Here is a 50,781-nt window from a genome sequence, read left to right on the forward strand (position 1 = left end):
ATAGCCGTTTACTGTAGTATGATGCGGATGAAGTTTTCCATTGGCATCCCAATTTCATAATGTCTGGGCGGATACGCCTATAATTTTTGAAAATTCATGTATAGAATAATATTTACTCAAAGCATCAGCTCCTTTCCATAATATTCCACTCTAATATCTTATAAAACTCAACATGTACTTATATGATTTTATAATTTATATTTAACTGTTAATAACCTCTCACCAATACCAGGAAACGTCATCACCGCATTAAACAAAAAATCATCCAGAAGATTCATATCCTCAAGCCGCTTCCTCTGCATAAGACTCCTCCTTTCACTATGATGGCAAAAGAAAAAGCCTCACACAACCAACCGGCTCCTCCCCGCCATATTTATACAACCAACCATATGGGGATCAGATAGCCGAACGGCCCAGAATGTTCCCAGATATGTACCTTCAGTATAACCATCCCACCAGCAAAAGTCAACAAAAACCCTTCGACAAAAACCGCCATCCCCACACCACCAATACCACATCCCACAGCATCCACCACAGCGCCGATGTCAACTCACCCCACAACGCATCCAGCGCAGCGCCGATGCCACACCACCTCCCGGCAAACCACAAGGAAACTCAGCCTTTGCAGCCATCCAGCGCAGCGCTGATGGCTCATCCCCTTCCGGCAAACCACCACCCCTCACACCCCCAAAAAAACAGAACGGACAGACTGCCAGCGGGACGGCTGCATGGTCGGGACCCGGTGCGTCGGAGTAAGCCGCTGGTCATACTTGGCGCCTGGGGCTTCTGACGGGAAGGTACTCTGCGGCCACAAGCCGCAGAGTAAGCCCCATCTGTCTGAGCCAGGTACGCATCAGCGTACATGGCGAGTTATGGGGCGCCCTGCACGGCAGAAGACTCAGACGCTTAGTATGACCCGGCGAAACGACCGCACCAGGCACGACCATGCAGCCGCCCCGCTGGCAGTCTGTCCGTTCGTCCCTCCTTTCGTCCCTCCCTCCCCCACACAAAAAAAGAGCCCCCAGGCCCAAACACCCAGGAACTCTCCCAAAACTCAAATATCCAATTATCATCAATCGTTATCAGTCATTACCAGTTGTCACCAACCATCACCCCACGCGCAGCCGAAACTTCTGAATCTCCTTCTCACTGGAAACCCTCTCAATCTCAGCCCCAAGACTCCTGAGCTTCTCCTCAAAATTCTCATACCCACGCTGGATATAAACAATATCATCAACAACCGTAACACCCTCAGCAGCCAGCCCCGCAATAACAAGCGCAGCACCCGCACGAAGATCCGGCGCACTCACACGCGCCCCTGTAAGCTTCCTCACACCATCAATAATAGCAGAGTTCCCCTCCACCTTAATATTGGCACCCATCCGGGAAAGCTCATCCGCATACTTAAACCGGTTCTCAAAAATACTCTCAGTAACAATACTCGTCCCCTCAGCCAAAGCCAAAGTAACCGCGATCTGCGGCTGCATATCCGTAGGATAACCAGGATAAGGCAACGTCTTCACATGCGTACGATGAAGCACATGCGGCGCACGAACACGAACCGCATCATCAAACTCCTCAACCTCACACCCGATCTCCTCAAGCTTAGCCGTAGTAGCCTCAAGATGCTTAGGAATAACATTACGAACAGTAACATCACCACGAGTAGCCGCAGCAGCAAACATAAACGTACCAGCCTCGATCTGGTCCGGAATGATCGAATACTCCGTACGATGAAGCGTCTCAACACCACGGATACGGATCACATCCGTACCAGCACCCTTGATATTCGCCCCCATACTGTTCAGGAAATTCGCCACATCAACAACATGCGGCTCCCTCGCAGCATTCTCAATGATCGTACGGCCAGTCGCCATAGAAGCAGCCATCATAATATTAATAGTAGCACCAACAGAAACCACATCCAGGAAAATATGGCTGCCATGCAGATTCTCCGCCTTGGCAACAATAGCACCATGACAGATATCAACATCCGCACCAAGAGCACGGAAACCCTTCAGATGCTGGTCGATCGGCCTGCTGCCGATATTACATCCACCCGGAAGCGGAACCTCCGCATGCTTATACTTACCAAGCAAAGCACCCAGAAGATAATAAGAAGCACGGATCTTCTTGATAAACTCATAATCCACGCTGAGATTGCCGATAGTAGAACCGTTGATCTTTACAGTAGACTTATCAATACGCTCAACCTGAGCCCCGATCTCGGAGATCGCCTCAAGCAGAACATTGATGTCCCTAACATCTGGCAGATTCTCGATCAATATAGTTTCATCAGTCATAATGGCTGCTGACAATATCGCAAGCGCCGCATTCTTCGCACCCGCAATATCCACTTCTCCAACCAGAGGATTGCCGCCTTTAATCACATACTGTTCCATAACACACCTCTATTATTTACTCCTCTATGAGCAGAAACTTTCTCTGAATTTACTGCAGGAACAAACGTTCCGCAATACCGTTTTTTAGGTCAGTTGTATATTATAACACATATTTCAGATTTGTAAACAATTTATGACGAAAACCTGTCACAACCCATGACCCGAAACACTCCAGCAAACCGTTTCCACAAGCCAACAGTTACGCCTTATCTCCCCTGTTCTTCAGTGCCTCAAGCACAACCTGGAGACTCCCCTCCAGATCCTTATCCTCTTCATCCACCACAATATCCGCATATTTCTCATACAAAGGAACACGCTCATCATAAAGACTCGCCAGCGTCTGCCCCTCCTTGAGCACAACACCACGCCCCTTAAGATTACCAAGACGCCTGGAAAGAAGCTCCAGCGAGATCTTAAGATACACCACAACACCCTCAGACTTCAGATGCTGCATAGCCTCATCGCAGTAAACCACACTTCCACCGGTAGCGATCACCGTATTCTCCACCTGGATCGAAGCATTCACACGATTCTCGATCGCCTTGAAGCCCTCCGTACCCTCATCTGCAATAATCTTACTCAAAGTCCTCTTCTCCGCCTTCTGGATCAGAAGATCTGAGTCAATAAACTGGTAACCAAGTACCTTCGCAAGTACGACACCGATGCTGCTCTTCCCCGCACCAGGCATTCCTATCAGTGTAATATTATTCATACTGTATCCTTTCATTTTAGCATAACAGCTGCCAAATCTCAACAAACGTTACGGCTCCGCAGAACCTACCGTTTCTCTCTCCCTGCCTTTCCCGACGTCTTTAATTTCCCTGACATCCCTGGCTTTCCTGACACCTTCAACTTCCCTGACATCCCTGGCTTTCCTGACGTTTTCAACTTCCCTGACATCCCTGGCTTTCCTGACGTCTTCAACTTCCCCGCCATCCCTGGCTTCCCCGACGTCTTCAACTTCTCTGCCATCCCTGCCATCTCTGATTCCCTGTCTGATTTCTTATCCAACTTCTTCTGCATCTGCTTCTTCTTTACGCTGTAGCCGAAGGTTCCCACCTTCCGGCCACCCGCCAGATACTCCCCATGGGAATAAACCAGAAGACCCGCATCATTAAGACAAAACCTGTTGTTTTTATCCATATAAGCTTCATCCGCATGGACCGCAAGCACATCCGCAAGAAACATGTCATGAGACCCCAGCTCCTTCACCTCACGCACCCTGCACTCGATTGAAACCGGAGCCTCCCCGATCATCGGTGCAGAAACAAACTGCGCTTTCTCTTTCGTAAGGTTCAGCTTCCGGAACTTGTCCACATCACGTCCCGAACGAACCCCGCAGAAATCCGTTGCATACGCCAGCTTCTCCGTTGTCAGATTGATCACAAATTCACCCGTTTTCCGGATCATATCATAGGAATAACGGGAAGGTCGGACAGAAATATAAGCCATCGCCGGATTGGTACACACCGTACCCGTCCACGCAACCGTTATGATATTATCATGCCCCTCACCATCGGTAACACTCACCATTACAGCCGGCAGCGGATAGATCATGTTCCCCGGCTTCCATAACTGTTTCGCCATTTTCCGTCACCTCTTATGCATAATCGCTGTTCATCAGCTGAGCAGCCTCCATCATAGCCGGGATCAGCTGCTTCTTTCTGGAAACCACACCCGGCAGACTGAAGGTATCTCCATCCGGTTTCCGCTCAAAAGCGATCTCCGCCATCTGCTGGCTGCCCTCCCCGTAAAACAGAAGCTCTGTAGACTCCTCCAGGATATTCGTCAGCATAAAATAAACTCTCGTGATATCATGACGGCCACACTCACTCACCATAAACGGCATCAGCTTCTCCTTGATCTCCTTAAGCTCCTCGCTGTCCATGGAACTGATCTGACCCACACCAAAGGAAACATTACCCTCACCGATAAACTTCTTGTAATCCTGATAAAAAATCTCCTCCGGAGACTTATCCTTCAGATTACTTCCCGCAGAAAACATCTCTCGGGCAAACTCCTCGATCTTGATCCCCGCGATCAGCGCAAGAGCACTGGCAGCGATCTTATCCGTCTGCGTACAGGTCGGTGAACGGAACATCAATGTATCCGAAATAATAGCCGCACAGAGAAGCCCCGCGATCTTTTCCGGGATCTCCAGTCTCTGCTCTCCGTAGATCTCATAAAGGATCGTGCCCGTACATCCCACCGGCTCATTACGAAAAGCAACCGGCGTCATAGTCTGCAAGGTACCCAGCTTATGATGATCGATGATCTCAAGGATCTCCGCCTTCTCGATATTATCAACAGCCTGATCCACCTCATTATGATCCACAAGAACCACTTTCTTTTTATGCATATCCAGAAAATTACGTCTGGAGATCGTACCGATACACTTACCATGAGGATTGATCACCGGAAACGCCCTGTGACGGTTTTTGATCATAACATCCTGGATATCATCCGTAAAATCCTCGGTATTAAACGTAACCATGTTATCCCGCTTCATAACAAAGCTGACCGGAATACTCTGGTTGATCAGACGCGCAATATTAAACGTATCATACGGAGACCGGATGATCACGATATTCTTCTCATGAGCAAGCTTCACAACCTTCTCGGAAACCACGATATTCAGCCCCACGATGATACAGCTTACATTCTGGCTGATCGCCTGAAGATGATCCTCCTCACGGTCACCCATGATGATCATATCATTCTCCTCAACGTAGCCCTCCAGCATCTTCGGGTTGGCAGTACCGACAAGCACACGCCCCTTCACAAAATATCCGTGCCCGTTACCTTCCACCACTTCACCGCCAACGGTCTCGGCAATTCTCCGATACTGCGTCCTCGCGTTGGAAAGAAGATAACTATCTGTAGTATCCATATAGGTCTTTGCGATATCACCAATAGTCACAAGCCCCTCCAGACACCCATCCTTATCCCGGATTGGAAGAGAAACGATCCCATTCTCCTGCATCAGATCCCAGGTATTCTTCAGCGACATACTCTTATCCGCCTGCGGACTGGTCCGAATATCCATATCCTTGACCTGAGTACCGATATTTCCCAGATAAGCCGGCGGCTGTACGCCAAAACGGTTCAGCACATACCTGGTCTCCTCATTGATCTGCCCCGCTCTCTTCGGGATATATTTTTTATTCTGCGTAGTTCTGTTTTTAATATCCGCATAAGCAATAGCCGAACAGATGGAATCCGTATCCGGATTCTTATGTCCGATTACAAATATTCTCTCCGGTTTTTTCATACACATCCATCCTTTTTCATCCAAAATAATTATAATTTAATATTTGCAAACAAAGCACCCAGGGAAGTAGTAGCCTCTTCCCCCGACTCCGGAAGCTCAAAAGACTCCTCCTCAACCTCCTTAGCCATCAGATCCGATGCCTCTTTAATACTCAGGCTCAACTTACCATCCTTGATCGCGATAACCTTCACCTTAACCTTATCCCCAACATTCAAAACCTCAGAAGGCTTCCGGATCCTCTTCTCACAGATCTGAGAAATATGCACCAGCCCGGAAACCCCGTTCCCAAGATCCACAAAAGCACCATACGGCTGCAAACTCTCAACCGTACCCTCAGTCACAAAACCAACCTGGATATTGGAAATCTTATTCCGTCTCTCCACCTCAGCCCTCTCACGAAGAATCTCCCTGGCCGAAAGCACCAGCCTCTTCTTCGCCTTATCAGCCTCGATAACCCGCACCTGGATCGGCTTATTCAGAAACACCTCAGTATCCTCAACAAACTCCAGATCAAGCCTGGATGCAGGAATAAACCCACGGACACCCTCAACATAAGCAATGGCACCCCCGTTAACGATCCCCTTCACAACAACATCCAGCACCTCACCCGAATCCTGAAGCTCCTTCAGCCTGTCCCAGGCAAGCACATCCGCAGCATCCGCTCTGGAAAGAAGAATATTCCCCTGACCATCATCCCTGCGAAGAACCATCGCCTGAACCTCATCCCCCGGCTGAACAGCCTCTTTAATATTAAACCCCGGCACCCGGGAAAACTCCTCCACCGGAATAAAACCCTCAGCATAAAACTTAAGGTCAAGAACAACCCCCGACTCATCCACACTCACAACAGTCCCTGAGATAATATCACCCTCATCGATCCTCTTAAAAGAAGCCTCCAGCTCCCTCTCAAAATCCTTCATAGACTCCGCCATATCCAGACCTCCCATTCAAACAAAAAACAAACCACCGCCGCCCCCAAAACAGCCGACAGCACTATAATCCTAATCATTATAGCATGCACACCCCACCCGCGCTATATTTTTTTCCACAAGCCCCAGACCTCACAGGCATCCAGCACGCGCCGATGCCACACATACATCACTCACCTCCAGCACACCTCACAGGCATCCAGCGCAGCGCCGATGCCACACATCCCCCCGTCAGACCACAAGGAAACTCAGCCCTTGCAGCCATCCAGCGCAGCGCTGATGGCCCACCACCTCCCGTCAGACCACTCAATCCCCACACATCCAAAAAAATCCCTCACTCAAAACACCCCCTCAGCAGAAAATACTCCCCTCAATACTACAAATATCCCTAACAAAGGATACAGTTTATACATCCAACATAAATTACCCACCCAATCACCACACAAACTTATCACTCCCACAACCAACGCACAGGACGGACTGCCGGAGGGACGGCTGCATGGTCGGGACCCGGTGCGTCGGAGTAAGCCGCTGGTCATACTTAGCGCCTGAGGCTTCTGACGGGAAGGTACTCTGCGGCCACAAGCCGCAGAGTAAGCCCCATCTGTCTGAGCCAGGTACGCATCAGCGTACATGGCGAGTTATGGGGCGCCCTGCACGGCAGAATACTCAGACGCTTAGTATGACCCGGCGAAACGACCGCACCAGGCACGACCATGCAGCCGCCCCTCCGGCAGTCCGTCCGTCCCTCCCCACCCATAAAAAAAAGAGCCCCAAAAAGGCCCAAAAACGAGGAGTGCCCCGGTAGTGGCTTACCGGGGCGATTATTATGAAAAAAATTGTATGTGTAATGATACAGATACACACCATTACAGCGTCTTTCGTAACGTTCTTTCGAACTATCCCTATACTACCAGACAAATATGAACAAACAATGAACATCCCGTAAACAATTAGCGCATTTGCACAATTTTTTTCAAAACACCCTCCCCCAATTTATAAAAACACCACATTCACAAACAAAACCAAAACCCTAAACATTGTACATATTGTACATCTCAGCCAAACAAACCAACAACAACCCCAACAAAAGAGCCACAACCCTCACCCTCTAACTCAAACTCCATCTAAAACATCATCAAAAACACCAGCCATCACAAACCATCACCGCCGTGAAAGCATCCCCTTAATAAACTCAACCGCCTTCTCAAAAATATTCTTCACATCAGACTTCGTAACACCCATATCCTTCAAAGTACTATAAGCATCACTCACATACCCCTTGATCTGATCATCACTCATCTCGATTCCACGGAACTTACTGATAATATTAACCAGCGAACTCTTATCATCCTCATTAAGACTCACCCCAAAATGATCCGCAGCCTCATCGATCCCCTGAGAAATCTCATCATCCGTGATCTGGTTAGAATCAAAAAGCCCCTTCACATAAACAATGATATCCCCAACCTTATCCGGATCAGAAGCAAGAGACCCAACCTCATTATCCTTCAGGATCTCCTCCGCCTGACTCATAACAGAACCGGAATCAGACGCCATAACCATCATCGGAGATGTACATGAAATAACACCCGCAATAACCAAAGCTGTAACCTTGTTCAATCTTCTCATAATATTCAACCTCCATACGGGCACCAGCCCTTATTAAAAATTGCCTTTTACTATTTTTAACTATCTTTTACTGCCTTTTTATTACCTCATCATTACCTTTTCGACGCCCCTCAGTATACCACACACCCCCACCCCTCTGTAAACCTCAATTTTCCCCATTCCCACCCACACCATTCAGACTTTATGTATATCGCCAAAAATATATTCACAATATTTTCATATTTTAAACAAACTTTCCTAACATCTCATCAGTAAAATAAAAAATGTAAATTTTTCATTACTTACTTATGTCTGACACCTCAGACATAACCTCCTTTCTATAACAAATATATAGGTCCGGACAGGAAACCTCTCCAACATTCCCGTCCGGAAACGCAAAAAGAACCCGGAACAGCTGCCCGGGCTCTTTTTGCGTTTATCATATATTAATTTTTCTCATCATAAATACAGTTGGCAAGCATCGCAAACTGCTCCAGTGTCAGCGCCTCACCCCTGATATTCAGCGGAAGATCACACCTGTTGAACACATCCTCAATCTCCTCCTTACTCAGGGAAAAATCTCCGGAATTTCTGATTCCGTTCACAAGTGTCTTTCTCCTCTGGTTAAAAGATGCACGGATCAGACGGAACATAAGCCCCTCATCCTTCACATCCACCGGCGGCTTCTCATAACGCGTCAGCTTGATCACCGCACTTCCAACCTTCGGCCGCGGCATAAAACAGTTCGGCGGTACATTCGCAACGATCTCCGGCTTCGCATAATACTGCACAGCCAGGGAAAGCGCACCGTAATCCTTGGTACCGGGACCAACCTGCATACGGTCTGCAACCTCCTTCTGCACCATGACAGTGATCGAATCCACAGGAACATTCTTCTCAAAAAGCCCCATGATGATCGGAGTCGTAATGTAATACGGCAGATTCGCAACCACCTTCACAGGCTTGCCGCCGTTTTTCTCATCTGCGATCCTTTTGATATCCGTTTTCAGGATATCGTTATTGATCACAGAAACATTATCCCAGTCCTTCAACGTATCCTTAAGGATCGGGATCAGCGAACTGTCGATCTCCACAGCAGCCACCTCTCTGGCAGCCTCCGCAAGATACTGGGTCATAGTTCCGATACCCGGACCGATCTCCAGTACAAAATCATCCTTCGTGATACCCGAAGACTCAATGATCTTTTCCAGAACATGCTCGTCGATCAGAAAATTCTGACCAAACCTTTTCTGGAAAACAAAATGATACTTTTGAAGGACTTCAATGGTATATTTCGGGTTACCAAGATAAGGTCTGGCCATATTTTTTACCTCTGCTTTTTCTTATTTTCAGCTGAAATCCTTTTCAAAAAGTACCGTGTAGCCATCACGGTCCACACGCTTCTTGGAACGCTTGAACAATCCGCTCTGAGCTCTCTCCATAGCCTTATCCAGCATGGTCTTCACAGTACCGATGCACATCGGCTGATCCTCCTTCTGGTTGATCCCAATCAGATTATACAGAGCAAGCATGCCCATCTGGTCGATACGGAATCCATTCTCCATGGTATAGACCTTAGCGAAATTAACAAGTTCATCGTTTGTAAATACAGGAATGTTGATCATGGATGTAAACTTCTTCGCAAGCTTCGGATATCTTGCGATCAGCTTACGCATACCGATCTTTTCATCCTCCAGGATCACGATCATTCCCTTTGTGTTTCCGGTCATAGCTTCCTCAAGCTCATCTGCTGTTTCCTGGGAAAGCTGGTTTGCATCCTCGATAACAAGGAAACCGCCGGCAAGCTTGGATACGATCTCCGGAATATCCTTTCCGTTAAGATCATCCGCAAATATATAGGCAACCTTGGAAGCCTCGATATTCAGCTCTTTACAGATTGCCGGGATCAGACTTGAGATCAGTCTCGTCTTACCTGTTTCTCTGCCGCCCATAACGATCACATTTCCGGTCTGGGAGGTCTTGTCTGCTGCGCCCATCTGCACATCGCAGAGTACATCAAGCAGCTGTTCCTTCATTCCGGGAACTGTAATAAAATAGGTGAAAAGCTGCTTCTCTTCATCTGTGAGCTCTTTCTTTCTGGAAACGATCTTTGTAGGATCCTTTTCCGGATGGACCGTAGCGATAAATTTCTCAAGCTGCTCTTCCTCACTGAGCTCCTCTTCCTCATCGTCCTCTTCCATGGCTTCATCAGAATCATCACCGATGAGACTGCTGATAAAGTCATCCTCATCCTGGAAGTCAAAGGCGTCATCACTGTATTCTTCTTCCTCATCAAGAAGATTTTCCTCTTCCGCTGAAGCCACCGGTTCCTCATGATGAAGCTTCGCTGAAGGCTCTGCTGCAGCCTTCTGCACCTGCTCCTCAGATTCCAGTGAAGGAATCTCCGGAAGCACATCATCTTCTTCCACCGGCTTCTGTACTCCTGACGGACCATTCAGAAACTCTGCTTCTGCAGCCTGAAGATCCTCCTCAGTAACCGGCTCCTCATCTTCATCAAATACGATATCCGGAAGTCTGGTATCGGAAGTCTCCGTTACCTCTTCCTCCTGCTGAGCGGAGATCTGCGCCATGATATCCTCGATATCTGCCGCATCCGGCTCCTCCGGAACAAATTCATCAGCCGCAATATCCAGATCCTCAATACCTGCCGGCTCTTCCGTTACGTCGGACTGCTGGACATCCGGAGATTTCTCTTCCTCCGGGATATCGATTCCCTGCTGTGTAGCTGCTGCCAGAATAGTATCCTCCAGGTTGAAGTCCTTATCTTTATCCTTCCCGGACCTGTCACCTACAGATGCCGCAATATCCTCGATACTTCCGAAAATTCCGGACGCGTCCGGGATCTCTGCGGAACTGCTTGCATTCTCCGGGTCCACATTGATCATGGACTTCGGGATCTTCAGCTCCGGCATACGGATCGTTGCGGAAAAATCAGGCTTGCCTTCCTCATTGAGCGGAACCCCTGCAGGCTTCTCCTCACTTTCCTCATTTCCGGCAGACTTCTCCTTCATGATCTCTGCAACACTCTGGGACAAAGACATCTCTGTAGCTTTCTCAGCCTCAGCTTCTTCCGCTTCCTGATAAGTCTCTTCTTCCTCTTTATCCTGCTGTTCCTGAGCCTGCAGCTTCATACTTCCAGATGACAGGTTCTCAACACCGGATGCCAGCGGGATCTCATCCGCTTCCTGTCCGGAAAACTCTTCCTGCTCTTCAGAAGGCTCATCCGAAGCTTCCTCACTTCCTTCTGCTGCTTCGATCTCCTCAGAATCTGTAAACTCCTCTGACGGTTCTGCTGCCGCAGCAGTCTCAGCCTCCGGCGCTTCCGCCTGTTCCGTCACATCCTCAGAGCCTGTGGAAACCTCATCCGGCTCTTCATCCTGCGCAGCTTCTTTTTCCTCCATATCCTCTTCCGCAGATTTCTTATGTCCGCCAAAGATATCACGGAATCCCTTGGAAAGCTTCTCCTGGAATGTCTCCGCACTGTTCAGATCCCGCTCATCATCTACCTGGATGGTATCTGTGACCGGTTTTGCCTCCTCATACTCGCCGGATGCTTCCTTGCTCTCCCTGATCTCCTGCGCCTTTTCCGGCGGGATCAGCTTCGGGATAAAACGCTGTTCATATTTCTCTTTCTCTTCGCCAGTGAGAACACCCATCCGCTGTTTCAGGTCAAGGGCCTTCATCACATAAGTTCCGTCATTGAACCAAAGGATCATCTCATTGCAGAGATCCAGGCACTTCTGCTTGTCTCCTGCCTTGTAATAGAGCTTGGCCAGCTCATAGGACCAGCGCTCCGTAAATTCCTTCTCCTTATATTCCTCAAGAATACGGATCTGTTCATTCAGAGATGCATTCTTCGCTCTGGCGATCTTATATTTCAGTATATACTGGCTGTTATCATTACCTGCCACTTCTCTGTATTCATCAAAGAATTCTGTGGCTTCACTGATCTGTCCCATTTTCAGGGAAACCTCGATCAGACGGTAAAGTATGTTCTTGCCGATCGGCGCTCTGTGGTAGGCAAGAAGAAAAATTTCCTTGCTCTCTTCATAGCGCTTGTTGGCCGCGTAGATCTCGCCCACTACACAAAGGGTACGGACGTTTTTCACACGACGCCAGTCAATGCTGTCCACAATCTGCATGGCGCCTTTGTAATCCTGGGTCTCGACCAGCTTATTGATCTGTCCCAGCTTAACGCGAAACTCCTCTTTATCCAAAATATTCACCAACTTTCCATAATCAGAATCAGTTTACCATATGCATACGGGCTTGTCAAAACCCTTTAGGCATATAAACATGCCCCTTTACCACCTGAAAAACCCTGTTGATCTTGAACTGATGGCTGACAAAATCATCCAGTCCTGTACAGGTGATCAGAGTCTGTATATCGTGGATGCTTTCCAGCAGATATGTCTGCCTGCTGCTATCCAGCTCCGAAAGAACATCATCCAGCAGAAGAACCGGTGTATCCCGGATTTTTTTCTTCACCAGATAGATCTCCGAAAGCTTCAGGGAAAGGGCCGCAGTCCTCTGCTGCCCCTGGGAACCATACCTCCGGATGTCGATCCCGTTGACCTTTACGCAGAAATCATCTCTGTGCGGTCCCACGGAGGTCAGCTTCATCCGAAGATCCCGCTCCCGGTTCCTGGAAAGCTTATCCTCAAACTCGGCCGCCGTCACACTTGGCTCGTACAGGATCTCCAGCTCCTCGATCCCGCCGGTAAGGCCTTTATGAAGCCCCCTTGCGATCTCGTTAAGCTCCTCCACAAAGGCTTCCCGCTTCCCGATGATCTTCTTTCCGTAATCGACCATCTGCATATCCCAGACATCCAGGGTACTTTTCAGCCCGGGGTTCATATAACAGTCTTTGAGAAGACGGTTTCTCTGGTTCACGATGTGATTGTAGCCGGCCAGCTCCGTGATATAAACACCATCCAGCTGACAAAGCTCCGAATCCAGAAAACGTCTTCTCTCTCCAGGTCCATTCTTGATAATATTAAGATCCTCCGGAGAAAAAAACACCAGATTCACCACCCCCAGCAGCTCCCTTGCCTTGCGGATCGGCAGCCCGTTGATGGCAACTCCCTTTGCTTTGTTTTTCCGGAGGTGCATGTCTATTTTGTATGAAAGATCGCCCTTCTTCACCATCATTCGGATATGGGATTCCTCATTCTCAAAGCGGATCATCTCCCGGTCCTTGCTTCCCTTGTGGGATTTGCTGGTACCTGCCAGATAAACTGCCTCCAGGATATTGGTCTTTCCCTGGGCATTGTCACCGTAGAGAATATTGGTGCCCTGATCAAAATTCATCTCCAGCGACTCATAATTCCTGAAATTATTCAGTCTGATGGATTCAATGTACATTCCTTCACCCGATCACATAAATATCTTTTCCATCGTAGGAAATGGTATCTCCAGGATGGATCTTGCGGCCACGGCGGTTCTCCACCTCGCCGTTCACCAGTACCAGACCATCATTGATGGCATATTTCGCCTCAACGCCGTCCTCCACAACACCGGCCAGCTTCAGCGCCTGACCAAGCTTGATAAATTCGTCTTTAATTCTGATCTCCAATTTTTTCTCCTCTTATCTCCGGGGTATTTTCTCCGTCAGATCGATCTTTTCTGATCTTCTGGCGGTATTTAAAATCCCCCAAAATACAAATTTCACCGGAAGGCGGTAATTTAAATACCCCCTTCCAGCAGTTTACGCATAAAACAATTTTCAGAACACGATCGCATTCCCATGCACAATCGATCAAAAACGTTCACATTACCCCAGGTCTTATCTGGCCTGATTCTGGTTGATGTTTACAGGAAGGATCAGGTAAGTATAGTTCTCCTCATCGTCACGGATAAAGCACGGGGCCTTCGGATTTACAAGATAGATCGTCACGGTTTCATCATCAATAACACGAAGCGCATCGATCAGGAATTTCGGGTTGAAGCCGATCATGATATCCTTACCCTCTTTTTCAATATCGATCTCTTCATTCATGGAACCCATTGCAGAATCAATGCGCAGCTCCATATCATCGTCTGTGATGTTGATGATGATCGGTTTTTTATCAACCTCACGTACCAGAAGTGTGGCACGGTCGATACAATCCAGGAACTCTTTTTTGTTGATCTTCAGTTTTGTCTCATAATCACTGGAAAGCATCTGGTCAATTCTGAAATATTCTCCCTCGATCAGTCTGGAAACTACCATAGTCTGATCAAATTCAAATAAAATATGGTTTTTTGTAAAGTAAATGCTGACCTGATCATCCACTTCTCCGGAAAGAATCTTGCTGACCTCGCTTAAAGTTTTGCCCGGAACTACCACCTTACGGTCAGAATAATCTTTCTTAAGGGACATTTTGCGGATAGAGATACGATGTCCGTCCAGAGAAACTACCTTCAGACAGTTATTTTTGATCTCAAAAAGTTCACCGGTCATAAGCTTATTGTTCTCATTTACAGCAATCGAAAAAATAGTCTGGCGGATCATTTCTTTCAGTGTGTACTGAGAGATCGTCAGCGGTTCATCCTTCTCGATCATAGGTAAATAAGCAAAATCTTCTCCTGATTTTCCAGGGATATTGAATTTTGCTTTTTCACAGGTAATGGTTGCTGCATATTTATCATCGGTCTTAATGGTAACATCATTATCCGGAAGTCGCCTGATGATTTCATAGAAGATTTTTGCATCAAGAGCAACTTTACCTTTTTCTTCAATAGTACCTTCAACTATCGTTTCAATTCCCAGTTCCATATCGTTGGTGGTAAATTTGATCTGGTTTGTGGTTGCATCCATGAGAATACATTCCAGGATTGGCATTGTGGTTTTTGATGGAACTGCTTTGAGTGCGATACTTACACTTTTTAACAGACTTGATTTGGAGCAGATGATTTTCATAGTGTGTATAACTCCCTTTCTGAACAATTTGTGGTTTTTATAAATATATTTATAGAAAAAATCCGCAGTAACCGCCGTAGGGGGCCAGATTTTGTGAAAAACTCCCGCAGGCCTGATGTTTTCAGGGGTTTTCCGTTGGGATAACTTTGTGTAAAAGTGGTATTTTCGCATGTGAATAACCCGGGGATAAAATTACCGCCGCGTTTTGGCAAAAAAGTTGTACACATCTCTCCACATACAATCAACACGTTATACACCAGTAATGTGGAAAACTTCCCTAACCTTGTGGATTAATCTTCTTTTTCAATATATCAATGGTATTTTTTAAGTTATCGTCGTTCTGCAATTCGTTTTCGATCTTTTCGATACCGTGCATAACGGTGGTATGGTCACGGTTTCCGAGCGCTTTTCCGATATTTTTCAAAGGTGTGGATATGATCTCACGGCAGAGATACATGGAAACCTGGCGGGGCATGACGATCTTGGAGTTTCGTTTATTTCCGCTTAAGTCCGCAGGTGTGACTCCGTAATGCTCTGCAACAACGGAGATGATGTATTCCGGTGTGATCACTTTTTTCTCATCCGGAGAAATAATATCCTTCAGTGCCTGCTCTGCCAGCTCCAGAGTTACTTCCTTTTTTTCAAGCTTGGCTCCGGCCATGACCTTGTTGAAGGCACCTTCCAGCTCACGGATATTGGATTTGATATTGGTAGCGATATATTTGATAACATCTTCACTGATGTTGTAGCCGTTCATTTCTTCATTTTTATGAAGGATCGCCATTCGGGTTTCGTAATCAGGCAGCGTGATATCTGCGATCAGACCCCACTCGAACCGGGAACGGAAGCGCTCTTCCAGGATCTCCATATCCTTCGGTGGTTTATCAGAGGATATGATGATCTGCTTTTTGGCACTGTGAAGACTGTTAAATGTATGGAAAAATTCCTCCTGTGTGGATTCTTTTCCTATAATAAACTGAATATCATCGACAAGAAGAACGTCGATATTTCTGTATTTTTCACGGAATTTGCTCATTGCCGTGTTATTTCCGTTTCGGATGGTTTCGATCAGCTCGTTGGTAAATTCCTCACTGGTTACATACAAAACACGGCTGTTTTCGTCGTGTTCCAGAATGAAATGAGCGATGGAATGCATAAGATGCGTCTTACCAAGACCGGCTCCGCCATAGATAAACAGTGGATTGTAGGTATCTCCCGGTGATTCGGCAACTGCAAGAGCTGCGGCCTGGGCGAATTTGTTATTACTTCCTACAACGAAGGTGTCGAAGGTGTATTTTGGATTTAAATGCGCCTCTTCGTAACGTGTATCCTGAACCTGTTTATCATAAGAAGTGTTTTTTTCTGTTTTTTTGGGGAGATCTTTTTCCAGAACGAAGCGAACCTCGCATTCTTCCATGCCTGTCAGTACACAGATAGTAACCTGGAGGGGTATTTTGTAGCGTTTACTGATGTAATTGACTCCGATCGCTGCCTGCTCAGAGGGAACAACCACTGTTATCAGCTTTCCGTCAACCTCATAAACTTTCAGCGGCTTGAGCCAGGTATTAAAAGGGACATCAGTCACCTCATATTCAGATTTGACAGTTTGCAGGATCTCCTCCCATTTTTCAATAACAGCGTCCATTTTTTCCTCCCATGAGTATTATAATAACCCCAGTCTGCGACTGGAGATAGATATCCTTTTATATATTACAATGAAAATGGGGTTTTCGCAATGGAAAATCCTTGAGATTTTGGGGAAAAGAATGTGGATAATGTGGGGAAATTACTGTGGATTAGGGTGGATTATTGTGGATAAGAGTCCTGGAGGTTTCCATAAGTCGAGAATTGGTGGAAAATGTGGAAGAATTATGTGTATAAAAAAATCCACCTTAAAAATACCGCAAATAAAGGGTTTTTTTGAAAACGATGTGAACAAACCCTCCGAAAAAGTGGATAGATTTCCGGTCAATCCACAAGTTATCCACAAGTTATCCACAAAATGTGGATAATGTTACGTAAACCATAAGCGCTTTCCACATAAGAGAAAAAAATAAATACCGTAAGGTGGGGGTATTTTATAGAACCCTTGATTTTATCGGGTTTTTTGCAATTTTTACTTGACGAAAAGGAGGTTTATTTATATAATTGAAACGATGTTCTGAATGATAAGTTATTTCATAACAATTAAAAATAGATAAAGGAGGTGCTTTACCTATGAAGATGACATTTCAGCCAAAAAAGAGATCCAGAGCTAAAGTTCACGGCTTCAGAGCTCGCATGAGCACAAAGGGCGGACGTAAAGTATTAGCTGCAAGAAGATTAAAAGGAAGAAAACAGTTATCAGCATAAGCTGCAAGACCGCATTTATGTGGTCTTTTCTTCTATCCGGAGAAATATCCGCGCAGGCGGAATCTAATTAAGGAGGATTCGTTTGATCAGATCAGAGTCCTTAAAGAAAAATCAAGATTTTAAAGTTGTATATCAGAACGGAACATCGTACGCAAATCGGCTTCTGGTGATGTACGTGCTGAAGAATCAGCACATGAAGAATCGTCTGGGAATATCAGTAAGCAAAAAAGTAGGGAACAGTGTGGTTCGCCACAGACTCACCAGATTGATCAGAGAAAGCTATCGTCTCAACGAAACAGATTTTGACAGTAACCTTGATATTGTAGTAGTAGCGAGAGCCGCAGCCAAGGGCAAGAGCTTTCACGAGATCGAGAGTGCTTTTCTGCATCTTGCAAGAAAGCATCATATAACAGGGAATGAACATGATAAAGAAATTTCTGATTAAGATGATAAGGCTCTATCAAAAATATATATCGCCGATGAAGAGAACGAAATGTCCTTATATTCCCACATGTTCTCAATATGGTTTGGAAGCAATCGAAAAATATGGCGCATTTAAGGGCAGTCTTCTTGCGGCATGGAGGATATTGCGATGCAATCCTTTTTCCCACGGAGGCTATGACCCTGTGCCATGAATTATTTTGTGACTGTTCAGCCTTTTCCCGGGCAGAGCAGTTATCGGAATTTGTAACTGTTCAGTATCTCCGCAGTTAGTGGACGAATGAATAGTTACCGGACTTTTACAATTGAATAAGAAGTCTAGGAGGAAATGAATTTGGAACTATTTTTAGCAACAAAAACCGGAACTCCTATTATCGGACAGATCGCGTCTGTGATGGGATGGATCATGGATGGCATATATAAGATGCTTGACGGCCTGTTCGGAATCCAGAACATTGGTCTTTGTATCATTATCTTCAGTATTCTTATCTTTGCCTTTATGACACCGCTGCAGATCAAGCAGCAGAAATTCTCCAAGTTAAGCGCGATCATGCAGCCTGAGATCCAGAAGATCCAGAAGAAATATCAGGGTAAAAAGGATCAGGCTTCCATGATGAAAATGAACGAAGAAACCCAGGCTGTTTATCAGAAATATGGTGTTTCTCCAACCGGTAGCTGTGTACAGTTAGCCATTCAGATGCCTATTCTGTTTGCTCTGTATCAGGTTATCTACCGGATTCCTGCTTACGTTGGAAGTGTAAAGAACATTTTTACTGGTGTAGTTGACAACCTGCTAGCTGTAAACGGATACACAGATATCCTGCAGCAGTTTATCACAGACCATTCCATGACACGAGTGCGTCTCGTTATGGACAGTGCCGGAAATGCTACAAGTAACTCTATTGTTGATTTTCTGTATGCACTTTCTCCTTCCCAGTGGAAAGAGCTGGCACAGATGAATCAGTTTTCAGGATTTTCTGATGCGATCACAAAATCATCCGGCAATATTTCCAAGATGCAGGGCTTCTGTGGACTGAATATCGCAGACCAGCCGCTGTACTATATCATGGAATTCTTCAAAAATCATGGTTCTCTGTTACTTGCGATCGTAGCACTTCTGATCCCGGTTCTTGCATGGGCAACTCAGATGCTGAACCTGAAGCTTATGCCACAGGCTGCAACACAGCCGGCAGACGGAAATGATCAGGCCAGTGCAATGGCCAACTCCATGAAAACCATGAACATGGTCATGCCTCTGATGTCTGCATTCTTCTGTTTCACATTCCCGGTTGGTCTTGGTATCTACTGGATCGCCAGTGCTGTCGTTCGAAGTGCCCAGCAGTTTGCGATCAATCGTCATCTTGATAAGATGAACATTGATGATCTGGTTAATGAGAATATGAAGAAGATCGAAGCGAAGCGTGCGAAGGAAGGACTTCCGCCGCAGAAGATCACCAATCAGGCTCATCAGTCCGCCAAGAATATCAATAAACCTGTGATCAATAAGGGCAACAGCGGAAACAATGGTGCTTCAGACAGAGCACAGAAGGTTGATACTGCTTATGAGAAGGCAAGAAGTGCAAAACCGGGCAGCATCACAGCCAAAGCAAATCTCGTAAGAGACTTTGATGAGAGAAATAAGAAGAAATAATCAGGAACGGAGGGGTTCGTAATGGAGGATTACATTCAGTTTTCAGCAAAAACAAAGAATGAAGCTATCACAAAAGCGTGTCTTGAGCTTGGAACTTCCAGTGACCAGCTTGATATTCAGGTTATCAGTGAAGGCAGCTCCGGATTCTTCGGAATCGGCAGCAAACCTGCCGTGATCAAAGTTCGCAGAATCGAGCCAGTTTCTGATATGCAGGAAATCGATGAACTGGTAGAGTCCGTGAAACTGGACGCTATCAAAGAAGAGAAGAAATTAGAAAAGCCTTTTACTCCGGATGTAAAGAAAGAATCTGCACCGAAAGCAGCTCCTGCAGAGGAGAAGAAGCCGGTGAAGAAAGAAGCTGTACAGGTGGAGAAGGCATCCGAAGAAGCACCTGCAAAGGCAGTAGCACCAAAGGAAAGACCTGCAAGGGATTTCCAGGGCAAAGCAAAGCCTGCACGTGAGAAACAGCCAAGAGCTCCAAAGGAGCGTCAGCCGAAGGAAACACGTGAGAGAGCACCGAAGCAGGGCAGACCGATAGAGATCCTCAGCGATCCGGAGAAGATCAGAGAGGTTGAGGAGAGAGCAGTCGTATTTCTTCGTGATGTATTCGGCTCCATGGATCTTGGAGAAGTGGAGATCACATCGAAATACAACACTGCAGACGGTTCTCTGGATGTGGATTTTGAAGGTGAGGATATGGGTATCCTCATCGGAAAAAGAGGCCAGACACTGGATTCTCTTCAGTATCTGACAAGCCTTGTGGTAAACAAAGGCGAGTCTACCTACATTCGTGTAAAACTCGATACCGAGGACTACAGACGCCGTCGTAAGGAAACTCTGGAGAACCTTGCAAGAGGAATCGCCTTCAAGGTAAAGAAAACCAGAAAACCGGTAGTTCTGGAACCGATGAATCCGTACGAAAGAAGGATCATCCATGCATCTCTGCAGGGCAACCGCTATGTAGAGACAGTCAGTGAGGGAGAAGAACCTTACAGACATGTAGTAGTAAAACTGAAACGTAATAATTGATGATCCACCGGTAAAGCTATAAGCCGTATCCCGGAGCGTAAGCTCCGTGGGTACGGCTTTTTGTATGGAACTGAAAATTAAAAATTATCATTGCAATCTCCGCAACAATTCTTTATAATCATTGAAGAGCAAATAACAAAAGATATTTCTGCAGCGGACATCCGGAATGCAGAGATTAGAGCGTATTTGAAAAATCATTCCCGCAATCTGCACGCCCCACTTTGCGGTATATTTTGCCCGAATTCAGTTGCCGTAGCCTGCTACGGCGCCTTCATCCGGACAAAATCTCCCACAAATTGTGACGCACATCTTGCAGAAAGCCTTTTTCAAACACGCTCTAGCATTATAAATATGGAAACTGACAGAAGATGTTATTCTAGGTGAAAGCGTGAATAACACGTGTTTTTGCGTGTAAAAAGCTTTTCCGGAGTAACATTTTTGCGTTTAACCGGATGCTTTTATCCGAATGCTTTTATCCGTTTGACAAAGGAGAGTGAAAAATGGAAGAGACAACGATTGCTGCGATTTCCACAGCCATGAGCGCATCGGGAATCGGGATCGTCAGGATCAGTGGCCCGGAGGCTTTTGAGATCGCATCCGGAGTATACCGTTCCAAGGGTGGAAAAAAATCTCTGAAAAACGTCCCAAGCCACACCATCCATTATGGATATATTTATGATAACGAAGAAATGGTAGACGAAGTGCTGGTCATGGCCATGCGCGGACCACGGACATACACAGGAGAAGATACCATAGAAATCGACTGCCACGGCGGCGTTTTAGCCATGAAAAAGGTACTGGAAACTGTGTTGAAAAACGGAGCCATTATTGCCGAGCCGGGAGAATTTACCAAGCGTGCATTCCTCAATGGAAGGATCGATCTTTCACAGGCGGAGGCCGTTATGGACGTGATACAGTCCAAAAATGAGTACTCATTAAAGAATTCTGTAGGACAATTAAAAGGTTCAGTCCGAAAAACTGTACAGCAGATCAGGGAAAAACTACTGTACCATATAGCGTACATTGAATCGGCATTAGACGACCCAGAGCACTATGATCTGACAGGATATTCGGAAGAATTAGAACAGATCGTAGCAGAAGAAAAAGAAAAGATACAGAACCTGTTAAAAACAGCCGGAGACGGAAAGATCATACAGGAAGGTATCCGGACCGTGATCCTGGGTAAGCCGAACGCAGGGAAATCTTCTCTGCTGAACCTGCTTCTGGGAGAGGACAGAGCCATCGTGACCGATATCGCAGGAACCACCAGAGACGTACTGGAAGAGTATATCAACCTGCATGGAATCACATTAAAGATCGCTGACACAGCCGGAATCCGCCAGACAGAAGACATCGTAGAGAAAATCGGCGTATCCAAAGCCAAAGAAATGGCAGCAGACGCAGACCTGATCCTCTATGTCGTAGATTCCTCCGTACCGTTAGATGAAAACGACGAAGAAATCATAAAAATTTTGCAAGAGAAAAAGACAATTGTCCTCTACAGCAAGACAGATCTTGAATCTGCTATAGATATAGAGGATTTAAAGAGCAGAATAAACCAGCCGGTGATCCCAATCTCCGCAAAAGAAGAAACCGGGATCACAGACCTGGAAGAAAAAATCCGGGAAATGTTCTTCAGTGGGGAGATTGACTTCAATGATGAAGTCTACATCACCAATGAACGCCACAGGCAGGAGCTTTTAAAAGCACAGGAAAGTCTTTCTCTGGTAGAAAATAGCATAGAAAGCGGAATGCCGGAGGATTTTTATTCCATAGACCTGACAGATGCATACGAAAGTCTGGGACGGATTCTGGGAGAATCACTTGGGGAAGACCTTGTTAATGAGATATTTTCTAAATTTTGTATGGGGAAATAATAACCGCATGGGCTGCGGAGGCCCCGGCCGAATGGCCGCATGGATTGCGGAACCTTGGCCGTATATGCCGCATAGGCTGCGGAACTCCGGTCGTATAACCGCATAGATTGCGGCTCCCTGCTGTATGGCACATAGGCTGCGGCCCACGCAGAGGGTAGATCACATTGGAATGTAAGAAAACCGCAAAGGGGCACAAGGCCGCGCCCCTCTGCACACCCCTGGGCCTTTTTTATATAGTGCAGCGATTGTGGAAAGCTGAAAGAAACTAACTTGTGTCTGTATGCTTCTGTATCGGCAATTCGACACTAAGCCGAAATATATCAAACGGAACTTTGTATATTTCTGTAGGATATATTGTTGCATAATATAGATTGCGGAGACCCCGCCGTATATACCGCATAGATTGAGGAACTCCGGCTGTATATGCCGCATGGATTGCGGAACATCGGCCGTATATGCCGCATAGGCTGCGGCCTCCGGCTGTATGGCACATAGGCTGCGGCCCCGCAGAGGGTAGATCACATTGGAATGTGAGAAAACCGCAAAGGGGCACAAGGCCGCGCCCCTCTGCACACCCCTGGGCCTTTTTTATATAGTGCGGCGATTGTGGAATGCTGAAAGATGCTAACTTGTACCTGTATGCTTCTGTACTGGCAATTCAACACTGAGCCGAAATATGGCAGACGGAAGCAGGAATAACCCCGCAGACGTGCATCGCACGTCGAGAACCTCATTACAGTTCCACTGCAACCCCCTCGGCACAACGTTCCGCATCCAATACCGAAGCATACAGACAAAAGTCAACACCGTACCCCACACCACAACCCAAGAACTCCTAAAAAAAAGCCCGAGGGGTGTGCAGAGGGGCCGTGGCTTTACGGCCCCTTTGCGGTTTTCCACAGCTTCCCAAAGCAAAAAAACCAGGCCTTCTGCCAAGCAAGAAAGTAAAAATAAAACCAAAAACCAACCACACAATAAACAAAGAAAAAGAAAATCACAAAGAAAAATAAAGAAAAAGAATAAGAGAAAAAATAAAGGAGAAAAAGCATGAAAAATCTGGAACAGTTTTTCGACATCATAGTAGTAGGCGCCGGCCACGCAGGCTGCGAAGCATCACTGGCATGCGCCCGCTTAGGGCTCAACACAGTCATGTTCACAGTCAGCGTAGACAGCATCGCCCTTATGCCCTGCAACCCCAATGTAGGCGGCAGCTCCAAAGGCCATCTCGTCCGTGAGCTGGATGCTCTTGGTGGGGAAATGGGTAAAAACATAGACAAAACCTTCATCCAGTCCAAAATGCTCAACCAGTCCAAAGGCCCTGCAGTCCATTCCCTTCGTGCACAGGCCGATAAACAGGCCTACAGCACAGAAATGAGAAAGACACTGGAAAATACAGAGAACTTAACTATCCGCCAGGGTGAAGTGACCGAGCTTCTGGTAGAAGACGGGCACATCACCGGTGTAAAAACCTTCTCAGGAGCCACCTACCACGCAAAAGCTGTAGTCCTCTGTACAGGAACCTACCTCAAGGCCCGCTGCATTTACGGCGACGTCAGCAACTATACAGGACCGAACGGCCTTCAGGCAGCCAATTACCTTACGGATTCCCTGAAAAAGCTGGGGATCGAAATGTTCCGCTTCAAAACAGGAACTCCGGCCAGAATCGCCGGAAACACCATTGATTATTCTAAGATGGAAGAGCAGTTCGGAGATGAAAGAGTCGTACCGTTCTCTTTTTCCACAGACCCGGAATCTGTACAGATCGAGCAGAAATCCTGCTGGCTGACCTATACAAACGAAAAAACACACGAGATCATCCGTGCAAATCTGGACAGATCCCCCCTTTATTCCGGAATGATCGAAGGAACCGGACCACGTTACTGTCCGTCCATTGAGGATAAAGTAGTCCGTTTTGCAGACAAAAAACGCCATCAGGTATTTATTGAACCAGAAGGTCTTTACACAAATGAAATGTACATCGGCGGAATGTCCAGCTCCCTGCCGGAGGATGTTCAGTACGAGATGTACCATTCCGTACCGGGTCTGGAGAACGCTAGGATTGTAAAAAATGCTTACGCTATTGAGTATGACTGCATCAATCCGCGCCAGCTCTATCCCACACTGGAATTCAAAAAGATCAAGGGCCTTTTCAGCGGCGGACAGTTTAACGGAAGCTCCGGATATGAGGAAGCAGCCGCTCAGGGCCTCATAGCGGGAATTAATGCAGCTATGGAGGTAAAAGGCCGGGAACAGCTGATTTTGGACCGTTCAGAGGCATATATTGGCGTTCTTATCGATGATCTGGTAACAAAGGAGAACCATGAGCCGTACCGAATGATGACAAGCCGTGCTGAGTACCGTCTGCTCCTCCGCCAGGACAACGCAGATCTTCGTCTTCGCAAAAAAGGCTGGGAGGTCGGCCTGATCGATGATGAGACATACCATAAATTACAGGAAAAAGAGCGCCGGATCCAGGAAGAAATCGAGAGAGTGGAACATGCAACCGTAGGTGGTTCTGCAGAGGTACAGAGCCTTCTGGAATCTCTGAACAGTACCCTTCTGAAATCCGGAACCACCATTGCAGAGCTGATCCGTCGGCCGGAGCTTAACTATAAGGTGCTTGCACCCATCGATAAAGAAAGACCGGAGCTTCCGGAAGATGTATGTGAGCAGGTAGAGATCAACATCAAATATGACGGTTACATCCGCCGCCAGATGAAGCAGGTAGAGCAGTTTAAGAAACTGGAGCAGAAAAAGCTTCCGGAAGACATTGATTACGAAGATGTAGGAAGCCTCCGCATTGAGGCACGCCAGAAGCTGGAAGCCTACAGACCGGTGTCCATCGGCCAGGCGTCCCGTATCTCCGGTGTATCCCCGGCTGACATTTCCGTGCTTCTTGTATATCTGGAAAGCAGATCCGGACATAAACACGGATAATACAACGAATAACAATAAAACACAGAAAATAAGAGAGGAAGCTGCATGTACAATTTAGAAATCCTGGAAAAAGGCTGCGAGGAGCTTGGGATCACACTCAGTGACACGCAGAAAAACCAGTTTATCCGGTTCTACGAATATCTTGTAGAAAAAAACAAAGTCATGAACCTCACCGGTATCACAGAATTTGACGAGGTTCTCGTGAAACATTTCCTGGACAGCCTCTGCTGCGTCAAGGCTGTAGATATGGGTAAGATAAAAACCGTTATGGACATCGGAACCGGCGCCGGATTCCCGGGTGTTCCCCTGAAGATTGCCTTCCCGGAGGTGGAAGCCTGCCTTTTGGACTCCCTCAATAAAAGAGTAAAATTCCTGGAAGAAACCTTTGCGCTCCTGGGCCTGGAGGGGATTTCCGCCATTCACGGAAGAGCCGAAGAATATGCAAAAAACAAAGCCTACAGAGAAAAATATGATCTCTGCGTATCCAGAGCAGTATCCGGACTTGCAACCCTGTCTGAATACTGTCTCCCGTATGTAAAAGTCGGAGGGCTTTTTGTCTCCTATAAATCCGGTTCTGTAAAGGAAGAAGCAGAAGCAGCAGAGAAAGCAGTAAAGATCCTTGGTGGAAAGATCAGGGATATTCAGTACTTTGACCTTCCAGGCTCCGAGATCGGCCGCTCCCTGGTCATTATCGAGAAGGTAAAGAACACCCCAGGCAAATATCCGAGAAAAGCCGGAACACCGCTCAGAGAGCCACTGGCATAAGTTACCTCCTGTCGAACAAAGGCAAAATCTGTCCGACAGGAGATTTTTTTGTCCGGGAGTTTCACAAAATTATCACAAATTTATCCTACTTTTATCACAAATTACTTTTACACTATAATCCGATAGAGATGCCCCTGGATTTCCCCCATTCTCTGTTTCATCCAGGGGCATTTTCTATTGGTATTGAAAAGACGCCAGAGTCAAGGGCTTCAGTTTCAGGACCTTTTGCCTCTGGCATCTTATAAAATGGGAAATCGATAATTAAAAAAAGTATTTCCCTGAGAATAAAAGGAGGAGAGTAAAGTGATCGAAGTAAGTAATCTGGTCAAAAAGTATGGTGATCATACTGCAGTTGACCATCTTTCCTTTCAGATCGAAAAGGGGAAAATTTACGGATTCCTGGGCCCCAACGGTGCAGGAAAATCAACAACTATGAACATGATCACAGGATACATTGCTTCCACAGAAGGAAAAGTGATGATCGATGGTCATGATATTCTGGAGGAACCGGAGGCAGCCAAGAAATGTATCGGCTATCTGCCGGAAATGCCGCCGCTCTATTTTGACATGACTGTTCTTGAGTACATGAAATTTGCGGCTGATCTGAAAAAAATCCCAAGAAACCAAAAAGACAAGCAGATAAAAGAAGTCATGGATATGGTAAAGATCACAGACATGAAAGACCGTCTGATCAAAAACCTTTCCAAAGGTTATCGCCAGAGAGTGGGTCTTGCACAGGCAATCTTAGGATATCCTGAAGTGATCATCCTGGATGAGCCGACAGTAGGACTTGACCCGAAGCAGATCATCGAGATCCGTGACCTGATCAAAGGCCTGAAGCAGAAGCACACGGTTATCCTAAGCTCCCATATCCTTTCCGAGGTAAGAGCAGTGTGTGATTATGTTCTGATCATTTCCCATGGAAAGCTGGTAGCCAGCGATACACCGGATAATCTGGAACGTCTGGCAGCAGGCTCCAACAGCCTCCTTATGAAGGTAAAAGGCGAGAAAGACACGATTCGAAAAGCTCTGGAAACGATCGAAGGCGTAACCGGAGTGGAAATGTCCTATGACAGCGATGAAAAATTGTGGAAAACAAAACTTTCCATTCAGGAAAATGTGGACATCCGTGAAAAAGTCTTCTACGCTATGGCAAAAGCGAACTGTCCAATCTACGAGATGCAGGTTAAGAGAGTTTCCCTTGAGGATGTATTCCTTGAGCTTACCGAAGGAGAGAAAAAATCCGCCGGAAAACCGGAAAGCTCACAGTGGAAACCGGTAGAAGACAGATCATCGGAAAAAGAAAAAACTCAGGAAGAAAAAAACGGGGAACCAGAGAAGGCTTCTGATGAGAAAGAGGGGGATCAGTCATGACAGCGATTTTTAAAAGAGAACTGAAAAGCTATCTGACCTCCATGGTTGGATATCTCTTCATATTTTTTGTCCTGGTGCTGACCGGAATTTATTTTTCCGCATATCAGCTTTCAGGCGGCTATTCAAAATTTGAAACTACCTTAAGCGCACTGACCTTTGTGTTCCTGATCGGTGTGCCGATCCTTTCCATGCGTGTACTTGCAGAAGAGCGCAAGCAGAAAACGGATCAGCTTCTTCTGACCGCACCGGTATCTGTATGGGATATCGTATTTGGAAAATATCTTGCACTGGTAGCTGTGTTTGCCATTCCGGTCGTGATCATGTGCGTTTATCCTCTGATCATGAGCAAGTTCGGAACGATTTCCTATGCTTCCGCATACACCGGGATCCTGGGATTTTTCCTTCTGGGATGCGCGAATCTGGCGATCGGTGTATTTATGTCAGCACTTACAGAAAGCCAGGTAATTGCAGCCGTACTTACGTTTGTATTCCTGTTCGCCTTCTATATGATGAACGGAATTTCCTCATTCTTTTCACAGACCTCCATGTCAACCGCAGTGGCATTCGGACTTCTGATCGTGGCGATCGCTATCATCATTTATACCATGATCAAAAATGTCCTGATCTCTGTAGTGATCGGAGCTGTGGGAGAGATTGCCCTTGTGATCGTATACGTTGTAAAATCCAGTATTTTCCAGGGTGGTATCCAGAAGGTACTGAACGTATTTAACCTGAGCGGACATTATGATAATTTTACAAAAGGCGTGTTTGACGTGACAGGAATCGTTTATTTTATTTCTGTTATTGCGATCTGCCTGTTCCTTACCATGCAGTCCATTCAGAAGAGACGCTGGAACTAGGGGGTGAAGGGAAATGAAATTCAGTGAGAAATTTAAGAAAAATAAAGGCGAGGCAGCCGTACCGGAGACAGCACAGGACTCCGGCAAAAAGAAACATAAACCGGATCCGAAAAAGCTGGTAGGCACCATCAGCAAAAAACATATCAAAAATGGTTCCTACAGCATGGCTATGGCAGCTGTCTTTATCGTGATCGTGGTTGTGATCAATATGATCGTCGGGGCGATCCCATCCAAATATTCACAGCTGGATGTAAGCTCATCCAAGCTTTACACCATCGGTGATGAAACAAAGAAGGTACTGAAGGCACTGGATAAGGATGTTACCATTTATCAGATCGCGGCAAGCGGTTCTGAGGACGACACGATCTCCAATCTGCTTTCACGTTATAAAGATGAGTCCAAGCATATTAAAGTTGAGGTGAAAGACCCTGTTGTAAATCCGAAATTTGCATCGGAATATACAACCGATGATCTTGCATCAAACAGCCTGATCGTAGTCTGCGGCGACAGAAACAAGGTTATCAATTACAACGATATGTATTCCTCTTCGGTAGACTATAATACCTGGCAGCAGACTACTACCGGATTTGATGGAGAAGGACAGATCACAAGTGCGATCGGCTATGTGACATCCGAGGATCTTCCGATCATGTACACCTTATCCGGACACGGAGAAAAAGATCTGGATTCCAGCTTTAAAGAAGATATCCAGAAAGCAAACATTGATATCAAGGAGCTGAACCTTCTCACAGAGGGAAAGGTTCCGGATGATGCAGACTGCCTGATGATCGTATCTCCGACCAGCGATATTTCCGAGGAAGAAAAAACAGAGCTCCTGGATTATCTGGAGGCAGGCGGAAAAGCTATGATCTTCTCGGATTATACACAGGATGATCTGCCGAACTTTGATGCGGTTCTTGAAAACTATGGTGTAAAGTGTGCAGAGGGAATCGTATTTGAGGGTGATAATCAGCATTATGGAATGCAGATGCCATATTATCTTGTACCAACAGTCAACAGCACAGATGCAAGCTCTGAGACAGCTTCTGCAGGCTCCTACGTACTGGCACCGTATGCACAGGGCATTCAGAAAACAGATGATGTAAGAGATACCGTAACCATCGACAGTATCCTGACAACCTCTGACAAGGCTTACTCCAAAACAAATATGCAGAGCAGCAATATCGAAAAGGAAGACGGAGATGTAGACGGACCGTTTGATCTTGGTGTTGCTATCACTGAGAAACTGGATGATGATAAGGAAACACAGATCGTTTACTACTCCACAGCAAATCTGATGGAGAGCCAGATAAACCAGATGGTATCCGGCGGAAATGAAAAGCTCCTTCTGGAGTCCTTAAACTGGATGACCAGCACAGACGATAGTAATTCCGTTTCTATTCCATCCAAGAGCCTTGAGTCCACAAGCCTGACAGTAACCGATTATGATGCAGCCTTCTGGAAGATCTGTACCATTGGTCTGATCCCGGGAGTGTTCCTTGTTGCAGGATTTCTGATCTGGCTTAAGAGGAGAAAAGCATAATGAAAAAATCGACCAAACTTGTTTCAGCAGTTGTTGTTCTGGCAGTTCTCGGCGGCGTTTATGTGGGACTGAACACCTACGTATCCAAAGAAGAAAAGACAGAGAGCAGCGAAGAGGAAAGCAAAACAGAAGTGTTTTCCGTGAAAACGGATGACATTAAATCCCTGGAATTTATCGTAGACAAGAAGGAAGTGACCTTTGAGAAAAAAGATGATTCCTGGGTGAAAAAGGATGAGACTGCTTTTCCTGTAAATCAGACAACTCTGGATTCCGCAGCTTCCGCCATCGAAAAGGTGGAAGCGGACAGAGTCCTGGAGGATGTGGAGGATCTTACGGAATATGGACTGGATTCCCCATCTAACACGGTAACTGTTGATACCGCTGATGGGACAACGAAACTCAACATCGGAGATGAGAATACGTCTACGAATCAGTATTACATTTCCAGGGATGATGATGACAGCACGGTATATGTAGTGGCAGCGGACACAGTGTCTCCGTTTATGGATTCCCTTTACGATTATGCACAGGGAGAAGATTTCCCGACAATTGATTCTTCCACAGTGAAAAAGGTCCAGGTCAGCGAGGATAAAGATTCCTATGTCTTGGAAGAAAATTCCGACGGAACTACCTGGGATGTTTCCGGTGACGGAAGCAGCGATAAAGAGTCTGCCGATACAACGGCAGCAGGAAACGTAACCTCCGGACTTGGAAGCTTTGCATTTGACCAGTTTGTAAACTACAATGCAGAGGATCTTTCCCAGTATGGCCTTGATAAGCCCTATGCGACGATTGCAGTGGATTATCAGGAAGAGGTGAAGGATGACAGCACAGACAGTACAAAATCCGGAGAAAACGATTCTACGGCCTCTGAGAACGATTCTGAGAGCGGCGACAGCGCTGACACGGACAGCAACTCAGAAGATGCAGACAGCAAGACAACCACAGTGGATAAACAGCTTGTCATTTATGTTGGTGATGAGGCAGGAGATGGCAGCAGATATGTAACGTTAGATAACAAACAGATCTATACAATGTCAACGGATACACTGAGTGCAGTTATTGACAAGATGCCGTCAGATCTCTGGTCACTGATCGTCAATTATCTGTCTGTAAAAAATCTGGATCAGCTCCAGGTTACTTACGGTGAAACAACAAGTACTGTAAATGTTTCACGTGAAACATCCACAGATGATGACGGAAACGAGAAAGAAACAACAACTTATCAGCTGAATGGTAAGGAAATAGAAAGTACAACCTTTACTACCTTCTACAACAAGTTGATAAACATGGCAGGACAGAAGAGACTGACAGACGCTTATACACCGGCTGCAGATCCGGAGATGACCGCTGTATTCACAGACTCTGACAAGAACCAGACAACCGTTACCTTCTACACATATGACACAAACTATTATGCAGCTGTCGTTGGAGACAAGGTATTTCTTGTAAACAAAATGACAGTAAAAGAAATGTTCAATGCATATGAAACCATGGTAAACGGTGAAACAGAGACAGAAGCCACAGCAACACCAACAGCTGAGACGGAAAAATAAAATATTAAGAAAATAAATAAAAACACCTCGGAGATCCGCAAACAATAAGGTGCTCTCCGAATATCCGCTTGATGATCAGATATTCGGAGACACCACATAGATCAGGATTTTCCGGGGTGTTTTTATGTTGCTATTATTTTACGGTCCTTACAGATGAATAAGGTCCGTATATTTTTTTACCGTTTGTGATGCGGTATGCACGGATGCGGTATTTGGTTGCGGTGCCTGGCTTTTTATCGGTGTAGGTTGTATTTTTTGTATTGCCGATAGCTTTCCAGGTTTTACCCTGAAGACGGTAAATGGGTAGCATAGGTGATGATTCCGTCTGTTTTTGCGGTCAGTGGATTAGATGCATATCAGGTTGCTTTTTCATTGAAAACCGCAGGCTTGCAGTCAGAAAGAGCTACGGTTTGTGAGTAGATCTGAGAAGTCATATTGCCGCTTCTTCTGAATCTGACAGGAGTGTTTCTGAACTGAAATCTGCTGCATAGATCAGGCACGGTGTACTGGCAAGCTTGATTTTCTATAACTGCTATAATTATAGCGTGGAGAATTGACGAGGACAACATAAAAAAACTGTACAGAAGCTCATCTGAGCAACTGTACAGTTTTAATTTTTCTATATCTAACAGAAGGTTCGGGGGAGCTTCTGTCAGTAACTAAGTATTATGCAAGACCTCTTTCTTCCAGCCAGTCGAAGAGAACAACTTTTTCTGCTTTCTTTCTCTTGGTCATGTGATTGAACTGAAGGATCGTCAGGATTGTGAAGATCACTAACAGTGCAACCATTACAATAATGGAAGTGGTAATGCTCCGGCCACCGCTGATCGTTGCACGGAATGCGTCGACCGTATAAGTAAACGGAACGTATGCATGGATCTTTGCAACGAATGAAGGTGAAACCTCAACCGGATAAGTTCCGGCAGATCCTGCAAGCTGAACGACCATGAATACCAGCATCAGGAAGCTTCCTACTTTACCAATAGTAATGTTGAAGAAGTACATGATAGAGGTAAAGGTCATTGATGTCAGGCAGGCGAAGAGTACGGTTTTGCCCATCTCTGCAGGTGTGAATCCGTTAAATGCACGTAACAGCAGGATCAGGCAGATTCCCTGAAGGATCGCTACCGGATAAAGGACGGAAGCCTTGCTTGCCCACCATGCGAAACCGGATTTCAGTTTGCCCTTATACTGAGCCAGAGGATACATCAGGCAGAATGCCAGTGCGCCGACCCAGAGGCCTACAGACATCATGTAAGGTGCCATTGCGTGTCCGTTATTCGGGACATCGGTAAGTTTTGTTTCATCGTTCACAACAGGAGTTGCGAACATTTTGATCGTTTCATTACTTGCTGAATTGTCTTTTACAGTGGTAGCTCCATCGCTGAGGCTTGTGGTCAGTGTCTTGGAACCGTCCTTCAGTTCTTTCATACCGCTTCCAAGCTTCTTGGATCCATCATACAACTGAGAGGAACCGCTCTGGATCTGGGCAGCGCCATCTGCAAGCTGTTTTGCACCATTGTTAAGTGTGCTGTTGTTGCTTACAAGCTTCTCGGTACCGCTGAGAAGCGTTGAGGTACCGTTTGCTAATGTCTTAGTTCCGTTTGCAAGAGTAGTAGCACCGCTGGAAAGGGTTTTGGCTCCTGTTGAGAGCTTTTTGGTACCGTCTGTAAGAGCGGAGCTGTTTTCGGAAAGCTTAGCAACACCATCGGTGTAGGTTGTGATTCCGGTTGTCAGTGTTCCGGAACCATTGGCTAATGCTTTTGTTCCATCTGCAAGAGTAGCAGCACCGCTGGAAAGAGCCTTGGCTCCTGTTGCCAGTTTCTTGGTGCCGTCTGTAAGAGCAGCACTGTTTTCGGAAAGCTTAGCAATACCATCGGTGTAAGTTGTGATTCCATCTGTCAGTGCCTTAGAACCATCTGCCAGCTGACCTGCACCGGATTTGATATCCGGAAGTGCGTCAGTGATCTGTTTGCCGGCTGTTTTCAGATTCTTTGCACCGTCATTGAGCTGCTTATCATAAGATGTCAGTTGGTCAAATCCATCGTTCAGAGCTTTGATTCCTGCTGCTGCAGCCGGGAAGGCTTCGACTGTGCCGTCTTCCAGAGACTGAAGTCCTGCGGAAACATTCTTGGTTCCTGTGTTTACAGCCTGTGCCCCTTGGTACAGCTGGGTAACACCTGCAGAAAGCTGAGCGATCAGATCTGTAGGAAGCTGACTTGTAGCTGCAGATAAATGCTCTGCACCTGCGCTCATGGTTGTTGCACCTGCACTCATCTGGTTTGCACCATCTGTCATGGTTGTGGCACCCTCAGAAAGTGTGCCGGCACCCTGAGTCAGTCCTCCGGAGATCTGAGTCAGTCCGGAAGCTGCTTCGTTAAGCTTGGAAGCAACAGCATTCAGATTTTCCTGAGTAGAAGAGAGCTGACCGGATACACCAGCTGCAAGCTGTGAAACCTGATCAGAATAGCTGCTCATGTAAGAACCGTCCACGCCAGTCATTCCACCGGCTACGCTGTTTAAAGCGTTGATCACATCATTCAGAGCTGCTGCGGAAATGGTTCCGTCCTCAGAAGCGGTTGCCTGAATCGCCTGAAGCTGTGCTGCTAAATCGGTCATTGTCTGTCCGGCAGTACCGATCTTGGTATTTGCATCAGTAAGTGCTTCCGTTGTCTGCTGTCCGTATCCTGTAAGGATGCTGCTGACCTGATCACCTACCTGTGAGAACTGTGTGCCTGCATTCTGGAGAGCAGGGATCAGACTGTCTGTGATACTGCTGCTGGTCTGACTTGTGATGCCTGCGGCCTGAGTGATATATCCGGCTGCGTTGCTGATTCCGTCTGCGGCATTGTTCATACCAGCTGCAGCACTGTTCATACCAGCTGCGGCTGTGTCCATACCATTTTTTGCAGAAGTAAGGCCGTCTGCAAGCTTGTTGATGGATTCCTGCGTTGTTCCCTCTTTCAGAGCAGAAACCTTATCGTTCAGGGATTTCAGTCCGTTTTCCAGCTGCTGTGTTCCGGATATCAGTGACTGTGAGTTATCGGTTCCTTTGGTAACACCGGTATTCAGCTGAGAGATACCATTGGAAACTGTTGTGAGTCCGTCTTCAAGTTTTGCAAGCTCTTTGGCACCGGCTGCGAGTTTGCCAGCACCAGCCACATAGGTGGTAGTTCCATCTGCAAGAGTGTCAGCACCAGCTACATACTGTGTTGCTCCGTCGGAAAGAGTATCAATACCTGCACTTAATGCATTTGCACCGGATTCCAGGCTGCTTGCACCGGATTTCAGTGTATCAGAATTTTTATTAAGCTCATCCACACCAGCGGTGTACTGCTGAACACCTTCATCCAGAGTATCTACACCGGTTGTCAGCTCCGGAACCTTTTCTGTCAGAGCTGCAACGCCGCTGTTCAGCTGGTTTGCACCGGATTCCAGGCTGCTTGCACCGGATTTCAGTGCATCAGAATTTTTATTAAGCTCATCCACACCAGCGGTGTACTGCTGAACACCTTTATCCAGAGTATCCACGCCGGTTGTCAGCTCAGGAACCTTTTCTGTGAGGGTTGCAACGCCGCTGTTCAGCTGATCTGCACCATCGTCCAGGCTCTTTGCACCATCGTTAACCTTTGCAACACCATCGGTGTAGGTCTTAAGACCTTCGGTGAGACTGTCAGCACCGCTTACGAAAGTAAGAGTACTGGTGGAAAGCTTCTTAAGGTTTTTGGTAATTGTTTTGTTACCATCAGCTGCTGTATTCAGTCCGTCTTCGATCTTTCCGGATCCGTCTGCAGCTTCCTGCATTCCGTCACCTGCTTCTGAGATAGAATCAAAAACAGTTTCTGTATAGGTTTCCGTAACCTTGGAAGCAATGTTATCACGAAGCTTCAGCATTGCTGTTTCACTGAGCTTGGAGGCGATATAGTTGGTTCCAGGGTTTGTCTCATAGGATAGCTCCATTTGCTTTGGATCGTTGTCCATTACAGTGGCTGCGTTTGCGGAGAAATTTTCCGGAATTTTGATAACCATGTAATAGGTTCCATTGGCCAGACCGTCCTCTGCTGTCTTGCTGTCTACAATGTTAAATGCCATTGAGTCGTTGTCTTTCAGCTCATCCGTCATGTCCTTACCTATGCTTAAGGTCTTGCCATTATACTCGACAGGTTTGTCTTCGTTTACCACGGCCACTGGCAGGCTGTCTACGTTTCCGTAAGGATCCCACATGGATTTCAGAAACAGACCTGCATAGATGATCGGGATTACGATAATGGCGATTACGACGATAAGCATGAGCTTGTTACGAAGTAAGCTTTTCCATTCGTTTTTGATCATATTACCTATCCCTTTCTTATTAAATTGTATTATCAAACATAGTTGATTAATCAAACTTTATTCCAGTAATGGCGACGAGATCTATTAATCATATTAAAATCTATTAATAGCTTTATATTCCATTATCAAACAAAGTGTTGATTTTCTTTACGTGATGTATTATACTAAACACATACCACAGATACAACCATTAAATCTTTACTGAATGTATATTAATAGACGGAAATAATGGAAGTGTCTATTACAAATAAAAAACTGCATAATAGACAAAAAGTACGTTATTTCCTTTGAATTTATGTGCAGTTGGTAATATTAAATGCAGACAGGATTCCTATGTTTCAACACAAATATGCAGCAGATATCTGGTATCGTGTAGGTCGGCGTCGTTAACAATTTTGATCTTGTCAATTCTTAACAACAGCAGATATCTGGTATCATACAGATCGGCGTAGAGAAAGCGAATGCTTTTATTCGTTTGAAGGATGCATTATGCATTGTATGACAGTTGCAGAGTATCGTAAGTGACAGGTGATTGAGGCGGAGGAAACGTGCTTGCTTTTTTGAATTGCAGGGGGAATTAAGATGGCGGAAAAAGTTGACAGAAGAGTACGTAAGACCAAGGCACAGTTGCGAGCGGGGCTTGCCCGTCTTATGCAGAAGAAGAGTATTAAGGAAATTACGGTAAAGGAACTGGTGGAAGAAGTTGATATCAACCGCTCCACATTTTATCTTCACTATACAGATATCTATCAGATGCTGGAATCCATAGAGGCTGAATTGATGGAGGAAATCACGCATCTGGTGGCAGACTTTCCTCTGGATCCTCTTAATAATAAGGAGAGCTCGTATCCTTTTATTGAGCAGATATTTACGATCCTGGATCATAATAAGGATATTTGTATCGCACTTCTTGGAAAGAATGGAGATATGGCTTTTGTGAATCGTATAGAAAAACTGATCGCAGATACAGTGCTGCATCGCTTGTCAATTCGTCTGCCGAAAGACAACCGTGATATTGAGTATGCGTATGCGTTTTGTCTGAATGGATGCGTGGGAATGATCAAGACATGGCTGTCTTCTGAGAATCAGGAGAGTACACAGCATATGGCAGAGCTGACACATAAGCTGATCGATAATACAACACACATGTATCTGGAGCAGGCACTTAGGTAAGAGAAATGTCCGGATGCATGCTGTGAGTCTGGTAAAAAATAAAGAGTATTGTTTCACGTTTGTTTGAGGAAAAAACTCATGTTTCACGTGAAACAGTACTCTTTTTTTATTGACTTTTTGTTGGTTTATAGCATTTCCACAAATTACTGCATGAAGCTCAACGGCTCCGAACATAAACAATGTTCTTTTGATACGTTGATTTCCAAAATTACTATAGATAAATTTTGATGCCGGATCATAAGTTGTTTTTACAGGAAAATAGCTACCTGTTCCAGGAAATGTTCCGGATCTTCCAGATGAGGAAGATGTCTGGTTTCCGGGATCACAGCGGTTTCAATGGAAGAATTCAGCTTCTGGTATTCCTCTGCGATAAGAGAAGCGGAAGCTTCTTTTTCTCCGGAAATAATATAGATGCATGCATCGGAAGATTCTACGGCATTATTAATGCTGATATTCAGGTATTTGCCAATGTAGCTGGAATACAGATATTTGGCGTTGGAACCACCCTTGTGAGCGGATTCATAATAGGTGTCTACCAGTGTATCTGTTACATGGAAGGGATTGTAGAACAGCTTTTCCATAAACAGACTGCTGATGGATTCGCGGGAAGCTACCATATGATAGATCAGAGTTCCGAAAATCGGAAGCTCGATAAAATACTTAAAGAGCTTGTTGTCTTTACAAGGTGCCTGCTTCAGGGAACTGAAGCTTGGTGGATTGACCAGCATGATCTTGCGGAAATGGTCGGAATTGTTACGGTAAGCCATGATCGCAAAAGAACCTGAGAAACCACTGGCAATAACATCGGTTTCCTCACGAATCACATTCTTGGCAAAATCACAGAGTAACTGAGCAAATACAAAATTGGTATAAGTAATATCCGGTTTTTCGGAACGTCCACATCCAAGAAGATCAATGGTGTAAACGGTATGTTCGGTTGCGAGCTGCTTCTCTATGGCATTCCATTCATAACCGGAAGCACCTGGCATGATATCATGAATAAGAAGAATAGGGGTGCCATGTCCCTGTTTTGTATAAAAAATCTTTCCAAAACGCCAGTCATAGGTTCTGCTGTGTGGCTGTTCCAGCATATCTTTAAGCTGAGATGTGGCATCTATGAAACGGTTAGCAATATGAATAACACCTGCGGCAGTTCCGACTAAAGCTGCAAGAGTAAGTAGTCTGTGTCCATTTTTCTTCATTAAAAAGCCTCCTGGAATTCGTAAAAATAATCAGGACAGATGTAACGTAATTCAGGTATCTGATCTGATTTTTTCTGAATATTTCTTTGCTTTATTATACGACAGGAACGAAAAATTTACAATGCTTTTGTGGGAACCCTAACCTTGTTATTGTATGCTGCCGCTACTGCCCATTCTGTTCTTGGCAATGATCGCTAAGTTGCTGTTCGTTCTGCTTTCAGTAACGCACTTCGTAATGCAAAGAATTTATGTTGATCGCATAAATTGGTGCGGTATGGCTTCGGACTTTCTGCGGCCTTCGTTCACAAAAAAACTTACGGAATATTATCAGTGAACAGTAGCATCGCCAATATGCTTCATGATACATAGAAATCAGATTTTGAACCGAATCAAGTAAATCCCCTGCTTTAATTGCGAAGAGCAATAAGCAGAGGGTGGGGACTTACTTGTATCAGGAGGAGGAAAAGCTCCTTCTGATAAACTGCAAAGCAGTTATTTTATTATGAGCAAGTAGCGAAGAGGATGCTGTTATCCGCTGGAATGCTTTTATACTTCAGTAAAATACCAAGTGTTTCACGTGAAACATTGGACTTGTTATCCGACAGAGCTGATGCTATACAGGATTGCCGAGGATGATGTTGATAAGAGTTTTGTTCAGCATCAGTGTGCGGTTCCATGGATTGAGAATTACTCCCTCAACAGACGGTTCTTGCAATGCAGAAGCAAAAATCTTATCAATATCTGCGGTAAATGTGGACATGATCTTATCACTGCCTTTTAACTCTTCGTCAAAGCTGGTAAATGCAGCCCACCATTGCTTTCCATCGTTGGTTTTGATCGCATGAAGAGAAATTTTTCCATCACCTTTTGGAGGTTCTACAGCAATGATCAGCTGTGCCTGCTCCTGCATTCTGTGACGGATCACGGTGAGAGTATGAGCAAGCATTTCTTCGGTTGATTCTTTTTGGAGTGCTGCAATGGCAGTTTCGATCTTTTCATTGCCATTTAAAGTCTTGTCTAATTGTTCTTTATAGAAATCGTTGCGATTATTTGTGGTGTTCATGTATAAAATATTCCTTTCAATCAGATGATAAATGACTAGTACAGCGAATATTAAGTAACCGCCATATTGACTTGTCTGATTTTTCATATGCTGCGTTGTCGTCAATCGCCGTAGCCACCGCTACGCCTCATTCCTTCGCCTTGCATATGAGAAAATCATCCTACGTCAATATAGCAGAAACTTAATTTTCGCTGTACTAGTACATTGTTTTCGAAATAACTATACCAATTACTTGTTGGTGAATCCGACTGCACAGATCTAAAAGCCTCAGCATAGCCAGCTACGCCTGCATTTTTATACCTGCACATTCGAATCCACATCCCACGCGATTGGTATAGTTATTTACGAAACAATGTATTAGCCGCAAACTGCAAGGAGTTTGCGGATGCTTTCTTTATGGATTATAGCATTTCAGGGGAAAATGAGGCAAGAGAAGAAGTGTTTTTAACTGAATCAAATAAGTCCCCTGGTTCGATTTCGAAAAGCAATAATCAGGGGAACTTGCTTGCATCAGGAGAAGTGCAGGCTCCTTCGGATAAACTGCGAAGCACTTATTCGGTTATGAGCAAGTAGTGAAGCGGATGCTTTTATCTGCTTGCATTAAATCAAGAAGTTTCCTGATTACTGATCACTTCGTTCTTGGTAATACACTTCGCGATGCACAGAAATTATGCTAATCACATAAATTTGCATGGTATGTCCAGGGCTTTCAGTGGTCTTTGCTCACAAAAAAACTCGGAGGATAATATTACCAGTTAACAGTAAGTCTCCTGCTTCAATTACGAAAAAGTAAAAAGTAATAAGTAATAAGTAATAAGCAGTGGGTGGCGTGTATTAGGAAGAATGCGACGGCGTTTAGAAACGGGGAAAGGAATAGTGGGCATGTCTGAAAACAAGGTACTGCACTAATTCATGTGGCCACTGTTATGGGTACATTGTAAGCAGGTCCTGATAAATTGCAAAGTAGCTATTGGGTGTAGAACTGCGTAGCGAATACGGGTATTTTTATTCGTTTGATCCCAAATTGGATAGATATGTTTGCACACTTGAAGGTGAGTTGCCAGATACTGTCATCAGTATTCCGCATGATTTCGGTTAGATGCTTTTGTGAACTGGATGGGGAATTAATAAGTTAAGTGAATGTAATAAAAATGTGTATTTATATGAAAAAACGGAGGGTAAGGCGGAAAATATGGGGGGATTTTATAGAACGATATAAGAGTAAGGATGAAATAAAGAGAAATAAGAGATTATTTCTGCGAAGAGAACACTATGATAATGATAATAGCACAAACGTTAAGTACGATAAAAAGGACTTTATGAAAGAAAATACTGGCAAATAAATAGAAATAATAGGATATTTACGAATAAAAAAGTATTAAAGTACAAATTATAGTACTTTAAATAAAAAAAGTACGATAAAACGTACTTTACACGTATACACACATAAAAAAGCCTTGAAATGCAAAGTGTGCACCTGCACACATACGGCAAAAAGATAAAATATAGATCCGTTCCTGCTTTAAACATGTGAAATTTTGATTGATCGAATAAAAGAAAGTAGCTGCTTCGATTACAAAAAAAACAATAAGCTGTGGGTGGGAAAATACTTGTACTCTTCCTGATAAACTGTAAAACAGCTATTTTGTGTAAAACTATGATCGAATGAAAAAATTTTTGTCCGCATGACTGGGATAAAGGGAAGGCAGGGAAGTGTTTTACGGCTTGATTTAGAAGAAAAAGCCTATTAAGTGAAATTTATTTTATGCTAGTTCTATGCCGGAACCTTATTCGGATACATTTTATATTGGATATTACAAAATGAAACTATGCTTGAAAAAGTCTTTAGTTAACATGTACATAACGAATATATAACAGGACTGAAAGAAAAATGAAATAAATACGCAAATCTTTCGTAAACATAATAAAATAAACAAAAATCGAAAATTCTAGTTTCATAATATTATATTTTTTTCACGAGAGATACATGTATTTCACACTATAAAAACACTCCGGGAAAAGAAGTTTCCATTTACTATATATAGATGCTTTTGGGGAATATAAAGATAACAGCCACATTATTTTGTGGATGGAGTTTCTTGTATTTTTTACATGCTTTCGTGATACAGATAATGCCAGAGAGAATATATCGGAGTATTTTTTTGATATTTCTCATTGATTTTATAATGTGTTCGTAACTGTTCAGTACCCTTGCAGTTACAAGTCAAACCGTGTCCTGGATCGATTTCGTTGATGGCATTTTTAACCGGATCGAGGAAGTCACTTGCTTCAATTATGAATATTGGTTTGATAATCTGTCTTCGGATGATGTTTCACGTGAAACATCATCCGAAGACAGATTAAGAATAAAGAGTTATAACCCCATCTTTGACAATTGCAGAAATAAAAAACAGCTGTAGTTCGTGTTTATTTGTTTTATGGTAGGTTTAATATAGATTTTAATCGAATCAAGTAATTCACCTGCTTCAATTGTGAACTACAATAAGCAGTGGTTGGGAACTTGCTTGTATCAGGAGAAGTATAGTCTCCTTCTGATAAACTGCGAAGCATTTATTAAGCTATGAGCAGTAGTGAGGAGGATGTTTTTATCCGCTTGACTTAAAAAATGTTTCGTAACAACGACAACTCATATGCGCTTTACGGTAGCGTGATATAGTTTTTAATCGAGTCAGGAGGTCCCTCCCCTGCTTCAAGTGTAAGAAGCAATAAGCAGCGGTTGGTGACTTGCTTGTATCAGGAAGAGTACAAGCAAGTTTTGATAAACTGCGGAGCAGTTATTCGGTGTAAAGCTGCGTAGCAACTGCGGATGCTTTTGTTTGTATGACTCGAATCAGGAGTTCCCCCCTGTTTTTGGCTTCAATTGCAAGAAACGATAAGCAGTGGTTGAAGAACTGCTTCTTATCAGGGAAGAGTAGTTTGTAGTCCTTTTGGTAAATCGCGAAGCAGTTATTCAGTGTAGAACTGCGAATGCGTTTACAGATACTTTTGTTCGCTTGATAATAATAGTAATGTTTTTAGTGTTCAGATAAAATTTGAAAATGCTATAAATGCTGTAAAAGAAAGGGATTTCGATGCCTATGTAGCAGTGTGCAAGGTTCCATAAAAGATAATATATCTATACCGAGAAAATCGAATTATTTTCGAGATTACGATAAATCAGAACAATTTCAGCAAAATATCTATAAATGGGAACTTCATTTCTGGTACGTTTTTATGGCATAAAATATATAGTCTGATTGGTAACAAATAAAACTGGAAGTTTATGCGGAGTTGATGGACTTTATAATCGATGTATTGTTACTGTCAAACTTCTGTTTAGTCCGGAATGAGTTTGGGTATACTACACAATAAATAAAATAATTCAAAACCTATTTTCTATTGTTTCACGTGAAACATTATGTGGCAGTTTAAAAATAAAAGTGTTATAATGATATCCAATGAGTAAAAATCCCTTAAAAAAATAAAAAGGAGGGGTACAATGGGACGAATCATTGCAGTTGCCAATCAGAAAGGCGGGGTTGGAAAATCAACGACAGCCATCAATCTATCGGCCTGCCTTGCTGAAAAAGGGAAAAAGGTTCTTGCCATCGACATTGATCCGCAGGGAAATACGACCAGTGGACTTGGCGCAGACAAGAATGCAGTAGAAAACACCCTTTATGAGCTGCTGCTTGGAGAAGCAGAGACCAAGGATACCATTATAAAGAGCGTTGTAGATAATGTTGACCTGATACCATCGAATATGAATCTTTCCGGTGCAGAAATTGAACTGGTTGATCTTGAGGATAAAGAATTTATTCTGAAAAAGATCACGGATAAACTTCGTCGGAAATATGATTACATAATCATGGATTGTCCGCCGTCACTGAGTATGCTTACAATTAATGCTTTGACAGCCGCAACTTCCGTTCTGGTGCCGATTCAGTGTGAGTATTATGCATTGGAAGGTTTATCACAGTTGATACATACCATCGAACTGGTAAGAGACCGATTGAATAAGAGGTTGAAGATCGAAGGCGTGGTCTTTACTATGTATGATGCCAGAACAAATCTGTCACTTCAGGTTGTAGAAAATGTAAAAGAAAACCTGGACCAGAATATATACAAAACGATCATACCGAGAAATGTACGACTTGCAGAGGCACCAAGCTATGGAAAACCGATCAATCTGTACGATTCACGATCTACAGGAGCAGAGAGTTATCGCCTCCTGGCAGAAGAAGTTATAGGCAGGGAGGACGAGTGATGGCTGGAAGAAGAACAGGAGGCCTTGGAAAGGGTCTTGACGCACTGATCCCGAACAAAGCAGGCGGTCCGTCAAAGGAACCTGCAAAAAAGACAAGATCTGCAGCTGTAAAAAAAGACAAACCAACTGAAAAAGATAGTCCGGCCGCAGAACGACTTGTGAAAATTTCCAGCGTAGAACCAAATCTGAATCAGCCCAGAAGACATTTTGATGAGGATGCGCTGCTGGAACTTTCGGAATCCATTAAACAGTACGGTGTTCTTCAGCCGTTGTTGGTATCCGATAAGAAGGATTATTTTGAGATCATTGCAGGCGAACGCCGCTGGAGAGCTGCCAAGATGGCAGGGCTCAAGGAAGTTCCTGTTGTTGTAAAAGAGTTTACAGACCAGGAAATCGTAGAAATTTCCCTGATCGAGAACATTCAGCGGGAAGACCTGAATCCTATAGAGGAAGCGATGGCATACAAACGTCTGATGGAAGAGTTTCACCTGAAACAGGATGAAATCGCAGACAGAGTTGCCAAAAGCAGAACTGCAGTAACTAATTCCATGCGTCTTCTGAAGCTTTCCTCAAAAGTTCAGGAAATGGTAATTGCAGATATGATCTCAGCTGGTCATGCGAGAGCACTTCTGGGAATTTCTGATGAAGCTCTTCAGGAAACAACAGCCATGAAGGTTTTTGATGAAAAACTCAGTGTTCGTGAGACGGAAAAACTTGTAAAGAATCTGGTTTCTCCTGCGAAAAAAGTAAAAACAGAGAGAAACACAGCAGAAGATGCCATTTATGAGAGCCTGGAAGAAAAAATGAAAGGTATCATGGGAACAAAGGTATCCATTCAGCGAAAGAAAAACAACAAAGGTAAAATTGAAATTGAATATTATTCCAGAGATGAACTGGAGAGGATCATTGATCTGTTCGAATCTATCAGATAGGAGGCAGAATGAGCGGGATTTTTGAAAGCATGGGAATTGATTCCGGGATTGTGATCATTGTTTTGCTGATCCTTACCATCATTCTTCTGATCAATGTGGTGAGTAGCAATATGCGTCTCAGCCGTTTGGAACGGAAGTACAAGATGTTTATGAGAGGCGGAGATGCACAGTCACTGGAAAAAGTTTTTGTAAGAAAATTTGCACAGATCGACCGGCTGTATGAAGCAAAGGAAGATCATGATCATGACATCAGCTTTATCAAAAAAAATATGAATGTAATGTTCAGCAAATATGGCGTTGAAAAGTATGATGCATTTGATGATGTAGGTGGAAAACTCAGCTTTGCACTGGCGCTTCTTGATAAAAACAATACGGGTCTGATCTTGAATGCGGTTCACAGCCGCGATAACTGTTTCCTTTATTTAAAGGAGATCGTAAAAGGTGAGTCCTATGTTGTACTTAGTCAGGAAGAAGTGGAAGCTTTGAGAAAAGCAGTAAACTTTGGACTTGGTGAGATTGAGAAGGAATAAAAAACTGCAAAGAGTAAGAATATTTTTAATACAGGAGGAATATCATGTTAGACATTAAGTTTGTGAGAGAGAATCCGGAGGTTGTAAAGCAGAATATCCGCAATAAGTTCCAGGACAGCAAACTGGAGCTGGTTGACAAGGTTCTCGAACTTGATAAAGAAAACAGAGAGATTAAGCAGGAGGTTGAGGCTCTCCGTGCTGAGAGAAACAAGATCTCCAAACAGATCGGTGCTCTTATGGGCCAGGGAAAAAGAGAAGAGGCAGAAGAGGTTAAAAAACAGGTTGCTGCATCCGGAACTCGTATTGAGGAACTTTCTCAGAGAGAGAAAGAGGTTGAGGAAGAGCTTCTGAAAGATATGATGGTGATCCCGAACATCATCGATCCTTCTGTACCGATCGGTAAAGACGACAGCCAGAACGTAGAGATTGAGAAATTTGGTGAGCCGGTTGTTCCGGATTTTGAAGTCCCTTATCATACAGATATCATGGAGAATTTTGATGGAATCGATCTTGACAGCGCAAGACGTGTTGCCGGTAACGGATTCTATTATCTGATGGGTGATATCGCACGCCTTCATTCCGCAGTAATTTCCTATGCAAGAGATTTCATGATCAACCGGGGATTTACTTACTGCGTACCACCTTTCATGATCAGAAGCAATGTTGTTACAGGCGTTATGAGCTTTGCGGAGATGGATGCTATGATGTACAAGATCGAGGGTGAGGATCTTTACCTGATCGGAACAAGTGAGCATTCCATGATCGGTAAATTCATTGACCAGATTATTCCGGAGGAAGAGCTTCCGAAGACACTTACAAGCTATTCTCCGTGCTTCCGTAAAGAGAAAGGTGCTCATGGACTTGAGGAGAGAGGTGTTTACCGTATCCATCAGTTCGAGAAACAGGAGATGATCGTTGTCTGCAAGCCAGAGGAGAGTAAGATGTGGTTCGACAAGCTGTGGCAGAATACAGTAGATCTGTTCCGTTCTCTTGATATTCCGGTTCGTACGCTTGAGTGCTGCTCCGGTGACCTTGCTGATCTTAAGGTAAAATCCCTCGATGTTGAGGCATGGTCTCCACGTCAGAAGAAATACTTTGAGGTAGGAAGCTGCTCCAACCTTGGAGATGCACAGGCACGTCGTCTGAAAATCCGTGTAAACGGCAAAGATGGCAAGAAATATCTTGCTCATACATTAAACAATACAGTAGTAGCACCTCCGAGAATGCTCATTGCTTTCCTGGAGAATAACCTGAATGCAGATGGATCTGTAAACATTCCAAAAGCTCTGCAGCCATATATGGGCGGTATGACAAAGATTGAGAAAAAGACACGCGCGTAAGAGAAACGCAGGCTTTTTCAGGGAGGTGTTCTTGTGCACAGTTATTTAAAGACCGTTGGTTTTTCACAGATTACCAGAAGAAGTGAAATAAAAGAGATCATCCGTGATGTGATCGCAAGCTACGATGAAAAGGTTTGCGTGGAAAATCATCCGGAAGGCGTATTTGTACAGTTTTCCAAGAATTATGGCTGTGACTGTGGAATCAGCGTTTGTGGTCAGTACGATGAGAACGGTGAGTTTCACGTGGAATATTATTTCCCATTTTTCAGGGGAACAGGAATCACATCCAAGGAAAAAGTGACTGTTGAACGTCATACAGATAAGGAATCTTATGCAGGAGCATGTGATGATTTGCGTATTGGCGTGACTATGATCTTTTATCTGCAGAATCTGGCAGAATATATGCAGGAGAAATACAAAGGCCTGAAAGACCCGGGGGACCGTCCGGTGACGGTTTCCGGTCTGGCTTCTGAGGGAAAGATCCTGTTTCCGCTGCAGAAGGATAAGGAAGCGGTAAAGGTGGAGAGAGAACTTTCCAAAAACAGGACTAATCTGATCGCAGCAGCGCGTAATGGTGATGAGGAAGCTATGGAGAGCCTTACAATGGAGGATATGGATACTTACTCCATGATTTCCCAGAGAATTGTTACAGATGATGTTCTCACGATCGTGGACTCTTATTTCATGCCTTATGGAATCGAATGTGATCAGTATAATGTTCTTGGTGAGATTCTGGATATCATGAAATTTAAGAATATCCTGACAGGTGAAGAAATCTGCCAGATGACTATAGAGAGCAATGATATACAGTTTGATATCTGCATCAACAGCAAAGATCTTCTCGGTGAACCGGCAGTTGGACGCCGCTTCAAAGGAACAATCTGGCTGCAGGGTCAGCTGCACTATTAAGTTTTCAAATTTAGAATTAATTCTTGTAATTTCAAAATAAATATAGTAAAATAATGGTTGTGAAACTTTTGGAAGTGTTCGAAATGTTTCACAACCATATATGTCCATATAGCTCAGCTGGATAGAGCACTCGCCTCCTAAGGGAAAGCCGAGGCATTCCCCAAAGGGAAAAAATGAAAAACAACTTTCAGTTCGAATCTATTCTGAAAAATGCTAATGGTGACAACAAAGCATTCCCCAAATTGGGGAACGTTCTAATGTTACCAAATCAAAAAAATCTGTAGATTGACAACTCGAAAAAGAGTTGATATCTTATATATGGCCGAAGGGAAAAATCCCAGAAACCCAGTAAAATCAAGGGTTTGCGGCATGTGTCGTCATAGCTCAGCTGGATAGAGCACTCGCCTCCTAAGCGAGGGGTCGGAGGTTCAAATCCTCTTGGCGACGGGCTTCAAAGCGTTCGAAAATGTTAGCTGGATTAGCTGACAACGAACGCTTTTGTTATTTTCAAATCACGTTCGTGACACAAAATTCCATTCAAAATGATCAATTTCCAGCTAACGCAATCCGATTTTTGTTAGCTGACAGCTAATCAAAATTACCGGTTTGCAAACATGGGTTTTAGGAAGTCCAGCTAACATTTGGGTTCCGCTCCGTTGTCACCCCTTATTCGGGGATGTAAATCAGAGAAAAGGCGGGAAAAGAAACAATCTCTCCCAAACCTGCAAACATGAATTAGCTGAAACAGTATTCAATTCTATTAGCTACAGCTAATGGTCAAACAGCAATGTCTGTTTGGAACTTTACTATCTATAAAAGTTCCAGGCAGGCATTTTTTATTTCCTGAATCCTGGAGGAAAGGAGTCAAGATGACTGAGCCAAACAGACAATCAGGAGAAAACGAAGAAAGAATCATAGAAATTGAGATTGAGCGTCTTCGTCCGTTCAAAGAGCACCCGTTTCAGGTAAAAGATGATAAGGAAATGTTTCTTTTGCAGGAAAGCATTGAGAAGTATGGCATTTTAAATCCGCTGATCGTCAGACCAGTACCGGATGGCTACTATGAGATCATATCCGGCCACAGAAGAAAACATGCTGCGGAGAAACTGGGATATCGTAAAGTACCGGTGATTATCCGGGTATTAAGTGAAGATGATTCCATCTTGAGCATGGTAGATTCCAATCTTCACAGAGAACGGATCAGCTACAGTGAAAAAGCTTTTGCTTACAAACTGAAGAATGACGTATTAAAAAGAAAAAGTGGTCGAAAAAAGAGCCAAGTTGACCACAAAACACCAAGAAAGCGGGCAATAGAAATCATCAGTGAAGATTGTGGTGATAGCCCAAAACAGGTGCAGCGTTATATCTCACTGACAAAACTGATACCGGAGATGTTGCAGAAACTGGATGATGAGATTATTTCTTTTTGTCCGGCTGTAGAGATAGCTGCATTAAGTGAAAAAGAACAAAGAGAACTGCTTGTAGCAATGGAGTATGCACAGGCAATCCCATCACTCTCACAGGCCCAGAGGATCCGGCAACTGAGTAAAGAAAAACAGTTGTCACTGGAAAAGATGGAAGAGATCATGTGTGAAGTGAAAAAGGGTGAGATCACAAGAGTGGCATTCACAAACGAGCAGTTGCACAAGTATTTTCCAAATTCTTATACACCGGCAATGATGAAACGGGAAATACTGGCACTGTTGAAATTATGGAAAAAAGAATCATGGGAAAGTTAAAGGAGGAAGAAATCATGTGTAAAGTTATATCCGTAGTAAACCAGAAAGGTGGCGTCGGAAAGACCACCACAACCGTAAATGTAGGCATTGGACTGGCAAGAGAAGGTAAGAAAGTGTTGCTGATCGACGCGGATCCACAGGGAAGTTTAACCGCAAGTCTTGGATATGAGGAACCGGATGATCTTCGCATCACATTGGCAACGATCATGATGGATGTCATCAACGAAGAAGAAATCTCTCTGGAAGATGGGATTTTACATCACCAGGAAAATGTAGATCTTCTCCCGGCAAATATTGAGCTTTCCGCACTGGAAGTAACGATGGGAAATGTTATGAGCAGAGAAATGATCATGAAAGAATATATCGATGCGATACGATGCCGATACGATTATATCCTGATCGACTGTATGCCGAGCCTTGGTATGATGACAATCAATGCACTGGTCTCGTCCGATTCTGTGCTGATACCTGTGCAAGCCGCATATCTGCCGGTGAAAGGACTTCAGCAGCTGATCAAGACCATTCTTACAGTAAAGAAAAGACTGAACCGGAAACTGGCGATTGAGGGCATTCTCCTGACCATGGTAGATTTCAGAACCAATTACGCAAAGGATATTGCATCGAGAGTACATACAACCTACGGAAGTCAGATCGAGGTATTTGGAAATGTGATTCCAATGTCTGTAAAAGCTGCTGAAACCAGTGCAGAGGGAAAAAGCATCTACATGCACTGTCCGAAAGGAAAAGTTGCCGAAGCATATAAGAACTTAACACAGGAGGTTTTGAAAAATGAAAAATAGAAGCGGCGAAAAGATTAAACTGGCAAGCATTGATGAACTGCTTGGTGTGGTAAATGAAGAATCTGCAATGGAGATAGAGATCAGTAAGATCCATCCGTTTAAAAATCATCCGTTCAAGGTGCTGGATGATGAAAAGATGCAGGATCTGGTTGAAAGTGTAAGGATCAATGGAGTACTGACACCGGTATTGCTTCGCATGGATGAAAATGAAGAATATGAAATGGTATCCGGTCACAGAAGAATGCATGCAGCACAGCTTGCAGGACTTACAACTATTCCGGCAATCGTAAGAGAATTATCAGATGATGATGCCATTGTGGTGATGGTGGACGCTAACATTCAGCGAGAGGAATTGTTGCCGAGTGAAAAAGCTTTTGCTTACAAAATGAAACAAGAGGCCATGAAACACCAAGGTTCTCGGACAGACTTGACTTTGGGACAAAATGTCCCAAAGTTCAAAAGAACAACGGAAGCAATTGCGGATGGGACAGGTGAAAGTTATAAACAGATTCAGCGTTACATTCGACTGACAGAGTTAATTCCGGAACTTCTTGATCTGGTAGATAACAAAAAGCTTCAGTTCACGGTTGCTGTTAATATCTCCTATATCGATAAGGAAGTACAGGAATGGATTTACGAATATATTAGCGACACTGGATTTATCAAGCCAAAACAGATTGCATCACTCAGAAATCAACTGAATGATGGGCCAATCAATCAGATTCAGATGTTATCAATTTTCAATAACTGTGTGATGGCAAAGAAAGTATCTCGGTCTCTCACATTCTCGGAAAAGAAACTAACAAAGTACTTTCCGGATGATTATACAGCCAAAGATATGGAGCAGGTGATTGAATCATTATTAGAAAAATGGATGCAGGAACAGTCCTGTTAAGGATAATCTCATACAACCGGATTAAGCGGTGGTTGATACGGGCAAAAAGAGTTTCACTATCATTTGACTTTTGTAATTC

At 44.5% G+C, this 50,781-nt stretch carries 37 protein-coding genes, 1 tRNA gene and 3 pseudogenes; 25 read left to right on the forward strand and 16 right to left on the reverse strand.

Annotation, left to right across the window (positions count from 1 at the left end):
- Window positions 1-1,109: 1,109 nt before the first annotated feature.
- From EAI83_RS13560 to dnaA, 12 genes and pseudogenes are all read right to left on the reverse strand, one after another.
- Complete coding sequence (locus EAI83_RS13560) at window positions 1,110-2,402, reverse strand: UDP-N-acetylglucosamine 1-carboxyvinyltransferase (protein WP_092073580.1); 1,293 nt, start codon at window positions 2,400-2,402, stop codon at window positions 1,110-1,112.
- Window positions 2,403-2,601: 199 nt separating this feature from the next.
- Window positions 2,602-3,114, reverse strand: coding sequence for a shikimate kinase (locus EAI83_RS13565; RefSeq protein ID WP_022426930.1), 513 nt, complete (start codon window positions 3,112-3,114; stop codon window positions 2,602-2,604).
- Window positions 3,115-3,401: 287 nt separating this feature from the next.
- Window positions 3,402-3,989: pseudogene (locus tag EAI83_RS13570) on the reverse strand (flavin reductase family protein); the annotation flags it as partial.
- Between the two features lie 13 nt (window positions 3,990-4,002).
- On the reverse strand, window positions 4,003-5,673 hold the full coding sequence (locus EAI83_RS13575; RefSeq protein WP_118516174.1) for a putative manganese-dependent inorganic diphosphatase: 1,671 nt from the start codon (window positions 5,671-5,673) through the stop codon (window positions 4,003-4,005).
- Between the two features lie 29 nt (window positions 5,674-5,702).
- The gene (locus tag EAI83_RS13580) at window positions 5,703-6,605 is read right to left on the reverse strand and encodes a 30S ribosomal protein S1 (RefSeq protein ID WP_129975740.1); all 903 of its coding nucleotides are present in this window, start codon (window positions 6,603-6,605) and stop codon (window positions 5,703-5,705) included.
- A 1,161-nt stretch (window positions 6,606-7,766) separates the two neighbouring features.
- Window positions 7,767-8,234, reverse strand: coding sequence for a DUF1002 domain-containing protein (locus EAI83_RS13585; RefSeq protein ID WP_129975742.1), 468 nt, complete (start codon window positions 8,232-8,234; stop codon window positions 7,767-7,769).
- A 425-nt stretch (window positions 8,235-8,659) separates the two neighbouring features.
- Window positions 8,660-9,535 (reverse strand): 16S rRNA (adenine(1518)-N(6)/adenine(1519)-N(6))-dimethyltransferase RsmA, encoded by an 876-nt coding sequence (gene rsmA / locus EAI83_RS13590; RefSeq protein WP_129975744.1) that lies wholly within the window; start codon window positions 9,533-9,535, stop codon window positions 8,660-8,662.
- A gap of 27 nt (window positions 9,536-9,562) precedes the next feature.
- Window positions 9,563-12,451, reverse strand: coding sequence for a hypothetical protein (locus EAI83_RS13595; RefSeq protein WP_129975746.1), 2,889 nt, complete (start codon window positions 12,449-12,451; stop codon window positions 9,563-9,565).
- 55 nt (window positions 12,452-12,506) lie between these two features.
- Window positions 12,507-13,598, reverse strand: a complete 1,092-nt coding sequence (gene recF / locus EAI83_RS13600; protein ID WP_021650165.1) for a DNA replication/repair protein RecF — start codon at window positions 13,596-13,598, stop codon at window positions 12,507-12,509.
- A 4-nt stretch (window positions 13,599-13,602) separates the two neighbouring features.
- A complete protein-coding gene (locus EAI83_RS13605) occupies window positions 13,603-13,809 on the reverse strand; it encodes an RNA-binding S4 domain-containing protein (protein WP_021650164.1) in 207 nt (68 codons plus the stop codon).
- A 210-nt stretch (window positions 13,810-14,019) separates the two neighbouring features.
- Complete coding sequence (gene dnaN / locus EAI83_RS13610) at window positions 14,020-15,135, reverse strand: DNA polymerase III subunit beta (protein ID WP_015526556.1); 1,116 nt, start codon at window positions 15,133-15,135, stop codon at window positions 14,020-14,022.
- Between the two features lie 277 nt (window positions 15,136-15,412).
- A complete protein-coding gene (gene dnaA / locus EAI83_RS13615; RefSeq protein WP_015526555.1) occupies window positions 15,413-16,780 on the reverse strand; it encodes a chromosomal replication initiator protein DnaA in 1,368 nt (455 codons plus the stop codon).
- A gap of 121 nt (window positions 16,781-16,901) precedes the next feature.
- On the opposite strand from dnaA, the gene EAI83_RS13620 reads away from it, so the two are divergent.
- The 6 genes from EAI83_RS13620 to jag all read left to right on the forward strand — a co-directional run bounded on the left by EAI83_RS13620 (window position 16,902) and on the right by jag (window position 20,608).
- Entirely contained in the window at window positions 16,902-17,147 is a 246-nt protein-coding gene (locus EAI83_RS13620) for a hypothetical protein (protein WP_129975748.1), read from the forward strand.
- Between the two features lie 205 nt (window positions 17,148-17,352).
- Window positions 17,353-17,487 (forward strand): 50S ribosomal protein L34, encoded by a 135-nt coding sequence (rpmH, locus tag EAI83_RS13625; RefSeq protein WP_005423866.1) that lies wholly within the window; start codon window positions 17,353-17,355, stop codon window positions 17,485-17,487.
- A gap of 82 nt (window positions 17,488-17,569) precedes the next feature.
- Window positions 17,570-17,932 (forward strand): ribonuclease P protein component, encoded by a 363-nt coding sequence (gene rnpA / locus EAI83_RS13630; RefSeq protein ID WP_021650160.1) that lies wholly within the window; start codon window positions 17,570-17,572, stop codon window positions 17,930-17,932.
- Window positions 17,910-18,122, forward strand: coding sequence for a membrane protein insertion efficiency factor YidD (gene yidD, locus EAI83_RS13635; RefSeq protein ID WP_015526553.1), 213 nt, complete (start codon window positions 17,910-17,912; stop codon window positions 18,120-18,122). The genes rnpA and yidD overlap by 23 nt, the downstream gene beginning before the upstream one ends.
- Window positions 18,123-18,262: 140 nt before the next feature.
- Window positions 18,263-19,579, forward strand: coding sequence for a membrane protein insertase YidC (yidC, locus tag EAI83_RS13640; protein WP_330547801.1), 1,317 nt, complete (start codon window positions 18,263-18,265; stop codon window positions 19,577-19,579).
- A gap of 21 nt (window positions 19,580-19,600) precedes the next feature.
- A complete protein-coding gene (jag, locus tag EAI83_RS13645) occupies window positions 19,601-20,608 on the forward strand; it encodes an RNA-binding cell elongation regulator Jag/EloR (protein ID WP_129975752.1) in 1,008 nt (335 codons plus the stop codon).
- 87 nt (window positions 20,609-20,695) lie between these two features.
- On the opposite strand, the pseudogene EAI83_RS17925 reads toward jag, so the two are convergent.
- Window positions 20,696-20,917 (reverse strand): annotated as a pseudogene (locus tag EAI83_RS17925) (DUF6783 domain-containing protein).
- Here EAI83_RS17925 and EAI83_RS17930 point away from each other — a divergent pair.
- From EAI83_RS17930 to EAI83_RS13685, 8 genes and pseudogenes are all read left to right on the forward strand, one after another.
- Window positions 20,855-20,992, forward strand: a pseudogene (locus EAI83_RS17930) (DUF6783 domain-containing protein); the annotation flags it as partial. The pseudogenes EAI83_RS17925 and EAI83_RS17930 sit on opposite strands and share 63 nt — an antisense overlap.
- Window positions 20,993-21,108: 116 nt before the next feature.
- Window positions 21,109-22,485, forward strand: a complete 1,377-nt coding sequence (mnmE, locus tag EAI83_RS13655; RefSeq protein WP_022427294.1) for a tRNA uridine-5-carboxymethylaminomethyl(34) synthesis GTPase MnmE — start codon at window positions 21,109-21,111, stop codon at window positions 22,483-22,485.
- 1,047 nt (window positions 22,486-23,532) lie between these two features.
- The gene (gene mnmG / locus EAI83_RS13660) at window positions 23,533-25,422 is read left to right on the forward strand and encodes a tRNA uridine-5-carboxymethylaminomethyl(34) synthesis enzyme MnmG (protein ID WP_015526548.1); all 1,890 of its coding nucleotides are present in this window, start codon (window positions 23,533-23,535) and stop codon (window positions 25,420-25,422) included.
- A 45-nt stretch (window positions 25,423-25,467) separates the two neighbouring features.
- Entirely contained in the window at window positions 25,468-26,187 is a 720-nt protein-coding gene (gene rsmG / locus EAI83_RS13665; protein WP_059086520.1) for a 16S rRNA (guanine(527)-N(7))-methyltransferase RsmG, read from the forward strand.
- Between the two features lie 303 nt (window positions 26,188-26,490).
- Window positions 26,491-27,561 (forward strand): ABC transporter ATP-binding protein, encoded by a 1,071-nt coding sequence (locus tag EAI83_RS13670; RefSeq protein WP_118753243.1) that lies wholly within the window; start codon window positions 26,491-26,493, stop codon window positions 27,559-27,561.
- The gene (locus EAI83_RS13675; RefSeq protein ID WP_015526545.1) at window positions 27,558-28,421 is read left to right on the forward strand and encodes an ABC transporter permease; all 864 of its coding nucleotides are present in this window, start codon (window positions 27,558-27,560) and stop codon (window positions 28,419-28,421) included. The genes EAI83_RS13670 and EAI83_RS13675 overlap by 4 nt, the downstream gene beginning before the upstream one ends.
- Window positions 28,422-28,434: 13 nt before the next feature.
- Window positions 28,435-29,964, forward strand: a complete 1,530-nt coding sequence (locus EAI83_RS13680; RefSeq protein ID WP_044961237.1) for a GldG family protein — start codon at window positions 28,435-28,437, stop codon at window positions 29,962-29,964.
- On the forward strand, window positions 29,964-31,520 hold the full coding sequence (locus EAI83_RS13685; protein ID WP_129975756.1) for a DUF4340 domain-containing protein: 1,557 nt from the start codon (window positions 29,964-29,966) through the stop codon (window positions 31,518-31,520). Before EAI83_RS13680 ends, EAI83_RS13685 begins: the two co-directional genes overlap by 1 nt.
- Window positions 31,521-32,186: 666 nt before the next feature.
- Here the strand turns inward: EAI83_RS13685 and EAI83_RS13690 are convergent.
- Window positions 32,187-35,852: a YhgE/Pip domain-containing protein gene (locus EAI83_RS13690; protein ID WP_129975758.1), complete on the reverse strand. Its 3,666-nt coding sequence runs from the start codon at window positions 35,850-35,852 to the stop codon at window positions 32,187-32,189.
- 582 nt (window positions 35,853-36,434) lie between these two features.
- Here EAI83_RS13690 and EAI83_RS13695 point away from each other — a divergent pair.
- On the forward strand, window positions 36,435-37,025 hold the full coding sequence (locus tag EAI83_RS13695; RefSeq protein WP_022426117.1) for a TetR-like C-terminal domain-containing protein: 591 nt from the start codon (window positions 36,435-36,437) through the stop codon (window positions 37,023-37,025).
- Window positions 37,026-37,273: 248 nt separating this feature from the next.
- Here the strand turns inward: EAI83_RS13695 and EAI83_RS13700 are convergent, their stop codons facing one another.
- Both EAI83_RS13700 and EAI83_RS13705 read right to left on the reverse strand, forming a co-directional pair.
- Entirely contained in the window at window positions 37,274-38,227 is a 954-nt protein-coding gene (locus tag EAI83_RS13700) for an alpha/beta fold hydrolase (RefSeq protein WP_015526540.1), read from the reverse strand.
- Window positions 38,228-38,840: 613 nt separating this feature from the next.
- A complete protein-coding gene (locus EAI83_RS13705) occupies window positions 38,841-39,290 on the reverse strand; it encodes an SseB family protein (protein ID WP_129975760.1) in 450 nt (149 codons plus the stop codon).
- Between the two features lie 396 nt (window positions 39,291-39,686).
- On the opposite strand from EAI83_RS13705, the gene EAI83_RS17335 reads away from it, so the two are divergent.
- From EAI83_RS17335 to EAI83_RS13755, 10 genes are all read left to right on the forward strand, one after another.
- Entirely contained in the window at window positions 39,687-39,863 is a 177-nt protein-coding gene (locus EAI83_RS17335; protein ID WP_015526538.1) for a hypothetical protein, read from the forward strand.
- A gap of 2,926 nt (window positions 39,864-42,789) precedes the next feature.
- Complete coding sequence (locus EAI83_RS13710) at window positions 42,790-43,557, forward strand: ParA family protein (RefSeq protein WP_129975762.1); 768 nt, start codon at window positions 42,790-42,792, stop codon at window positions 43,555-43,557.
- The gene (locus EAI83_RS13715; protein WP_129975764.1) at window positions 43,557-44,489 is read left to right on the forward strand and encodes a ParB/RepB/Spo0J family partition protein; all 933 of its coding nucleotides are present in this window, start codon (window positions 43,557-43,559) and stop codon (window positions 44,487-44,489) included. The genes EAI83_RS13710 and EAI83_RS13715 overlap by 1 nt, the downstream gene beginning before the upstream one ends.
- Window positions 44,490-44,497: 8 nt before the next feature.
- The gene (locus tag EAI83_RS13720; RefSeq protein WP_015526535.1) at window positions 44,498-45,019 is read left to right on the forward strand and encodes a DUF4446 family protein; all 522 of its coding nucleotides are present in this window, start codon (window positions 44,498-44,500) and stop codon (window positions 45,017-45,019) included.
- A gap of 44 nt (window positions 45,020-45,063) precedes the next feature.
- A complete protein-coding gene (gene serS, locus EAI83_RS13725; RefSeq protein WP_015526534.1) occupies window positions 45,064-46,359 on the forward strand; it encodes a serine--tRNA ligase in 1,296 nt (431 codons plus the stop codon).
- Window positions 46,360-46,392: 33 nt separating this feature from the next.
- Complete coding sequence (locus EAI83_RS13730) at window positions 46,393-47,268, forward strand: DUF3881 family protein (RefSeq protein ID WP_021650156.1); 876 nt, start codon at window positions 46,393-46,395, stop codon at window positions 47,266-47,268.
- Window positions 47,269-47,641: 373 nt separating this feature from the next.
- A tRNA-Arg gene (locus EAI83_RS13735) sits at window positions 47,642-47,715 on the forward strand.
- Between the two features lie 326 nt (window positions 47,716-48,041).
- Window positions 48,042-49,007 carry a ParB/RepB/Spo0J family partition protein gene (locus EAI83_RS13745; protein WP_055160129.1) on the forward strand — a complete coding sequence of 322 codons (966 nt, stop codon included), beginning with the start codon at window positions 48,042-48,044 and terminating at the stop codon, window positions 49,005-49,007.
- A 14-nt stretch (window positions 49,008-49,021) separates the two neighbouring features.
- Window positions 49,022-49,807 (forward strand): ParA family protein, encoded by a 786-nt coding sequence (locus EAI83_RS13750; protein WP_129975766.1) that lies wholly within the window; start codon window positions 49,022-49,024, stop codon window positions 49,805-49,807.
- On the forward strand, window positions 49,797-50,702 hold the full coding sequence (locus tag EAI83_RS13755; RefSeq protein WP_129975768.1) for a ParB/RepB/Spo0J family partition protein: 906 nt from the start codon (window positions 49,797-49,799) through the stop codon (window positions 50,700-50,702). Before EAI83_RS13750 ends, EAI83_RS13755 begins: the two co-directional genes overlap by 11 nt.
- Window positions 50,703-50,781: the final 79 nt, after the last annotated feature.

The organism is Blautia sp. aa_0143, from assembly GCF_004167315.1.
In the GTDB taxonomy this organism is placed as follows: Bacteria; Bacillota; Clostridia; order Lachnospirales; family Lachnospiraceae; genus Blautia_A; species Blautia_A fusiformis.

Excerpts from the sequence above, each read along its gene's own strand:
- EAI83_RS13560 (WP_092073580.1), bottom strand. The coding sequence starts at position 2,402 with ATGGAACAGTATGTGATTAAAGGCGGCAATCCTCTGGTTGGAGAAGTG.
- EAI83_RS13565 (WP_022426930.1), bottom strand. The coding sequence starts at position 3,114 with ATGAATAATATTACACTGATAGGAATGCCTGGTGCGGGGAAGAGCAGC.
- EAI83_RS13575 (WP_118516174.1), bottom strand. The coding sequence starts at position 5,673 with ATGAAAAAACCGGAGAGAATATTTGTAATCGGACATAAGAATCCGGAT.
- EAI83_RS13580 (WP_129975740.1), bottom strand. The coding sequence starts at position 6,605 with ATGGCGGAGTCTATGAAGGATTTTGAGAGGGAGCTGGAGGCTTCTTTT.
- EAI83_RS13585 (WP_129975742.1), bottom strand. The coding sequence starts at position 8,234 with ATGAGAAGATTGAACAAGGTTACAGCTTTGGTTATTGCGGGTGTTATT.
- rsmA (WP_129975744.1), bottom strand. The coding sequence starts at position 9,535 with ATGGCCAGACCTTATCTTGGTAACCCGAAATATACCATTGAAGTCCTT.
- recF (WP_021650165.1), bottom strand. The coding sequence starts at position 13,598 with ATGTACATTGAATCCATCAGACTGAATAATTTCAGGAATTATGAGTCG.
- dnaN (WP_015526556.1), bottom strand. The coding sequence starts at position 15,135 with ATGAAAATCATCTGCTCCAAATCAAGTCTGTTAAAAAGTGTAAGTATC.
- dnaA (WP_015526555.1), bottom strand. The coding sequence starts at position 16,780 with ATGGACGCTGTTATTGAAAAATGGGAGGAGATCCTGCAAACTGTCAAA.
- EAI83_RS13620 (WP_129975748.1), top strand. The coding sequence starts at position 16,902 with ATGTGGATAATGTGGGGAAATTACTGTGGATTAGGGTGGATTATTGTG.
- rpmH (WP_005423866.1), top strand. The coding sequence starts at position 17,353 with ATGAAGATGACATTTCAGCCAAAAAAGAGATCCAGAGCTAAAGTTCAC.
- yidD (WP_015526553.1), top strand. The coding sequence starts at position 17,910 with ATGATAAAGAAATTTCTGATTAAGATGATAAGGCTCTATCAAAAATAT.
- jag (WP_129975752.1), top strand. The coding sequence starts at position 19,601 with ATGGAGGATTACATTCAGTTTTCAGCAAAAACAAAGAATGAAGCTATC.
- mnmE (WP_022427294.1), top strand. The coding sequence starts at position 21,109 with ATGGAAGAGACAACGATTGCTGCGATTTCCACAGCCATGAGCGCATCG.
- mnmG (WP_015526548.1), top strand. The coding sequence starts at position 23,533 with ATGAAAAATCTGGAACAGTTTTTCGACATCATAGTAGTAGGCGCCGGC.
- rsmG (WP_059086520.1), top strand. The coding sequence starts at position 25,468 with ATGTACAATTTAGAAATCCTGGAAAAAGGCTGCGAGGAGCTTGGGATC.
- EAI83_RS13675 (WP_015526545.1), top strand. The coding sequence starts at position 27,558 with ATGACAGCGATTTTTAAAAGAGAACTGAAAAGCTATCTGACCTCCATG.
- EAI83_RS13680 (WP_044961237.1), top strand. The coding sequence starts at position 28,435 with ATGAAATTCAGTGAGAAATTTAAGAAAAATAAAGGCGAGGCAGCCGTA.
- EAI83_RS13685 (WP_129975756.1), top strand. The coding sequence starts at position 29,964 with ATGAAAAAATCGACCAAACTTGTTTCAGCAGTTGTTGTTCTGGCAGTT.
- EAI83_RS13690 (WP_129975758.1), bottom strand. The coding sequence starts at position 35,852 with ATGATCAAAAACGAATGGAAAAGCTTACTTCGTAACAAGCTCATGCTT.
- EAI83_RS13695 (WP_022426117.1), top strand. The coding sequence starts at position 36,435 with ATGGCGGAAAAAGTTGACAGAAGAGTACGTAAGACCAAGGCACAGTTG.
- EAI83_RS13700 (WP_015526540.1), bottom strand. The coding sequence starts at position 38,227 with ATGAAGAAAAATGGACACAGACTACTTACTCTTGCAGCTTTAGTCGGA.
- EAI83_RS13705 (WP_129975760.1), bottom strand. The coding sequence starts at position 39,290 with ATGAACACCACAAATAATCGCAACGATTTCTATAAAGAACAATTAGAC.
- EAI83_RS17335 (WP_015526538.1), top strand. The coding sequence starts at position 39,687 with ATGGATTATAGCATTTCAGGGGAAAATGAGGCAAGAGAAGAAGTGTTT.
- EAI83_RS13710 (WP_129975762.1), top strand. The coding sequence starts at position 42,790 with ATGGGACGAATCATTGCAGTTGCCAATCAGAAAGGCGGGGTTGGAAAA.
- EAI83_RS13715 (WP_129975764.1), top strand. The coding sequence starts at position 43,557 with ATGGCTGGAAGAAGAACAGGAGGCCTTGGAAAGGGTCTTGACGCACTG.
- EAI83_RS13720 (WP_015526535.1), top strand. The coding sequence starts at position 44,498 with ATGAGCGGGATTTTTGAAAGCATGGGAATTGATTCCGGGATTGTGATC.
- serS (WP_015526534.1), top strand. The coding sequence starts at position 45,064 with ATGTTAGACATTAAGTTTGTGAGAGAGAATCCGGAGGTTGTAAAGCAG.
- EAI83_RS13745 (WP_055160129.1), top strand. The coding sequence starts at position 48,042 with ATGGTCAAACAGCAATGTCTGTTTGGAACTTTACTATCTATAAAAGTT.
- EAI83_RS13750 (WP_129975766.1), top strand. The coding sequence starts at position 49,022 with ATGTGTAAAGTTATATCCGTAGTAAACCAGAAAGGTGGCGTCGGAAAG.
- EAI83_RS13755 (WP_129975768.1), top strand. The coding sequence starts at position 49,797 with ATGAAAAATAGAAGCGGCGAAAAGATTAAACTGGCAAGCATTGATGAA.